This is a genomic window from Petrotoga sp. 9T1HF07.CasAA.8.2, from assembly GCF_002895585.1.
GTDB classification, from domain to species: Bacteria; Thermotogota; Thermotogae; order Petrotogales; family Petrotogaceae; genus Petrotoga; species Petrotoga mobilis.
This window is the reverse complement of record NZ_AZRI01000014.1, coordinates 57,672-115,342: the sequence shown is the minus strand read 5'-3', so window position 1 is coordinate 115,342 and position 57,671 is coordinate 57,672. Positions and strand designations below refer to the sequence as shown.

The following is a 57,671-nucleotide window of genomic DNA, read 5'->3' as shown; positions in this document are numbered from 1 at the left end:
CTTCTTCCTCTTAAATTGATAGGCATGCTTCTTTAATTCCTCCTTTTTATTCTTCCAAAACTTTTTTTAGTTTCTCAGGTTCTACCCTGAATGCTGAACCCTTACCCTGGAAAAAATGATGTTTTTCTATTAAGTGTAATGATAATTCTGTGATAAGAAGTTCTTCGTTGTTATTTAAATTTTTAATTCTTAAATTAACTTTTCTAAAAATACCGTCTTCAAATGGACAAGGTAGATGTCCTCTAGCTTCGTCAACTTTTATTAGCCATTTATTATCAATGGTTACAGGTTCTTCAAAAGCTTCTTTCCCTTTTTCGAAAAGATACCTAATCTTTTTAAGGTCATCTTGTAAATTTATGTTTAAAGCCCTAATTTTTTCTTCATCACTTTCAATTATGTCAACCAAAAGTCTTTCATCATCACCTAAAAATCCATCAGCGGTTATAACTCCGCGCTTCATGTTTTCATAGGCTTTCTTTAAATCTTCAGTCATTTTCATTGAGGAAAAACACCTCCTTTTGATTATGCGAACTTGTCATAATATATTTTATCCTCGGATATGCCGTTCGCTGTCATTACTTTAACACAGGCATTTATCATACCGGGGCTTCCACACAAATATCCTTCCTTTTGGGTATTTTGGTCCATTTTTTCTTTAAAATATTTTCCCAATACATCTGTTATAAGTCCCGTTTCTCCTTTCCAATTATCTTCAGGTTGTGGTTCTGAAAGTGCAGGAACAAAATGGAATCTGTCCCATTTCTTTTCCATGTCTTGAAAGAAATCCAGATAATAAAGATCTTTCAAGCTTCTTGCCCCGAAAAACAACCAGACGTTTCTGTTGGTTATTTCCCTTTCGAACATATCTGCAACGATAGATTTTATCGGAGCTAACCCTGAACCTCCTGCAACACATATCATATCTGCATCCGTATCTCTCATATAAAATTCACCGAAAGGACCAACCAATTCCATTTGATCATTTTCTTTTAGATATTTGTGAACATAAGTTGTCGCAATTCCACCTGGAACAAGTCTGATAAAAAATTCTATGGAATCTTTTTGACTTGGCGACGATGCAATGGAATATGCCCTTTGTGTATATTCGTTTATTTTCTCGTAGGGAGGTATAACCAATTGCATATACTGTCCAGCTTTAAACTCAATTTCATTGGGCTCGACAAGTTTAATTTTAACTTCTTTTATATCATATGTCAAATCATTTATTTTTTCAACCACACCTTTAAAAATTTTTGCAGAAAATAACTCTTCTGGAATTTCTATCGCTATGTCAGATTTTACTTTCACTTGACATGATAATCTTATATTTTGTTTCATTTCTTCTTCGTTTAAAAGGGGTGCTTCTGTAGGTAAAATTGGTCCTATATCTGATAAAACTTTTACCTTGCATGCCCCACAACTTCCCCTACCACCACATGCTGAAGGGATAAAGATGCCTTGCTCGGAAAGAGTAGTAAGTAGTGGAGCGCCTCCATTTACCTTTAACTCCTTTTTTCCATTATTGATATCGATCTTAACTTCACCATAATTGTTAACTACGCTATCAACAACCACAATCATAGCAGCTAAAACCGCACTCAATCCACCTATTATAAATGAAGCAACTAAAATTGCGTTCACATCAATCACCTCACTGTACGTTTAGCATACCGGAAAATCCCATAAAAGCCATCGCCATAAGTCCAATCGTGATTAAGGTAATTCCAGGTCCTTTTAACGGTCCCGGTACGGGAGATTTATCAACCTTTTTTCTTATTGCGGCTAGTGATATGATTGCTAACCACCAACCTAAGCCTGAACCAAGTCCAAATATAACTGATTGAAGGAAATTATAATTTCTAATCTGCATAAAAAGAGCTACACCCAGTATAGCACAATTAACAGTGATCAATGGAAGAAAAATACCTAAGCTCATGTACAAATTAGTTGACATCCTCTCTATAACCATTTCTGATATCTGAACTATTGCGGCAATAACTATTATGAACACTATGTATCTAAGATATTCTAAACCGAAAGGAATCAACAAATAATGGTATACAAGCCAATTAATTGCGGTAGTTATAGTCATAACAAAGGTTACTGCAAGACCCAACCCATTAGAAGAAGTGAAATCCTTTGAAACCGATATAAAGGAACACATTCCTAAAAAATTTGCAAGAAGTATGTTGCTTGTAAAAATAGAAGCAAAGAATAAAGATATCAAACCTACGTCAGGGGACATTATTTTTTAACCTCCTTTCTAAACATGTAACCTTTTAATATCCATATGAAAATAGCTAACATAAAGAAGGCACTTGGAGGCATAACCATTATAGTCCAATTTACAAAGTTATCTGGTAATATTTGAAATCCAAAAACTGTTCCAAAGCCCAATAACTCCCTCACAAATGCAACCATCAAAAGAACATACATATACCCTATTCCACTAGTTAAACCATCCCACAGAGAAAGTAATGGAGGGTTAGATTGAGCAAAAGCTTCTGTTCTTCCCATTATTATACAATTAGTTATGATCAAACCTACGTAAGGTCCCAAGGCTCTACTGACATCAGGTACATAAGCCCGTAGAACGATATCAACAATTATAACATAAAAAGATATTATCAAAGTTTGGGCTATCATTCTGACTTTCCTAGGAATGAAAGATTTTAACAAAGAAACCGTCAACGCCGATAAGCCTGTCACAAAAACGACTCCCAGAGTCATAATGGATGTGTTTATTAAAGTGTTAGTTACCGCTAATGTGGAACATATTCCGAGTATTTGGATGAATACAGGATTGTTATACCATAAATTATCTTTAGCAATTTCTATCCAACTTTTCTGAGCCATTAACTATTCACCCCCAGAATATCTTTTAAATTTGAAATCGTATCGTTTACAATTCTTTCAATAGACTCAGAAGTTCTTGTGGCACCGGTTATTGCATCAACTTGTCCGTTTTCGTAGTCGTAGTCCCCGGAACCTTGCCCAGTTACTACTCTTATTTGACTGTCTATAATTTTAAGACCGGAAAACTGCCTTTTGAACCAATCTTCTTCTATCCTTCCTCCCAATCCAGGTGTTTCGTTTTGAGATATAAAATCAATGCCAACAATTCTAGAAACATCTTCGTTCACAGCTAAGACACCCGTGATAGTGCCCCATAGTCCACTACCAGTGAAGATGGTAGCATAGACATTTTGTCCGTTTACTTCGGCAGTGTATAGTTGAGAGCCATTAATAGATTCAGTTGAAACCATAGAGTTGTATTTTTGAAAGGCTTCTTCATCACTTTCATAAGATATACCCATTGCAGATAATATTGCTTTAATTTGGAACAATTCTTGATTCCTTGCTACCGTATCTTTTGTTAGTTCATTTGCTACTGCCAAAACGAAAACAAACACAAAAGAAATAATAAATGTGAATATAATGGTATAAACTCTACCTTCCCTTTTCATGCTTTCACCTTCTTTCTAGTAAAAGCTGTATCCAACAAAGCAGCAAAGGTGTTACCCATTAACACTCCAAAACTCGTACCTTCAGGGAAAAGAGAAAACGTTCTAATAAGTACAGCCGTAACTCCTATTATAATGCCATAAAACCATTTAGAAGTTTCATTTTTTGGTGCAGTTACAGGATCTGTTGCCATAAAAACGGTCACAAACATGAAGCTTCCAGAAAGTAAGAATTCTAAAGGATAAGAGGCTTCCGGTATGCCTATTAAAGAAAAAAGGCCTGTCAATATAGAAGCACTCAAGAATGTGGATAACATAATTTTCCAACTAGCGGTTTTTGTGGCGATGAGATAAATTGCAGCGATAAGTATTAGAAATATAGGACCTTCTCCCATTGAACCTGATCTGAGTCCAAAAAATAATTCAAACAAGCCGAAACTTTCACCATTTGCTAAAACTTGTAGAGGTGTTGCTGAGGTTAAGATATCAGATGTCGCTCTCCCAAAATTTCCCGGTTGAAGCCATGATTGGGTCATAATATTTGGAAAGGTTATGTAAATAAAAAGTCTACCAGCAATGGCTGGATTAAAAATATTTCTTCCAAAACCCCCATAAACTTCTTTTGCAAATAAAACACCAAAAATAATCCCAATACTGGCGATCCACCAAGGCGTTGCAGGAGGAAGGGATAAGACGAATAAAGTACTGGTGACTAATACAGCTTCGCTAACTTGCCGTTTTTGTCTTTTTTCCATAATGTACTCTGTCAAAATCCCAAAACCATAAACAAATATAGATAGAAAAATCAATCTCCATCCGTACATGTAAAAAGCAAAAGCGTAGACAGGTATCAGTGAGTACAGTACCCTTCTCATCATAACCTGTTTTTGGAAAAAGCCTGATGCCACATGAACACCCCCTTAATTAAATCTAAATTAATAAATCTATTGATATTTTAACATATATGACCTTAGATATCAACGATTCATTTTATCAATTTGTAAGAATTAAAAAAGGGCGAAAAAATTCGCCCCTTTGATTTTCTAAAGTTTATTAGTTTTGATATAAAACGTAAGCGGATAAAGGTGACACTTCGATTGTTCCTTCCACTACATCCAGTGTTTCGGTACCAGCTGTGTTTTCATTTACAACTAAATTCCATTCGCCTTCAGGTAGTGTGATTTGAACAGAAGATTCTGGTTCTGCATTGTAGACAGCCACAATATTTTTCCATGGATCGTTGTTTGCATTATCTTTTATGATAAAAGCAACGGTTTTTCTATATTCTTTAGGTAGTTCGAAAAATTCAATGTGAGCTATTATATCTTCACTATTGGTCATTCTAAAAGCAGGATGAGCTTTTCTTAATTCTATCATACCTTGGTAATACTCAAATATATCGTAAAATTCGCTTTTCCTGTTCCAGTCGTATACGTTTGGTTCTAAAACATTGTATGGGTTATGATTACCGTTCTTAGTCCTTGCAAAATCCACCCCACCGTGTAAGAAGGGTATACCCTGCATCGTTAAGATCATTGCATTGGAGAATTTTTGAGAGGCTTTTAAGGTTTCTAAAGTTTGTGGGTCTAACTCTTCTTCCCACGGTTTTACACCGAGAGCAAGTGCATTTTTATCCCATAAGGTATGGTTATCATGGTTGGAAACGTAGTTCATAGTTTCTTGTGGGTCTTGTGCCCATGATCTTATTGTGCTGTCGTATTCAATAGATCCGACAACACCTCTTTTTATCTTTGTTTGTTGTCCTGCAGCCCCTAATCCAAAACCTTTGACCTCAGGTTCAAATACGCTTCCCCTAATAGCGTCTCTAACATCATCGTTGAATACAGCTACCTCTAAACCTTTTTGGTCTCCTTTGCCAAACGTTATTTGACCGCCACCAGTCCATGGTTCTCCATACAAAAGTACGTCTGGTAGTAGGGCATGTAATTCTTCTGATATTGTTTTTACCGTTTCTTTGTCGAATAATCCTAATAAATCGAATCTGAATCCATCAACATGATACTCATCGACCCAATACTTTAAACTATCTACTATGTATTTTCTCACCATGAACCTTTCCGTGGCTACTTCGTTCCCCACTCCAGATCCATTTGTATATTTCCCAGATTGATCAGTACGGTAATAGAAGTAAGGAACCGTTTGATCGAAAGGTGAATTTTTTCCAACTTGGTATGTATGGTTGTACACAACATCCATCACAACCCTTATACCGTTTTCGTGAAAAGTTTTGACTACGGTTTTCACTTCATTTATTCTCTTTAATGGATCGTATGGATCTGTCGAATAAATACCTTCTGGAACATTGTATACTAAGGGATCGTATCCCCAACCGTATTGCTCATCGAATTTAGTTTCATCTAAAGAACCAGCATCTTGAATAGGCATAATGTGAACGTGAGTAACTCCAAGTTCCTTTAGGTGTGATAATCCTGTTTTCACACCTGTGGGGGATTGTGTATTGTCTACAGTCAATCCAAGATATTTACCCCTGTACTCTTCTGGAACTCCAGAGCTTTCATCTATTGTAAAATCTTTTACATGAATTTCATAAACAATTGCATCTTCAGGATTTTTAAGAACAGGTCTTGTATCGTTATTCCAACCTACTGGGTCTGTATCATTCAAATCTATAATAGCTGATTTCGCGGAATTGACGGCAAGAGCTGTGGAATAAATATCTATTGTTCTTCTTGTTTCGCCATAAGATACGAACTCATATAGATAATATTGCCCTTTTAAATCACCGTTCATAGTGGCATGCCAAACTCCGTTATCGTTTTTTGACATGGGAACTTCTTTATAGGGTTCTTCATCCAAATAATCATGGAAAAGTAGTACCTTTGCTTCTGAGGATACTGGGGACCAAACTTTAAATTCTGTTTTAGCTGGAGAATAAACCGCTCCTAAATCGTTCCCATAGTAATGAAAAACCTCATCATCTAAAATATTACGCATAATCACATAATTTTCTGATACATATCCTTCTATATCTATTTTATACAATTTATCCACATCCTGGGAAGATATTGGATTAGCTAGTTTTATTGTAATATTTGAGGTAACAGAAATATCGGTGGGATCGGTTTTATAAACATCTGATACATCCATAGCAATAGGATCAGAACCATCGACCTGATAAAAGTGGACTTTTCCTTCCCACTCTTTTGTATCAAAGGGTACCGTTAGACTAACCTTTATTTCATCGAAAGAATCCATGATAGCTGCATTTACTCGGGGACTTAAGTCAAGGTTTTTAGGATCGGTATAGTAATTCTCTACTCCAGATAAGACCCATATTTCAGCAACTCCGCTTTCAGGTATACTCACGAATCTATCCATTGAAATATCTTTTTCCCAACTATCTGTTCTTACAATGAACCCCAACTCCTCATGTTTTTCCTCAAATTTGACAATCGCATACTTACCAAAACTATCCTCACCTTCAAATAAATATCTAGCGCCTTCTTTGGAAACAGGTTTACTTGGCCAAATCCAAAGATTCCAAGGTTCATAATCACCATCAGGTCTGTGATAGTGTACGATCAAAACGGTCTGTGCGTCAAAGTTAGCAGCGGTTTTCCCTTCAGAAAGGCTTACAAAATTGTTAGGATTTGTACTTTCAACCTCTTTAGGCAAAGCTTGAGTTTGTGTGGCTTGATCTGCTTGCGCGGAACAACCTAACAACAAAGAAATTAAGAAGAATACTAGCAAAAAGTAACCTACTTTCCTCATAAATACCGACCTCCTTTTGAAGTTGTGATATAGTGAAAAGGTTTCCACAATATAGAAAAAAATAATAATATCTTCTATGTTTCTCTTTCTACTATTTTTGCTTCCAATTTGTAATGTTCAGCTTTTTCTCTTCCTTCCATGGAAGAGACGAACATCTCATAAGCAATTTCGACCATTTCGCTAATCGGTTGTCTAATCGTTGTTAATTGAAATAGCCTACTGATAGGAAGATTGTCAACAGCTATCAATGAATAATCCTTTTTTGGATACATATTCATTTCTTCCAAGTATTTTTTGACACCTACTCCAATCATGTCACATGTTGCAAAAATGGATGAATATTTTCTGGGGCGCCTTTTTATAAGGGTTCCAATCGCTTTATACCCCCCATCCCACAATAAATCGCTGTATATAACATTTACTTTTTTATTGTGCTCTTCCATAACTTCTAAAAAACCTTCGTCTCTTTTTTTGAAGACAAAAGAGGTAAATTCATTGTTGAGCTCCTTAAAAGTAACTAAATAGAAAGTACTATTTGCAGGTGAATTATTTATGAGATATTGAGCGGCTGTTTTCCCAACTTGATAATTATCAACGTATACAGAATCGAATCTCTCATCATATGAATCGATCAATATTATTTTCTTAGGGGGAATTCTGTTCTGAAAAATGCTTGAAACGGAAAGAGAAGAGATGAATACCCCGTCTGTTTGATAAATTAAATCGGTATTTTGCTTGATTTTTTCCAGAGATATCTGATCTATAAGAGGAAAAACTATCAACCTATAATTATTTCGAGAAATTTTCTTTTCAAGTAGAGAATACATGATTCCATAAAATTCGTTTCCCATGTCTGGTGTCACAAAAGAAAGAGAATTTATATTTTTTGAAGATAACGTTCTAGCGTTAATGTTGGGAGAATATCCCAACTCTTCTATAATTTCTAGAACTTTTTCTTTGGTCTTTTCGCTTACCTTTTCGGAATTATTTAATACCCTTGAAACTGTTGCTATTCCGACGTTGGCGAGTCGTGCTACGTCTTTAATAGTGGGATTTGGATTTCTCTTTTTCTCTTTCACAATATTCACCTCGGAATCATAATTATATATATAGCGGAGCTTCAGCCCTACATTAAGGGGCAAGCCCCTTAAAAACCCCGAATTCAATACATCATTTGCAAAGCAAATGAGATTAGGAAAGTTATTCAAAAACATTACGAAAAAAACCATTTTGCATAAAACTGCAAAAAAACATAGTTTGCAAATTGCAGCAAACGCTCCCCACCCTAAAAGATAAAAGAGTTTTTGCCCCTTCTCCAAGCTCCTTTACCTAAAGGATAAAGGAGTATTTGCCCCTTCGCCCCGCTTTCCACCAATAAGGAACCGTTTCCTTTTTTACTCAATCTTATTTTACCTTTTTGATTAAAAAAAAGCTAATCAAATTATTCCTGATTAGAGACGATTATAGGCGATTATCATCGAATAAGTGAGAAAAACTTCGTTTTTCTCTATTTTAAGAAATTTGAAAAAGGTTTGCATAACGTTTATTCGTATGATATAATAAAAAAGGAATTATAAAATTTCATTGATAATCTAAGTTATAAAGAGGAGGAAATTTATGGGTTTTCTAGGAGTCTTGCTTATAATTATTCATATCATTTTAGCTTTAGGAGTAATCTACTTTGCACTGCAAAGAATGCAAAAAAACAGTGAAATAGGTGGGGCATTTGGTGCAGGCGGTTCTGCCACCAATTTTGGAAGAGAAAAAGGGCTAGATAAAACCTCCAAAATTGCTCTAGCTTTTGGCATACTTTTCATGATCAACTGTTTTTTGGTAACTTGGATAATAGCTTAAAGGAGGAACCAATATTTGAACCCTGAAGACCAACTTAGAATTATACAAGAAGATTCCGTAGATTTTATTACACCAGAAGATTTTTTGAACAAATTAAGAGAAAAAGGCCAATTAAAAGTTAAGTTGGGAGTGGATCCTTCTAGAGCAGATCTTCACTTAGGCCATGCTGTTGTTTTAAGAAAGTTAAAACAGTTTCAAGAGTTAGGTCATATAGTTTACTTAATAATCGGGGATTTCACGGCAAGAATAGGAGACCCTTCTGGAAGATCAAAAACGAGACCTTTACTTTCTGAAGATGAAGTCCGAGAAAATTCAAAGACATACGTTGAACAAGCTTTTAGAATTCTTCACCCCGATAAAACTGTGGTAAAATTTAACAGCGAATGGCTTTCCAAATTATCTTTTGCTGATATAATTAACCTATCATCAAGATACACAGTTGCCAGGATGCTTGAAAGAGATGATTTCAGTAAAAGGTTAAAAGAAAATCAGCCTATAAGTATATCTGAATTTTTGTATCCTTTAGCACAAGCGTATGATTCTATTGTTATTGAAGCTGATGTGGAACTTGGAGGTACAGACCAACTTTTCAATCTTTTAGTTGGAAGAAAGCTTCAAGAAGAGTTCGGTCAGTCCCCACAAGTGGTGCTTACAATGCCTTTGATTGAAGGAACAGATGGGTACCTAAAGATGAGTAAAAGTTACGACAATTATATAGCTTTTAACGATTCTCCACAAGATATTTTCGGTAAAGTTATGTCTATTCCTGATCATCTTATTATTAAGTATATGAAATATTTAACAGATACTCCAAAAGATAAAATAAAAGATATTGAAAATCAAATGAAGAGTGAAGAAGTGAATCCAAGAGATATTAAAATGGTTTTAGCAGAAGAAATAGTTAATTTGTTATATAATAAAGAAGAAGCAGAAAAAGCTAAACAAAACTTTGTCTCAATCTTCCAGAAAAGAGAAATGCCCGAAGATTTGCCAGAGATTCAAATTAAAAGTGGAGAAACGATTTTAGACATAGTTTCCAAGACCAACGTTTACGATAGCAACAGTGAAATAAAAAGGGCTATAATGCAAGGTGCCATTAGAATCAACGACGAAAAAATAAAGGATTTCAAAGATGTTGTTGATTGTGATGATGGAGCTATATTAAGAGTTGGGAAAAAGAGTTTTTTTAAAATAAAAAAGATGAAATAGATTTTGCAAAATTTCTTTAAATATAGTATAATATAGTGACGGTTTTTTGAGAAAAGTAGTTTTTTATCAAATCAAAATCATAAAAGGGGGTAAGGAAGAATGAAGAAAACGCTTGCTTTATTTGCAGTAATGGTATTTGTGGTGTCTGCTTTTTCACTTGGCTTCACCGACGTAGGAGAGGATCATTGGGCGTATGATTACGTTATGAAGCTGGTTGAAAAAGGTGTAATTCCTGTAGACGAACCAACATTTAGAGGCTATGAACCTTTGACAAGGTCGGATGCAGCAGTTTGGATGTCGAGGTTGGTAACTTATTTAGAAAACTCTCCTGAAATCGCAAAGACGAGCGATTTAGCCTATTTGGAAGTCAAAGTAGATGATCTTTCAAAGAAGGTAAATAACGTTGAAAGTCAGTTCAATTCATTGAATGAGCAGTTGCAAGCGGATGATCTTTTATCCGATCTGCAGGCAACATATCAAGATGTTAAAAAGACAGCCTATAGAGCCAAAAACATTGGTGATGCTTTAGAGACTGATCTGTTGGCAGTTAGTCAGGACGTAGCTGGTTTAAAAGCAACGGTTAGTCAATTAGAGGTAACGGTAGAAGAAACAAAGAGTTTAGCTGAACAAAATCAAATGTTTGTCAAAGCATTGCCTTCGCTTTCTCAGAAAGTAGCTTCAAACGAAGAAAGGATTGCTTCGCTTGAAGAATTCAAAACAAGTATGACTAGGCAACATTTGAATCTCAAATACGATACTTACGACAAGATCGACGAATTAAGTAGCAGGGTATCTACAAATGAAGAGCAAATCGCATCTTTGTCTCAAGATTTAGCAGAAGTAAGAACTATAGCTGAGCTAAATCAGATGTATGTTAAGGCTTTACCAGATTTAGCAAAAAAAGCTGCTTCTAACGAAGCAAAGATAACAGAGTTAAGTCAACAAGTTGAAGCTCAAAATGCAGAAATACAAAAAGCGCAAGATAAAACAATGTTATGGTTAGTAGCTGGTTTGGGAGTTATTTTAGGTGCCGTTGGTATCTTCATGCCTCAATAAAATTTTATCAAATGTATGATTCGTATTGACAAGTACTATGGATGTTTGCTATAATAGTAAGGATTTTTTAAAAAATTAAATCAAAAGTAGAAGGGGGTTTTTGTATGAAGAAAGTTTTATTGTCTTTGTTGGTAGTTTTTGCTTCATTTGCACTTTTTGCAGTAGAGCCAGTGTATGATGTTAGCGGTACAGCTGGTTTTGAATTCAAGATGGATGAGGGTGCTTTGGATATCCAACAGGTGTTGAAGCCAAAGCTCAGCATCGATGTTAAATTTACTGAAACACTTCCGGCAACTTTAACAGCAGGTTTTACATTTTCACCTGTGACTGTGACTACTGAATCAACGGAAGTTACCACAACAGCTGGAGCAACAGATACAGATGTTTTAACAAGTGTTGTTGTTAAACCGGGATTAAGTTTAAGCTATGTTCAATATGAAGAAGAAGCATGGTTGTTAAGATTCCAACCAAGTGTTATAGCTTTAAGTGATTACACCATAAGCGGATTTACTAAAGCTGTAGGTTCTTTAAAACTTGGGTTAACAGATTACGGAGTTAATGTCGTATTAGCTGACACAGTAGCTGGAGAGGTTACAGAACATGCTACAGGAGACTTTGCAATCCCTGGGAATATGATTTTAGGTGCTAGTTACGATCTCGATGTAAGTGGAGTAAAAGGTCTTGTTGCTGGAGCTTTCAAATTTGAAGATGCCTCCAACAATAGAGTTACGGTTGAAGTAGAAGTTACAGAAGTGCCAATTCCTGGTGAATTAAGTGCTGATTTAGCTTTTGGTTTACTGAATTTCTTAGATGCTTCTGACGAGGCCTCATCTGCTACGGCATATAGAGTAGATGCTGCTTATAAATACCCATATAAAATGGATACATTAACAGTTACACCTCACGTTGGTTTCACATGGCAGAATAACTTAGGAACAGTTTATGCAAAAGAGGCTGAAAATTTTACTTCTTCTTCCTATTTTTCTGTTGCTGACAAACAAGAAATCACAGCTGGAGCAGATTTGAGCTATCTTGCAACACCTATCACAGTAGAGTTAACTGATACATTCACAATTGACATGTTAGAAGAAGACCCTGTTTATCTCTTAGATCTTATGGCGGCCGTTGATTACGCTATTTCCGATAAAAGTTCAGCAGGAGTAGAAGTTCCTGTTTCTTTCGAAGATTTAACTAACGAAGGAACTATAACTGTTGAACCACATGGGTATGTTGAATATGTTGTACCAGATACAAAAGTTACTTTAGCTGCCGATGTGTATTATTTCTTTGATAATAAAGACGAATCTGACGATAACAAATTAGCTTATATGGGTGAAGTTTCTTATAAATATAATGACTATGTATCTGCTGGAGCACACCTTGGTAATGAAGAATTGAACCTAGCAGGTAAAGTAATTGGTGCCGATCCACTCACCGATCTACACTGGTATCTATATCTCAAAGCTGAATTTAAATTCTGAGATGATTGATAAATCAAAAAGCTGGCTATAAGAAGCCAGCTTTTTTAAAAACTAAAAAACATTATTTTTCATAAATTAATTCTATACCCACTTGTTCCAATTTTTCGTGTATGTTTTCATATCCTCTAAAGATATGATCCACATTCGAAATAATTGTTTCTCCTTCTGCAACGAGTCCAGCTATAAGTAATGCTGCGGCAGCTCTAAGATCTGTAGCTTCTACAGGCGCTCCCGATAGTTTGTTTACTCCTTCTATAATTGCCGTGTTGTCTTCTACCCTAATCTTAGCTCCCATTCTGTTCAATTCGTCAATATGGTAAAATCTACTTTTAAACACAGTTTCTGTTATTGTAGATCTGCCTGGGACCAAAGATAAAAATGTTGTGATCTGAGGTTGCAAATCTGTTGGAAATCCCGGGAAAGGAGCTGTCTCCATGCTGATACTATTTAATGGATTGAGAAGAGTTTCTGATACTTTTACCTCTCTTTTTTTCTCGTCGTAATCTACTGGGCTTCCAATATTATCAAATACTGAGAATAAACTATTTAGATGTTCAGCAGATACATTTTTTATGGTTAGTTTTTCGCCCACGAGTTTACCTAGTATGATGTATGTACCAGCTTCAATTCTGTCAGGAATTATGGTGTATTTTACCCCCGATAATTTTTTTACGCCTTCAATCTTCAATATTGAGGTTCCCCCACCTGTAATTTTGGCTCCCATCTTATTTAGAAAGTTTACTAAATCAGTTACTTCTGGCTCTATAGCGCAATTGGTGATAGTCGTTTTTACGCCTTCTAATAAGCAAGCGGTGGTTAAAACGTGTTCCGTAGCTCCAACGCTTGGGAAAGGCAAGGATATATTTATTAGGTTGTTGGGATTGTCCAATTTACTGGTTACGAAACCGTGTTCAATCGTACTTTCAATTCCGAGCTTTTTTAAACCCTCTAAATGAAAGTCCACTGGTCTTGCACCGATAGAACAACCACCTGGAAGTGCAACTTTTGCATAGCCATTTCTGAGGGTTAATGGGCCGTAAACGTTGAAAGAGGCCCTCATTTTTCTTACGGGTTCATATGGAATCTCAGAATTGACATTACCTGAACTTTTGATTATCAATTGATCATCGAAACGTTCTATAACTTTTCCTGCACTTTCTAGTATTTCAATCATGGTTCTCACGTCGGCTAAATCTGGAACATTCCTTAACTCAATATCATCGTCGGTGAGTAAAGAAGCTCCCATAATTGGTAGCACAGCGTTTTTTGCTCCAGAAACGGTTAAAGTTCCTTTTGCCTTCTGAGGCCCTTTTACAATCATTTTTCCAGATGTATCTAAACCAATACTTTTCAATTTTAGCCCCCCTAAGAAATAATGAAAGAACGTTTACCAATTTTTATTTCCGGTAGGTAGTAATTCACCAGAAAAAACCTTCTTCGCACTTTCTTCAACCGATTTAGAAAAATACGTTACGGATTTTATATCTGTATTATTTATTTTTCTATATAGTAGGTTTTCTCCTTCATCACGCCATCCCGTTAATACGATGCTATTGTTAAAAATTTCCTGAATTGTTTCTTCGAGAGTATCTTTACCGTAATTCCACGGAAGTGAAAATAGATTGTTTTTCTGCAAATAAAGATTATTACCATCAAAAAAGATATCCACATTTTTTATTTGATCTGAATAAGTATAAAACGATCCACTCTTTTGAAGTAATGATTGTGTGGCATTTCTATCGTCTTTGGAGGTTACAATGATTACAGGGGTAACTCCACTTGTTTCTAACCCTCTTATCATTCTATAAAGAATTTCAGATATCAAATAAGGTGAATTTCCAATATACTTTAAAGGATCATTAGCATCTTCTTCCAAAACCATTAAATTACCGAACACAACAAAATCTATTCCCAAATTTTTAAGGTGATGACCTAATTCTCTTGAAAAATCCTGAATTAAAGAAAAGTTTCTAACTGATCCTAAAGCCAAATAACAAAGCTCGGGATCTATCTCATTTAAATCCAAAAAATAGCCCACGATGTAATTTGGGTCTAATTCAGTATTTTCAATATCGGTTAAAGTATGAAAAAATTTTCCAACTATTTGATTATCCTCTTTTATTATATCGTATATACTTCCAAAAGTAAAGCTAAATATTAACATTATCGAGATCATCAGCCAGTATCTTTTCAATGGCATATGCCACACCATCCTCATCGTTACTTGGTAACAAGTAATTTGCTACTTTTTTTACATCTTCTTTAGCGTTTCCCATCGCGAAACTGTTTTTTGTTAATTCAAGCATGTCTATATCGTTTTCGGAATCACCAAAAACGTAAAGAGTATTTGGATCTAAGTTGTAGATTTTTGAAATTATCTTCAAGCTATTTCCTTTGGAGACACCGTAAGGAATAAAGTCCAAATAGATATCCCAAGATTTCATTAGGTTAAACTCTCCTTGGAGCTCATTTTCCGCTAATTTTTTAACGAGGTCTATTTTATCAGGCTCTCCAATTGCCAATATTTTTAATGTTGGGTGAGCTGAGTTTTCTATTTCAGCTATTAAATCATCTACCAGTACGTAATCAACAAATGAATGTTTAGAGTAATCTCTAATCTCTTTATCGTCTATTTCCGAAATAAGTTTATCGTTTATATAGATATGTCTGTGGATATTAAGGTCTCTAAGAAATTTTATACATTTAATTGCACTTTCATTTGCTACACCTTTTTCAAAAACTACTTTTCCATTGTGATCGACTATATATCCCCCGTTGTATGAGGAAATAATCACATTCCCTTTCAAAAAAGGTAGAAAGTTTTCCACTACGTACATAGTTGAAGCGTACATTCTTCCACTTGCTATTATTATAATATGTCCTTCTTCTTTCAACTTTTTCAAAGCTTGGTATGTTTTTGGCGAAATTCTTACCTCAGAATTTAAAAGAGTTCCATCCAAATCAAAAACAAAGGTTTTTTTCATATTCTTCCCCTTTCCAAACTGTAACTTTTTTAAAACAAATTTCTTCTTTTATGAGTATTAGCGCCCCTTCTTTTATACTATTTTACCATATAAATCATTAATTATAAATTAATAAAGCAAACTAACAATGTTTTTCTTTTGCTTAAAGCCATCATAACAAATGTGTGGTATGATTTTTATAATCTAATTGAAGGGGGAGTGCCAGATGGATTTTGCTAAATTTGGTAGTAAATACATAGTTAGGTTGGATAAGGGGGAAGAAATCGTTTCAACATTGAAAGATTTTTGTTCAAAAAATTCAATAAAATTGGGCACTGTATATGGTTTGGGTTCCACGAACGCTATAACTATTGGTTTGTTCAATACTCATGAAAAGAAATACTTTTCAAAAGAGTTTAAAGGAGATTTTGAAATTTTGAATCTCACAGGTAACATATCTACTATGAATGGAGAGACTTATTTGCATTTACATGTGAGTATTTCAGATTCTGATCTTCATTCTTATGGTGGTCATTTGAATTCTGCAATAGTCAGTGGAACCGCGGAAATAGTAGTTGAAAGCATAGAAGGTACAGTAGATAGAAAATTTGATTCAGAAGTAGGTCTCAATCTGTATAATTTTAGGTGATAGTGAAGTCTATTTTGAGAAGGGAGCAAATAATTTGAATTTTATTGATACCCATTGCCATTTGTTACTCAAACAGTTTGATGATGATAGGCAAGAGATGTTGAAAAAAGCTAATGAAGAGTTGGATCTGTTGATAGAAATTGGTATAAATGTAGAGTCTTCAAAAAGTGTCGTTGATTTTGTAAAAGATGAGGAAAAAATATTTGGAGCTGTCGGAATACATCCCACTGAAAGCGTGGGATTAAAGGAAACAGATTTAGATGAAATAAAAGAACTGGCAGGAAAGCCTAAGATTGTAGCAATTGGAGAAATCGGCTTGGATTTTTATTGGGAAACGAATAAACAAGACCAGTATAAAAGTTTGGATGCACAATTAGATATTGCTGAAGAAATGGCCTTACCGGTAGTTTTTCATATTAGAGACGCATATGAAGAGGCATACAATTTTTTGCAGAAGAAAGGGTTGCAAGAAATTAGAGGTGTCGTTCATTGCTTTTCAAGTGATTGGGAAATGGCTGAGAAATTTTTGGATTTGGGATTATATTTAGGTTTTGATGGGCCAATTACTTATCCAAAAAATAATAAATTGAGAGAAGTGGTTGAAAAAATACCTGTTGAAAGAATTTTACCTGAAACAGATTCGCCTTTCTTACCCCCTGTACCTTACAGAGGAAAAAGAAACAACCCAACTTATGTAAAATATGTTTATGAAAAGATATCAGAAATAAAAGGGATAGATGTTGAAACTTTGAAAGAAATAACAAAAAGCAATGCTGAAAAGCTTTTCTTTAATAAGGGTTAAAGTGTCCCAATAATCTTAGTTTTTTCCCATTGACGGCATCTATTGTAGATATTCTTTTTTTACCAGGGAATTGTATCTCTTTTATCTTTACAGCCCCATTTTTACATTTTACAAGTATTCCGTCTTTTTCAATACCTATTATTGTTCCAGATTCTTCTTTATTTTCTATGGTCAACAAATTAGCAGAAAATTCTGACCCAAATATCTTTACCTCTTCTTTTTCGTAGACGCTTCTTACCCCGGGGTATGGATCGTAAGCTCTAATCTTGTTATGAACCTTTATAGCATCATTATTAAAATCTACAATTAGATCTTCTTTTGTAATTTTTTCTGCATATGAGGCTTCTTCTTCGTTTTGTGGTTTCAAAGTTAAATGATCGAATGAGTTCAAAAACTCTAAAACAGTTTCTTTTGCAAGTGATAATAATTTTTCATAAACAACACCATAGTTGTCGTTTATTTCAATGGGGACACGTTTTTGAATGGCAATATCTCCTGCATCCAGAATTTCTACCATCTTGAAAATACTGATTCCTGTTTCTTTTTCTCCATTTTCTATAGCTCGTTGAATTGGGGCAGCTCCTCTATATTTCGGCAGTAGAGAAGCATGTACATTCCAACACCCTTTTGTTGGCAGTTTTAAAACATTTGTTTTTAATATTTTTCCAAAAGCTGCGGTGATAATAATGTCAGGGTTCAGCTCTTTCAAAAAGTCAAACCCCTCTCCCTTATTAACACTTTTTGGTTGAAATACCGGGACATTGTATTTTAAGGCAACTTCTTTCACTGGTGTTGATTGAAGTTTTTTACCACGCCCTTTAGGTCTGTCAGGTTGGGAAAATACTCCAACAACATTGAAATTGTTTTTTATTAGTTCTTCCAAAACTTGGGCACCGAAATCAGGTGTCCCCATGAAAACAATTTTAAAATCCTTACTATTTGTCATGTTTTTACCGTTTCACCTAACTCCCATGCACGTTTTTTGCCCTTTTCTATTAGTTGGTTCAATTCCTTTTTTAACCTGGCTTTCTTTACAATGGATAATTTGTCAGTGAATAGAATTCCCTCAAGGTGATCTGTTTCATGTTGAAATATTCTTGCCTGATACCCGTGAAGTTCTTCCTCTATAACGTTGCCACTTAAATCCTGATAACGCACCCTCACACCTTCAGGTCTAACAACATCTTCAAATATATCAGGAATGCTTAGGCATCCTTCTTCAAAGCTAACCTCTTCTCCTAAGAACTCTATTATTTCGGGATTAATAACAACTTTTTTGCCCTTTTCATTTTCTTCCCGAGAATCCATGATGAAAAACCTCAAAGATATTCCCACTTGAGGTGCAGCTAAACCAACTCCATCGTATAGATACATTGTAGAAAACATCTCATCAATGACATCTTTTAAATTGTCATCGAAATTTTCCACTTTTTTTGCCCTTTTTCTTAAAACAGGGTCCCCAATAAGTCTAACTTCCATATGCTTACACCTCCAACCATGATTTTAATTCATCTATAAAATCATATTTTGTCATGAAAACACTTAAAGGGGTTACAGCAACATAACCTTGATTTATTACGTTGTAATCTGAATTGTCATCGTTATCATCTTCTATGATATTTCCCAACATCCAATAATAAGAATTCCCAAAAGGATCTTTTCTTTCTTCAAAGTAATCTTGGTATCTTCTTCTACTCTGCTTGGTAATTTTTATCCCCTTCATTTCATCGTAAGGGATTTTTGGGATATTGACATTTAATGTAGTAAATTCTGGCCAATTGTTCAAATCTAATTTTTCCAATATGTTCAAAACAACCTTTGCTCCATCTTCAAAGTTAGGATTGGAAAAGTCAACACATGAAACAGCGATAGAAGGATAACCACCAACAGCGCCTTCCAACGCCGCAGAAACGGTACCAGAATAAAGGACATCTGTTCCAAGATTGGCTCCCCTATTTATACCGGAGATTACCACGTCGAAATGTATGTCTTTATATATCGCATCTAATCCAATTTTAACACAATCGGCAGGTGTTCCATTCACTGCGTGACCAAAGAAAGTATCTCCAAACTTAACTTTTTTAGCCCAAAGAGGGTTTCTCACTGTAATTCCATGCCCTGTTGCACTTCTTTCGATGTCGGGAGCGACAACGTAAACATCATGCTTTTGCTGGAGATACGTTTTTAGCGTGATAATACCTGGAGACATTATTCCATCATCATTTGAAAGTAAAATATTCACAAGCCTTTCTACTCCTTTTTTAAATATATCTATTAATTTGCTTTTTATAATTTTAACATATTTAGATTATAATTCATTAAATACTTAATTAATTTTGCTGTTTTGTGCAAAAAGCTTTGTTCGGAATGCTTTAGAAAGAATATCCTTTTTCTCATTTGCGAAGCAAATGATGTATTTCGCTGATTTGTGTAAAACCCTTTTTCATAATGTTTTAGAAATATTTTCCGATTCTCATTTGCGAAGCTTTTGCCGCTCTGTGCAAAACGTTTTTTTGTAATGCTTTTGAAACAGCATCCTTATTCTCATTTGCGAAGCAAAGGATGCATGCAAATGATGTACACAAATCTGGTATAATAAATATAAAAGGCAATATTTTACATAAGGAGACCAATTTTGAAAGTTTTAGGTGTAGTTGTTGAATACAATCCCTTTCATAATGGACACCTTCATCATTTGAGAGAAGCTAAAACTTTAATTAATCCTGATTACACTATCGCTGTGATGAGTGGGAATTTTGTCCAAAGAGGTGAACCTGCAATCTTGGATAAGTTTTCGCGTGCAGAAGTTGCGGTAAATATGGGAGTAGACATCGTCTTCGAATTGCCTTTTGTCTATTGTATACAAGATGCGAGTGGCTTCGCTACGGGGTCCATTGGTGTATTAGAGAGAACGAACGTTGTTACAGATATAGTTTTTGGAAGTGAATCGAGTAATTTAGAAGTTTTGGATAAAATATCGAGTATTTTATATGAACAACCCAAAACTTTTAAAAAGTTACTCAACAAGAATTTAAAAAAAGGTTTATCTTTTCCGAACGCTCGAAAGTTTGCCTTAGTCGAGTATTTAGAATCTTCAAATTACGAACACAACGTGATAGACATATTAGAACAATCAAACGATATCTTAGGTTTAGAGTATTTAAATGCCCTAAAATTATATGGTTCAAAGATCGTACCACATACTATTCAAAGAATAAAGGCGGAATATAATCAAAAAGAATTCACGGGTGAAATTTCCAGTGCCACTGCAATACGAAATCTTATAGAAAAAAACGATATGAACAAAGTTAGACAGGGGGTTCCATCCCTTTCATATGAAGTTCTTCTTAGGGAGATTGAGAAAGGTAAGGCTCCAATCATGTTTGAAGATATGAGAGATATGATTTTAGGTAAGCTGCGAATGATGAAAAAAGAAGAATTAATACAAATAGACGGTGTAAAAGAAGGATTAGAAACTAGATATTCAAAATTTTCGAAAATAAGTTCCAACCTCACAGAATTAGTAAACCACGTCAAGACGAAAAGGTTTACGTTGACGCGAGTAAAAAGAACGCTTTTAAAGATTTTTTTTGATTTAAAAGAAAGAGACGTGAAATTATACAACAATCACGGACCACAGTACTTAAGGGTTTTAGCCTTCACAGAGAAGGGGCAAGAGTTACTTGGTAAAATGAAAGATCTTTCTGCTTATCCAATTATTACTACCCCATCGACATACAGAAAAATATATAATAGATTAAACGACAATTTATTATCAAGCAAAAAAAGGTATCAAAGTATTCCTGAAATCTATTTAAATCAGATTGAATACGATTTTTTGGCAAGTAATATTTACACCCTATTATTCAAAAACAGGGATTTATCTTCATATGAACCTGATAAAAAGCAAAGGGTTATAATTTTATAATCAAAACATTTCGTTTTCGGAGGTTCTTCAATGGAAAAGATTCTTGTTATCGATTATGGTTCTCAGTACACTCAGCTTCTCGCAAAAAGGATTAGAGATCTGGGGGTATTTTCAGAAGTAATTCAATATGACGATAATATATCCCTTAGCAATGTGAAAGGCATAATCTTATCCGGTGGACCTGACAGCGTTTATGATATCGATGCACCCGATATATCAGATGAAATTTTGAACGCTGAACTACCTATTTTAGGTATTTGTTATGGAATGCAACTTATAGCGAAGAAACTTGGCGGGAAGGTTGAACAAAGAGGTATAGCTGAGTATGGAAAAACGAAGATTAACATAACCGATCAATCCCTCTTGTTTAAAAAGATTCCCAGTACGTTTAACGTTTGGATGAGCCACAAGGATATGGTAACTAAAGTTCCTGAGAAATTTAAAATTACTTCTCTCACCTCAAACAATATCATCTCTTCTTTTGAAAACGAATCAGAAAATATATACTGCATCCAATTTCACCCCGAAGTTAGACATACTGAATTTGGAATTGATATATTGAAAAATTTCATTCAGGGTATATGTGGTTTGAAAGGTTCTTGGACCTTGATGGATTTTGTTGAAAATAAGATAAAAGAAATAAAAGATACAATAGGTGATAAAAAGGCAATTATAGCTTTATCAGGTGGAGTAGATTCATCGGTTGCCGCTGTACTAACCCACAGGGCTATTGGCAACAACCTGAAAGCTATCTTTGTAAACCATGGTTTTTTGAGAATGAACGAAGTTGAAGAAGTTGAAAGCACGTTCAGAGATTATATGGGTTTGAATTTGACAACAGTAGACGCCCAGGAGCGATTTTTAAGCAAATTAAAAGGGGTCACCGATCCCGAACAAAAACGTAAGATCATAGGGGAAGAGTTTATAAGGGTTTTTGAGCAAGAAGCAAAAAAAGAAGAAGGTTGCGAGTATTTAATACAGGGAACAATATATTCAGATGTCATAGAAAGTGCAAAATCCGGGAAAAAGACATTCAAGATAAAGAGCCATCACAACGTGGGAGGGCTTCCAGAGGATATAGATTTAAAAATAGTGGAACCACTTAAAGAACTTTTCAAAGACGAAGTTAGAAGCGTCGGAGAAATCTTAGGTCTCCCAAGAGAGATACTGTACAGGCATCCATTTCCAGGACCGGGATTGGCGATTCGAATCATGGGAGAAATAAACGATGAAAAACTCACCATTTTAAAAAAGGTAGACAATATTTTTATAAACACCCTTAAAGAAACAGGCTGGTACGATAAAGTATGGCAGGCTTTCGCTGTTTTAATACCGGTAAAAACAGTTGGTATAACTGGGGATAAAAGAAGTTATGGCTATGTGGCAGCTTTAAGATCCGTTGATAGTGTGGAAGGAATGACTGCAGATTGGTCTAAGGTTCCCTTTGAAATTTTGGACTTAGTTTCCAGCAGAATAACCAACGAAGTTGAAGAAATTACAAGAGTGGTTTACGATATTTCATCAAAACCCCCTGCTACAATAGAATGGGAATAATTGGAGGTGTTTGAGTTTTGGATATTTATTTAGTAAGACATGGAGCTACACTTTGGAACAAAATGGGAATTTGGCAAGGCCAAAGAGACGTAGAGCTTGATGAAGAAGGAATTAGTCAGGCGAAGGCAACCGCAGAAAGATTTAAAGATATGAAAATAGATGCAATGTATACATCCGCTCTAAAAAGAGCTATTAAAACGGGAGAAATCATCAATCAATACCACAATTTGCAAATAGTAAAAGATCCTGATTTGAACGAATGTAATATAGGAAGTTGGGATGGGAAAAAGTTAGAAGAGATACTTCTTAATTACAAAGAAGAATTAGAATATTGGCATAAAGATATCTGGGCATTGGTGGAAGGTGTTGAGGCTTTAGGTGATGTTCAAAGAAGAGCGGTAAGGGCAATAAAAAGGATAGTTAAGGAGCATAACTTAGAGGATAGAATAGTGGTAGTTGCACATGGTTTAACCATTAGGACCATTATTTCATGGATTCTCAATATTCCACTTAATCAACACACTTCTTTTAGAGTTGACAATACGTCTGTCTCACACGTTATATATGAAGGAGATTATAGATACGTTTTAGCTTCTTTAAACGAAACGTGGCATCTCGAATATTATGGGCTAGAAACCTATCTCACTCCAGAAGAAAAGGAGATCGATTAAGATAACAGAAGAAAGTCTTTTTGAACGAGAATTGAATGTCTATTTTCTACCGAATGAGAATATAAAAAATCATCAGATCTATGTCCTTATCGATCTTTTAAGGGCTACTTCTAGCATATCAGCATTACTACATTGTGGTGCTGAAGAAATTTTTGTAACAGACGACATCAACATGGCAAAAGAATTGAAAAATATGGGATATTTACTCGCTGGAGAACGAGGGGCTATAAAGTTAGAAGGTTTTGATTTTGGCAATTCTCCGTTGGAATTTTTAAATAATTCTGATAAAATAAGGAAAAAATCGATTGTACTAACCACTTCCAACGGATCTAAAGCTATGAAAAAAATAAACGAACTTGGGGATACGATTGCCCTTTCGTTGCTAAATTTCTCTTCTGTCGTAGATTTCATAATACAGAGGGATTTTCAAAATATTGGCATAGTGTGCTCTGGTACCAATGGGGTCGTTTCTTTAGAAGATTCATATTTAGCTGGATTATTTGTTCAAAGAATCATCGAAAAGCAAACTTACCACTTGAACGATGGCGCAAAAGTATCTTTAAATTTAACAAATAGCAAGAGAAGTTTAATTATGAATTCCGATCATGCCAAAAGGCTTAAAAACCTTGGGCTCAAAGATGATCTGGAATTTTGTTTCAACATGGATTTGTTTCAAGTAGTACCTTTTTCAAAACAAAACAGTTATACGTTCAAAAATTTAATTACAATTTAGCTCATACATCAAAATAGGAGTGATTTAGATGGAAAACACTACTGCTCGTCAGACAACCCTAAGAAGAGTCGCAAGATCGCCTGTATATATAGCATTGGGTGTTGTTATTTTTTCTTTTTTGGTTCATGGTATTGGCAATCCAATGCTGGGAACAATAATCTTACCGTTGCATTTTGTTGCTTTAATGGCTGGTATCATGGAAGGGGCAACGATTGGATTACTTGTAGGGGCTTTGATGCCTGTTTTAAATTTCTTGCTTTTTGGTATGCCACCATTCCCTGTTTTTATATTTATGACTATAGAAGTTGCAACCTACGGTTTTATATCAGGACTTTTAAATAAGAAAAACATATATTTTAATCTTATAGTATCAATGTTGATAGGTAGAGGTGTATATATGATAGCTTATTACACCATAGGACTAATACTTAACATAAACCTTAGTCCTTTAACTTCAATTTTGATGAGTTATGTGTTCGGGATTCCAGGTATAATTCTTCAACTGTTATTTATACCGATGATTGTGAAAAGAATGCCGTTTTCTGTTAGAGCAGATAGAGGAGCGAAAAGGTAAAGACTCCTATGATTTTCTGGGTTTGGGTCAAAATAATAAAACCTTTTCCTTATGGGTGGGGAGCGGGGCGAAGGGGTGCTTAAAAGGGTCTTAGAATTCTTCAAGGGACTATAAAAAAAATAAAGGCGGAGGAGTTTAATGTCGTTAACAGTAAAAAGTTGTTATGCCATACGTGGTTTGTATGAAATGTATAAACTTCAAAACAGAAACGAAGATGAGAAAAACAACAAAATCTCAATAGCGAAGATTGCTGAAAGTTCTGGTATTTCTCAAGAATTTTTGGCAAAGATATTTGCCGAGTTAAAAAAAGCCAATATAGTTTCTTCGGAAAAAGGTAAATTTGGAGGGTTTTATTTTACAAAAGCACCTGAAGAAATCGTCCTTTCGGAAATTGTAGAGGTCTTAGAAGTGCCGTTGAACTCGTATGATTGTATTTCCGAGGGTGAATGTGAAAATCAAAAAAATTGTCCTGTCGAATTTGTCTGGAAAAGGGTACAAAATGCAATATTCAATGAACTATCTAAAATTACGTTAAAAGACGTGATAGAATACGGTGAGAAGAAGGAAGCTTTAGCATCTAAAAGTCAATAATATTATTATTTAAACTTCATATTGATAATTTTGTTGTAAGCTCCTAAGTATTCTGAGATTTTCTGAGTAGCGTCCACGGCATTTTGTAGAATTTGTTCTTTCTCTAAATTATTCAAAATTCCGTCTATTAAGACTGTATCAAACACGTCACCCATACCGATTTCATATGAAGCCTTTTGGCCAGATAATGCTACTATTTTTTCACCCCATTTGGCCCCTTTTTCTCCCATCTTCACAACATCACAGGTAAACAGAAAATTTTCACACTCTTTTTCGTTACCAATAAAAAACACATTTTCACACCTTTTATCTATTAACTTTGGCCTGGGACCTATATCAAAAAAGATTTTTTTGTAATTCAGAAAAATATCGCTGTTTATTATTCGTTCATTAGTTTCGGTAGTGATGAAGAGATACTCTGATTTATTCTTTGGTATAAACAAATCTAAATCATTTATTCTTCTATCTATTGCAATTGGTTTTTCATTTAATGTAATAAAAGTAGCAGTGTTTTTATCAACCATCTTTATCCATTCAACATTAACAGAATGAAAGGATAGTTTTTCCAACAAGTACTCTCCAACGAAATCTTTTCCCACATTACCGAACATCCTCACATTATGGCCTAATTGAGAAAGACCGATAGCCACATTTAGTGCCGATCCTCCCGGAAGTTGTAAAATTTCAGAATTGTGAAAACCATCATTTTTAAGTATATAAATGTCTAAAAAAATCCCACCGATTACGTCGATAGTAGCCATTTTTCACACCTTATTTGAATAAAATTTGAGGGACTTTTTTTATCGGATGTTTTATAATATAAGCATCCATTTCAAAGATTTCCCCCATGATGGATTCAGTTAACACCTCCGCCGGTGTACCTGAATATTTAACAGTTCCATCCTTCATAATGATTATTTTATCGGAGAATAATGCAGCATTGTTCACATCATGAAATACTGCTAGGACCGTTTTCTTTTCTTTGGTGACCATTTCCTTAACTAATTTCAAAAGACTTTGGGTATAACCTGGGTCTAAATGCGAAGAGAATTCATCCAAAAGCAATATGGGAGTTCTTTGGGCAATTGCTCGAGCTATCATAACTTTTTGCTTTTCTCCTCCAGACATAGATGAAAATGGCTTGTTCTTATAATTTATTAGTCCAACAGTTTGAAGGGCTTCATCGATAATCCTCTTGTCCTGTTCGGATTCAAAAAAGCTTATTCTCTTTGAGAAAGGTATTCTTGACGTTGAAACGATACTTTCCAAATCGTAATCGAAAGCGGTGTTGAATTCTTGGGGTACAACTGCTACCTTCTTAGATAGTTCTTTGTTAGAATAATTCTTTAATTCACTATCGTTTAGTATTATTTCTCCTTTGTAATTTCTGATGATCCCTGAAAGAATCTTGATCAGAGTACTTTTACCCGCTCCATTGGGACCAATTATAGAAATAATATCTCCTTTTATTATTTTTAAATCATCGATTTTCAAAAAAAAGCCATTTCCATAAGTGAAACGGACGTTGTTAAATGTTATCATATTTTCTCTTTTCTCCTCATTACAAAAATGAAAATTGGAGCACCTACTATTGAGGTCACTACACCGATAGGAAGTTCTGTTGGAGCAAATAGTGTTCTGGAAACAAAATCGGCAGACATTAAAAACATTCCTCCAATGAAGAGTGAATACAAATTTGAAACAAACGAGTACGGCCCTTTAATCATTCGAACTATATGAGGGATAATAAGTCCTACAAAACCAATTATTCCTACCTGCGACACAGTAAAAGATACTGCAAAAACGTTTATTACAATCAAAAAAAGCTTCAATCTATCGGGGTTTATCCCTGAGAATACAGCCATGTCATCCCCCATAGAAAGGACGTTCAGTTGTTTAGAAAATAATAAAACTAAAATAAATTGAAAGATAAGTGTAAAAATAAATTTAAAATTGTCGCTCCAAATTAAATCTGCTGTACTTCCCATCAACCATGTATTGACGTGAATTAAGTTTCCCCAATACATCACGGTAAAAAGTGTTGTAAAAGAATTAAACAAAAAACTAATTATCACCCCGCTTAGTATTAGAGATAAAACAGGGAGTTTTTTACCCTGTCGAGCCAATATTAAAACAATAAATGTCGCTAAGATACCAAAAAGAAAAGAAAAAGTTTCCAGTCCGAGAAAAAGAGAAAGACCATAAATACTGCTCAACGCGGTGTATAACACAGCACCAAAGCTTGCCCCTGACGAGATTCCTAAAATGTATGGATCTGCGAGGGGATTTTGTACTACCAATTGTAAAACATTCCCGGAAACTGCTAATATGCTTCCAACAAGAAAACTTCCAACCACTCTTGGAAGCCTTATGTTTAAAATCAAATTGTTGTAAATATCGTTGTTGTTTTTAGCTATTAAAGAGGTGAAAATGTCTTTAACGGGAACCTTGACACTCCCAAAGGATGTGAAAAGTAAAATTAATAAAAAGCTCGAGATTATGAGAAATAAAACAAGGGGGAACTCCCCTCGTTTTTTGATCTGTTTCATCTATTTTCACCAAAATACTCGTATAATTGTTCAAGTATATCGATCAATGATGGAGAAGCTTGATGCATTTTGTTACCATCGACCATTACTATTTTTCCTTCTTTAACAGCTTTTACGTTTTTAAACTGTTCGGCATTTAAGATAGTATTTTTAGAGGTTTCGTCGCCTTCATAATACGAGGAAACAATTATTATATCAGGATTTTGAGCAACGACGAATTCAGGTCCAACCAGTAAAAAACCATTGTTCCCAGTATATGGAGCGGCTAAATTTAATCCTCCAGCGTAGGCAATTAACTCATTTATATATGAACCGGTTCCTGCTGTCCAAATTTCAGATACATTATTTTGAACCATTAAATATAAAACTTTTGGTTTATCTTTCCAAGTGAAAGAGTTTTTGGCAATATTTAAAACACTTTGCCTCAGTTCATTTGAAAGAGCCTGGGCTTTTTCTCTTTCCCCCAAAATACTGCCAATTAATACAATTTCCCTGTAAATATCGTTGAAACTCACTGGATTAATCACCAACGATTTAATATTGTACCTTTCCAACCTACTAATCTCAGGCTCTTGAAATCCTCCGGTTAAAAATACAACATCAGGACTTAAAGAAACTATTTTCTCCAGGTTTAAAGGTACTAAATTACCAATTTTCTCGGCATCAATGTTAATATCCCAATCTGTAACGCCCACAACTTTGTCCTCTAAACCTAGATATTTGATGTAATCAGATACAGCTGGTGCGGCGGAAATAACCCTGTTGACCTCCTCTTCAAAAGGAACTAATCTTCCAAGGTCGTCCACCAATAAATACTCAGCGCTCAAAACAACCGACAACAAAACTGTAAAAAAAGTAAATAACACCTTCCTCATACCAAATGGCCTCCTTGTATAAATTAGCGCCATTTAAACATTTTTTCTATCTCTTTGGCGCGAAGAGATAGAAAAAACAGCATTATTCAGGTCTCCCGACTTTCGGATCACTCTACTCCTTACGCCTTCCCGGATCTCTCCAGTGGCTTTTTGTAAGTTTCGTCCCCGATTACGGTGGCGCGACCGTAACGGATTTTCACCGTTTTCCCTTAAAATAATGCAGTAAATATTAACTTCATTACTTGCCGTGAGGCTGTTTCCTTACTTGCCGTGAGGCTGTTTCTTCTATCAATTATATCATTTAGATATTCTTTTTTCAATTTTTTCTTTGACATTATTAAAATTTATGATAGAATAAATATATATAGCCTGTCCACAAAGGAGGAGCCAAGACATGGAAGTGTTGAAAGTCAGTCATTCATCTGCACCGAACAAAGTTGCTGGAGCTATAGCAGGAGTTCTGTCAAAAACAGACGAGGTTGAGCTACAAGCTATTGGAGCTGGAGCGGTTAATCAAGCAGTGAAGGCTATTGCCATTGCAAAGAGATTTATCGAGGCTAAAGGCAAGGAGATATACGTTATCCCTGGTTTTGTGGAGGTTGAAGTAGGTTCAGAAAAAAGAACTGGTATTAAGTTTAAAGTCGTTGCAAGGGTTTCTGAAAGTATTTCCCCAGAAGAATATTCTCAACAGTAAAAATGAATGAAAATGAGAAAGCAATATTGGAAATCATTGAAGCGTGTTCACAAAACACGCACCTTTTTGATATAATAAAAGACATTACAAAATTGAATAATGATGAAAGGTACAAATTGAGAAGAAAGGCGTCTCAAGTGCTTAATAAGAACAATGGAATAGACAAAGAGGCTATAAAATTTTACTATGTAGTCACTGAACAAGGTGTTGCAGAAGAAATTTTAAGGAGGATCCAATCTAGTGAAACCAAAACCTAAAACAGTAGGTGGACAAGCGGTTATCGAAGGCGTAATGATGAAAGGAATAAATACCGTAGTCGCGGTAAAAAGAAAAGACGGAAGTATTGCAGTTAAAAGATTAAAGGATAACTCATGGGGAATTTGGGAAAAAATACCCATTATAAGAGGTTTTTTTGTATTGCTACATTCAATGATAATTGGTATGAACGCATTATCTTATTCGGCTAAAGTATCTGGAGAAGAAGATGAAGAATTAACTACAAAAGATATGGTTATCGCCATATTGCTTGCGGTTGCAGTTGCAACATTAGGGTTTGGTGTTTTACCTGTATTTTTAACCAGACCTTTCAATATTAAATCTGAATTTTGGTTTGCATTTGTTGAAGGTTTTATAAGAGCGTTTTTGGTTGTCGCCTACATCTGGGGTATTTCTTTCATGAAAGATATAAAAAGGGTTTTTCAGTACCACGGAGCCGAACACAAAAGTGTATATACCTACGAAAACAACGAACCTTTAGAGGTCAAATACGCCCGAAAATACACAACTTTACATCCTCGATGTGGTACTAGTTTCTTGATAATTACAGTTTTTGCTTCGATTATTGTTTTTGCCATAACGGGAGGATTAGGCTTCAATTCAACTTTACAGAAAGTAATATCTAGAATAGTGCTTCTTCCATTAGTTGCAGGCTTAGCTTACGAATTTCAAAGGTTCACCGCAAAAATCATCGACACAAAAATAGGAAAAATTCTTGCCTATCCGGGTTTGTTGCTTCAAAAAATTACTACCAAGGAACCTGAAAAAGAACAATTGGAAATAGGGCTCATATCTTTAGAATATGCCCTCAAAGAAAATTTTGATGGGGAAATACTTTTAGATAAACATGGAAACCTACTTGAAAATCGAGGTACCGAAAGCAAAGTCTTAGCTCCAGGCGTAACTTCTTTCAAAGTCGATTCTTAATGTCTTAAAATAAATTGCTTGGCTTTTAAAAAGTTTTATCGTGTTTGATAATTTTTTATATTATATTTTCTGAATTACGATTGAACTTCTTTTAGATTCTCCCAAGAACGTTTATTGTTCTCCTCACAATACTATTTTTGATTTTAACCCTTTTTGCTTTTGAGGGATTACTTCATTCTTATGTTGTGGTATCCACACAAAATTCATTAATATATTATGATCTGTATGTTATATTCTTACTCTAGAAGTCAAATGCCTACATTTATAAAGGATAATTTGTGGGTTGAGCTTCGCAATGAAAGGGTAAAACTACTTTCCTTAGAAGGGTAGGCTGCGTTTGCTGCAGTGTGCAAAAAATGTTTTTAAATGATTGTGACCTTGATTTGGGGTTTTTAAGGGGGTTCCCCTTAACGATCGGCGCTAAAAAAAGAAAAAATCTACTTTTAAAACGGTTAAATAGCACAGCCAAAACTAAAGGTAATAAGGAGGATTCACATGGATGAAAATACTAACAATTTAGTATCAAAGAAACAAAGTAGGGATAATATCCAAGCCATTGAAATTAATATGGCTAAATTAAACGAAATGACCAGAAAAGAATTATACGAATTAGCTCGTAAACTCGAAATATCAAATTATTCCAAGATGACAAAAAGCGAATTAAAGTTTGCTATTTTAAGAAAGCAAACTGAATCAATCGGATACTTCTTCTATGAAGGAATTTTGGAAGTATTGCCGGATGGTTACGGTTTCTTGAGAAGCGTAGACAACTCGTTGTTGCCTGGAACCGATGATATATATGTTTCTCAATCACAGATTAGAAAATTCAACCTTTTCACGGGAGACATAATAGCTGGTCAAATAAGACCTCCAAAAGAAGGTGAAAGATTTTTTGCCTTATTAAGAGTAGAAGCGGTAAATTCTTTACCTCCCGAAAACGCTCGGGATAGAGTCTCTTTCGAAAATTTGACTCCCGAGTATCCCAAAACCAGAATGGTTTTGGAACATAAAAACGCACCATACAGTTCCAGAATTATTGATCTATTCTCTCCTATAGGTTTTGGGCAAAGAGGTTTAATAGTTGCTCCTCCTAAGGCTGGTAAAACCACGCTGTTAAAAGATATTGCTAACTCCATTGCTGAAAATTACCCCGATACTAGAAGGTACATACTTTTAATAGACGAACGACCTGAAGAGGTAACGGATATTCGTGATACAGTAGATGCTAACGTCATAGCAGCACCGTTCGATATGGACCCAGAAAATCAAATAAGAATCGCAGAAATGGCTTTGGAACATTTTAAGAGGTTGGTTGAGTTTGGCCACGATGTAGTTGTCCTTGTTGATAGTTTGACGAGAGTTGCACGTGAATACAACCTTTATGTACCATCCAGTGGGAAATTGCTGAGTGGAGGTCTTGACCCTGCCGCTGTAATTTTCCCAAAGAAATTTTTTGGTGCTGCAAGAAAGATTAGAGAAGGCGGTAGTCTTACTATTTTAGCCACTGCATTAATAGAAACAGGATCGAAGATGGATGAAGTGATATTTGAAGAATTTAAAGGTACAGGAAATATGGAACTGGTGTTAGCTAGAGAAATGTCTAATGAGAGAATATTTCCTGCCATAAACTTAAAATTATCGGGTACCCGAAAAGAAGAATTGTTATATAGTCCTGATGAGATGAAAAATACAATCATTCTAAGAAAGTTCATTAACGATATGTCCCCAAAAGAAGCCTTGGAATTCATCTTGAGTTTATTACGAAAGCATAAAACTAATGATGAAATAATGGAAGCGATAGAAAATCAAAAAGCTTTGTGAACTGTGATATAATTTGTTTATGAAAATATATCATAGATACTACATGCCAAACACTTATAACTATAAAACTTTATATCTGATTCACGGTCTCGGAGAATATTCTGGAAGATACGTGAATTTCATTAAGCAATTAAATGAAAAAGGGATTGCTGTGTATACCTTTGATCTTCCCGGGCACGGTTATACTTCTGGGAAAAAAGGTGATATAGAGAATTTTTACGAAGTTTATTCTTTTTTGGAAAATTATGTTCAAGAAGAATATATTCTATTCGGACACTCTCTTGGTGGGTTGGTCGCCACAAGATTTGTTGAAATAACAGAGAAAAAACCGAAAAAACTTATACTTTCTTCTCCTGCCTTGGGTGATATTAAACAACTGAGTTGGCTTTTAAACCTTTTCTCAATATTTCCTACCCTTTCCTTTTCAAATCGGATAAATCCTTATGATCTATCGACGGATGAAAAAGCTTGTGAATTTTATGAAAAAGATCCCCTGGTACACGATAAAATAACTGTTCGAACTGCTCGACAAATGTTTGACGAAGCTGATATTGCATTGAATGAAATCGAAAAGGTTGATATTCCCACATTGTTGCTTTTTGGAGAGGAAGATAAAATAGTCAACATCGAAGAGTATAAGAAGATAAAGAATTCAAACATTTCCAAAATTTCTTTTTCCAAAGGTAAACATGAGTTATTTGAATGCATTTACAATAAAAATAAATTTTATGATAAGATTTTCGAATTTTTAAAATAGAGATAAATTCTTTAGAAATAAAAATTGGGTGGGGGTTTGCTGCAGTATGCAAACAATGTTTTTAAATGATTTGACCTTGATTTGGGGTTTTTAAGGGGGTTCCCCTTAACGATCGGGCAAAGGGGCGCTAACATAATTTTAGAGTATATAAAATAGAGATACCAGGAGGTAAAAATCTTAATGATAGATAACACAAAAAATGATGAAACTAAAGTATTAAAAATACTGCAAGACACCGGGGCCTTTTTAAAGGGGCACTTTTTATTATCTTCCGGATTACATTCAGACACATATATTCAATGTGCAAAAGTTCTTAAATATCCAGAGTATTCGGAACTTCTTGGCAAATTAATTGCTGATAAAGTAGCCTCAAAAATAGACTACGTTGTTTCCCCCGCATTGGGAGGAATTATCATAGGATACGAAGTGGCGAGAGCTTTAAAAGTCCCATTTTTATTCGCAGAGAGAAATGAAATGGGAAACATGAGTTTACGTAGAGATCAGGTCATCAATAATAACAGCAAAATACTAATAGTAGAAGATGTAATAACTACAGGAAAATCCACACTGGAAGTTGCAAAATTGGTTGAAAGTAACGGAGGATACGTGACTTCATTCGCCTGTATCGTCAATAGATCTGATAAAATTGTTTTAGAAAACAGAGAAATCATATCTCTAGTTAAGATACAAGCTGCTACCTACTCCTCAGAAAACTGCCCTGTATGTATCCAAGGTTTACAATTAGTAAAACCAGGTAGTAGAAAACAATAGAAACAACAAAACTGAAAATTCAAGCTTTTAAGTTTCTTTTAAGAAGTTGGTTTATAATTTAAGTAAATAGAATAATCGGAGGTGCTAGTATGAAAAAATCTATCGTTTTGATTTTGACAGTATTTTTGCTTTCCATATCTTCGTTTTCAATTGTGAATGAAGGATACGAAAGCCCCATAGTTAACGTGGTTGAAGAGGCTGCTCCAGCGGTTGTAAATATTGAATCCACTCGTTCAGCTCCAGTTCCTGTGGACCCATACATTCAAGATTTTTTTGAAAGATTTTTTGGTCAACAAATGCCAGAGTATCAAACAAAAGGAGTGGGGTCTGGCTTTATTTTCGATAAAAGAGGTTATATATTGACAAATTACCATGTGATAGATAGTGCAGAAAAGATATCTGTATCCTTGCCGAATGGAAAGGACTATGACGCCGAGTTGGTAGGTGGTGATGAAGATCTCGATTTAGCAATAATAAAAATAAGTGCTGACGAAGATCTACCAACGCTACCTTTAGGTGATTCAGACAAGATTAGGATTGGAGAAGATGCTATAGCTATAGGCAATCCACTGGGTTTACAAAATACTGTTACGGCAGGGGTTATAAGTGCAACCAATAGGAGCATTCCAAAACCGGATGGAAATGGGAATTATGTTGATTTAATACAGACGGATGCAACTATTAATCCAGGTAATAGTGGAGGTCCCTTACTGAATATACATGGGGAAGTCATTGGGATCAACACTGCAATCGCAGTAGATCCTCAGTTAGGAAGCGTGAACATAGGGTTCGCCATTCCTATTAACATAGCGAAAAGATTTGCTGATTCTGTAATGGAAACAGGGACCTTTCAAAGAGCTTATTTAGGTGTATACATCAGCGATATAACTGAAGAATTGAAAAAATCTTTGGGGTTAAAAGTAGACAAAGGAGCCTATGTCCAAGATTTGGTACCAGGAGGAGCAGCTGAGAAAGCAGGTATAAAAGTGAATGACGTAATAGTTGAAGTGAACGGTAAAAAAATTGAAAATACAGACGATTTAACTTCATTGTTGGCTACTTATCCAGCAGGGAATACTGTAGAGGTTGTTGTCGATAGGTTTGGAGAAAGGATTACTTTCAATGTAACTTTGGGGAGCCAAACGCCTGAAGTCGTAGAAGCCTATTTTGGAATCGTAGTTAAGGATATAACTTCAGAAGATCGACAAAAATACAGTATAAGAAGTAGCATTCAAGGAGTCATTGTTGAAGAAATACAAGACGATACCTACGCGCTTGGGCTAAGAGCAGGTGATGTTATTACAGAGATAGCGGTTAATGGAGTGTATTACGACATACAGAACGTAGCTGACTGGGAAAAAATAGCTTCCTCAGTTGAAAAGAACAGTTATGTGGCATTGATAGTTTATAGAAATAATGTGAGGTACGTTGTTCAATTCTTCTATAGGTAAACCAGAATAATCGATTAAAAAACGGGGCTTTTTAACACTAACCCCGTTTTTTTTAAACTATTTCACTCGTTATCAATACTTTGTATAAGTTGGCTAAATTCTGTGACGCATGTTTTAATTGTTTCTTCATTGGACCCTTCTGTCATGATTCTTATTTTTGGTTCAGTTCCTGAAGGTCTGACTACAATTCTGAATCCTTCAATACTTTCATATTTTCTTATTAAATTTTCAATTCTGCTGTCCTTCATGATTTTTACTTTATCTTTTACTGTAACGTTTTCCAAGTGTTGTGGATATTTAGGAATTTCTTGAAGAAAATTATCAAGAGACTTAGAAAAATATTTCAGCGTTTCCAAAGTCTCTAAAGCGGTAATTATTCCGTCGCCGGTAGTGGATCTATCAAGAAATATAATGTGTCCTGATTGCTCACCACCGATTGTAGCATTTTCTTGTAGCATTTTTTCCAAAACGTATTTATCTCCTACGTCTGTACGTATAAGATGTATTTCATTTTTCTTTAAATACTCTTCCAAACCTAAATTACTCATAATTGTTGAAACAACAATTTTGTTTTTTAGTCTTTCTTGAGCCTTTAATTTCAGAGCGTTGATAGCCATCAAAACATCACCATCTACGAGATTACCGAAGCGATCTATAAAAAGGCATCTGTCTGCATCTCCGTCGAACAAGATGCCAAAGTCATATTTTTCTTCCTTAACGATTTTAGATAATGTTTGATGTGATGTAGAACCACAGTTTTCGTTGATATTGAAACCATCTGGGGCATTTTGGTATACCGTATAATTCAAGTTAAGTTCACCAAATATATCGTTTATTATCGCTCCAGCAGCTCCGTTAGCGACATCAACAGCAATTTTTAAATCATTACATTGTAAGTTCTTTTTATATAGAGAAACCACATAATCAACATATTCTTTTTTTGAAGAGTCTTCTATGTATCTTCCAATATCTCTATAATCACTGTATTTAAGTAGACCTTTCAAAATTATTTCTTCTAACTTTTCTTCTGTTTCATCTGAAATTTTAAATCCTTCACAAAAAACTTTTAATCCGTTGTACATTGGAGGATTATGAGATGCAGAAATGACAACACCTATAGATTTTTCTATTTTCGTTATAAATGCTAATCCTGGTGTAGTCAGAACTCCACATGACTCTACATTCATTCCACCTACCAATGCTCCAGAAGCTAAAGCCATTTCCAATACCTTTCCTGAATTTCGTGTGTCTCTTGCAATATACAATTTTTTATACTCTGAACCAAAAAGGTTAGCAAGTGCGTTTCCGAGTTTCATCGCCAAGTCAACGGTCAGCTTTTCATTAACGACCTCTCTTATGCCGTCTGTACCGAATAAAAACTTCATCTACATCATCCTTTTACGCTACCGGCCGTTAAACCTTGAACTATCCTGTTTTGGAACACTAAAACTAAAATAACTAAAGGCATCGTAACTATTACAGACGCCGCCATTAGTTGTCCCCAAGGAACTTCGTAGAAGGTTTTACCTGTAAACATAGCAATTGCCACAGGAACTGTGTATTTTTCAGGAGTTTGCATAAAAGTTAGAGCAAATAAGAACTCATTCCAAGCTTGAATAAAAGCTAACAAACCAGTCGTGACCAAACCTGGAGCGGAAAGAGGCAAAACAATTCTCCACAAAGTTTCAAATTTAGAACATCCGTCTATATAAGCAGATTCTTCTATCTCTTTGGGAAGCTCTCTGAAGAAATTTTGTAAAATCCACGTTGTTAAAGGCAAGTTCAATGCAATATATGGGATTATCAACCCAGCATAAGTGTTTATCAATCCTAAATTTCTGAGCAACTGAAAAAGGCCACCCAATATAGAAACTTGAGGGAACATACTTACCGCAAGTATCAGTAACATCAAAGGCCCTTTCCCAGGAATCTTTAAACGAGCTATTGCGTAGGCTGCAAAAGAACCAACGATTATTGAGAAAATAGTCGTAGCTCCAGCAACTATAATAGAATTTAATATATTTAATCCAAAAGGTCTCTCTGTGAAAACCTTTATATAGTTTTCAAAGGTAAAACCTTGAGGCCAGAGTGTAATGTTTTTTGTAAAAAGGTACTGATCGGCAGTAAAAGAACTTTTAATTGCCCAATAGAAAGGGAAAATGTAAAAGATAACCATCAATATAACCAGAATATATAAAATTGTACGTTGAGTATTTCTTTTTGCTCGCATTCCCCATCTCATATTTTTGCCCTCCTCAATCTAATTTAATGTTCAACGAGCGCATATAGATTATTGTAAATATACCAATTATCAAAAATATTACAACCGATAATGCAGAGCCATAACCAAACAAACCTCTTGGAGAGAAGATATTATCCATTAAAAGTGACCTATTGTAAACTGCGAGAGTTTCCGTTCCCACGGCTCCTTGTGTCATGATGTAAACAATATCGAAAACCCTCAAAGCGTCCAAAGTTCTGAAGATCAACGTTACACCAATCGTAGGCCTTAACACAGGTAAAGTGATAGAAGTGAATTGCTTCCATATAGTGGCGCCGTCAATTCTAGCTGCTTCGTATAACTCATTAGGTATGATTTGAAGTCCTGCAAGGAGTAAAAGAGCAACAAATGGAGTAGTTTTCCAGACATCAACGCCTATAATCGCAGCCATAGCCATACCTGGAGTTCCTAGAATGGGGGTACCTTCCTCAAGTATTCCTAGATTATATAGCATTAAACTTATTACACCATATTGATCATTATACATCCATTTCCACATTTGGGAAGAGACCGCTGTAGGTATTGCCCATGGTATTAAAACTGCTGCTCTTACCAAACCTCTCAATTTAAAATCCGCATTCAATATTAAAGCTGTTCCTAATCCCAAAAGGAATTCTATAAGTACAGAAAAAAAAGTGAAATAAATTGTATTCCACAAAGAACTCAAAAATCTTGGATCTTGAAACAAATTGACATAATTTTGAAATCCTACAAACTCTCTTTCAAATCCTGGTCTGAGAGACCATTTGAAGAAACTATCATAAAGAGTTTGTCCTAGAGGATAGAAGGCGGTAATACCGATAGCAATTAAAGTTGGAATAATGAGCCAAAAGGCAAGCCAGATATCGGATCTCTTATACGTACCTTTTACTTTCATTAACGCACCCCCTAATTATAGTCTACTATATTATACAGAAAGGCGGTAGACGGAGGAACTCCGTTTACCGCCCACCTATGAAAATTATATCAAATTCTTCTTTTTCATTCAACTATAGATTTGAGATTTTCTGCTAAGTTGTTTAGAGCATCTTCAGGTTCAGCTTGTTGCGTTAGAACTTCGTGAACAGCAACTTGTATCTCGTAAGAAATTTCAGCATATATTGGAGAAATTGGTCTTGGTTCAGCATTCAAGAAAACATCTAAAAGATCAGCATAGAAAGGATTTGCTTCAATAGTTCTTGGATCGTTGTATGCTTCGATCATAGTTGGTGTTTGACCTGAATAAACCGCTTTGTAAACTTGTTGTTCTTTACTAAGCAAGAATTTGATCAGTTTTTTAGAAGCTTCTACCTCTGCAGCAGAAGAGTTTGCGTTTATACCAAGGTTCCATCCACCCAAAGTAGCAGAATTCCTTCCATCTGGTTCGGGCCCTTTTGGAAGAACCGTTATACCAACTTTTCCAGCAACTGGTGACTCGGGAGCGTTAACTAAGGACCATGCGTATGGCCAGTTTCTCATAAAAACTGCGTCACCATTTTGGAAAATTCTTCTAGCTTCTTCTTCCATGTAGGTAGTTACTCCCCTTGGACTTACGCCATCTTCTATTAATTTATCCATAAAGGTTATTGCTGCAACATTGTTATCGTAATATTCAGGATCATCAACGACAACTTCTCCATCTTTCATTATTTCTCCACCAAAACTATGGACGAATTCCATAACGTCACAAGTTAAACCTTCATACCTGGCTCCTTGCCATACAAAACCTTCGATTCCTTCTTTCTGGGATATATCTTTTGCAATTGTATAAAGTTCATCCCATGTTTCTGGAACATCGTAACCGTACTTTTCCAACAAATCTTTTCGGTAATAAAGAATACCTGCATCAGTAAACCAAGGAACTGCAACCAAACTGCCATCGACGGTATTTGAAGCAACGGTTCCAGGGAAAAATCCATCAAGTCCAAAATAATCATAGTCATCAGTCAAATCTACTAAGAATGGCGAAAATTCTGCTGGCCAGATAACGTCAAGCATTAATACATCTGGATCCGGTGTACCTGAAGCTAAGTAAGTAACGTAAAGATCGTGCCTATCCGTAGAGCTGTTGGGCATTGGAAGAACATTTACCGTTATGTCTGGGTTTTCTTTCATAAACATCTCAACTTGTTCATTGAGAACTTCTAATTCCCTTCCTACTGCACCCGCTGTCATTGTAATGGTAATAGAAAAGGCACTCAACACCATCGTCAATATAGCAAATAAAACAACTACTTTTTTCATACTACTGCCACCTCCTGATATGATATAATAAATTAAATAAACAAATTAATCATTAATTATTTTATCACATGTAACCTTCATCTCAAAAGGTAATTATATGAAATTAGAAGCTGTTAGAACCAATTAAATCCGAATAAAGACGATTAGAGCCAAAAATCTTAGTTTTCCTTGAAAATGATAAATTCTGTTATAACTATTATTAAAAAAACAAAAATAATTTAACATTTCGAACTAATCTAGGGTGCTTAGGGCGGTAAGAAGTTTTGTAAATTCTAAAAAATATTAATTTTAAGAGAATTTAAGTTTGGGGAGGATTAATTTTATGAGAGTAAAGTTAATTATGGTTCAAAGTATCAATGGAAAAATCCGAATGTCAGATGATTCTCAGAGAAGTTGGTCCTCAGCAGAAGATAAGGAACATTTCTATAATATAACCAAAGATATTGGCATAATACTTATGGGGAGAAAAACATTTGAAGAGATAGGATCTCCTTTAAAAAATAGAATTAATATTGTGTTGACAGGAAATCCTGAAAAATATAAAGAAGTTGAGTTAAAATATGACAAATATCTCTACTTTACAGATAATCCTCCAGAGATATTGTTGGATAAACTAGAGAAGAAAGGATACCCTGAAGTTGCATTAATAGGTGGTTCTACGATAAACTCCTTGTTTTTAGAGAAAAATTTAATTGATGAAATCTTTCTAACTATCGAACCAGTAATTATTGAAGGTGATCTATCGATTTTCAAATACGTGAATGATAAATATAATTTCAAGCTGAATGATTTTAAAAAATTAAATGAAGATACTATTCTTTTGCATTACCTGAAAACTGACGATAAAAAATAGCCTTATGCGAAATAAAAGAAGTTTTCAAAGATAAGGCGGAGAGTGGAGCGATAAGCTAAGATAAAAAAAGAAGGTGGATTAGTGTATGGTTAATTTTGTCTCGTTTGGTGAGGTATTGATAGACTTCATCTCTAAAGATTATGTAAGAGGATTAAAAAATGCAACTTCTTTTGACAAATTTTTAGGTGGCTCCCCCAGTAACATAGCTGTTAATATCTCTAAACAGGGTTTTAAATCCGCTATAATTTCAAGGATAGGTAAGGATCCTTTTGGAGAATTTATCCTTGAACAATTAAAAAATTATAATGTTGATATAAAAGGCATCTTACAAGATGAAGGATTTTCTACAGATATTGTTTATGTTTTGAAGTCTAAATCATCTCCAGAATTTTATCCATTGAGATCTGCCTCTTTAAATTTAGAAATTCAAGATTCATTCTTTGATATTGTGAAAAAAGCAAATATCTTTCATTTTTCTTCTTGGTCATTATCTTCTGATAAAAACCTAAAAAACACGCTTAAATTGTTAAAAGTTGCCAAAAATAATAATGTTTTAATAGGATTTGATCCAAATTATCGAAAGATCTTGTGGAAAACATCCTTAGAAATAGAAGATGTTCTAAAATTGATTATGCCTTACGTGGATTTTATTAAGCCTTCTTTAGATGATTGTACACATATTTTCGAAGAAAATAAGAATGAAGAAGAATACATAAATATTTTTCATGAATGGGGAGTAAAAAACGTAATTCTTACCTTAGGTGAAAAGGGATTTGTATTTTCGGACGGTAAAAAAATTACTCATTTTGACTCCTATGCAAAAGAGGTAATAGACACAACGGGAGCAGGGGATGCATTTTGGTCAGGTTTATACATAGGAACGATTATAGGTTTGGATCCTATAAAAGCTGCAAAGTTAGGGAATGCATTTTCAGCAGAAAAATTAAAATATGTTGGTGCAATCTGTGATATAAAAAACTATAAAGATTTATTAAAAGAATACCTATAAGCTTTTGCTACAGTGATGCCAACTAAAACATCACATTTCTTAATGAGTAGATTACCTACTTCGTTCATTGAAGCCCCTGTAGTGTACACATCATCTATAATAATAATGTTCTTTGGGGGATCCTGAATCAATTTTATCTTGTTTTTAACGTTTTCATTTCTCTTTTTATAATCCAATTGAACTTGTCTTTTAAGAGTTTTTGAGGAAAAGAGATTTATTAAGGGAAAGCCTAAGATGTCTGAAAAATGCTTAGCAATTAAGTGAGCAGGTACAAAGCCTTTTTCATGAACACTTGAGAAATTTGAAGGTACATATGACACAGTATAATTTAGTTCTGGAAATTTTAAATCTATAAAAAACTTTGCTAACATATTCCCCAAAAGCCGTGCAATTTTTGGATGTGAATTGTATTTGAATTCTTTTATTAAGTTAGATAAAGGGTACTCGTATTTTCCATAATGATAAACCTTAAAAGCACCATCTGAAAGAGAAGGCGAATAAAGATTTTCTTTGCAATTGTCGCAAATAAGTTCTCCAAAGGCAATAGGTTTTTTGCAAACAAGACAGTGAGGTTCAAAAATTGTGGTCATTATCTTTTTAAAAATTAACTACCATCTCCGCATTTAGACGTAGAAGTGCATTTAACGCAGCAAGTTTTAAATTCCCGTTTTCGTAAGGGTCTTTGAGTATTTGATTTGGCACTTCCCAATAATCTTTGGCTTTAAAAAATTTCAGTAGATTGACGGCGGCTTTTCTCAAGGAAATAGGATTCATTTTGTTGAGAGCGATTAATGATATTTCTTCTAAAAAATTATCTAACTTTAATTTTCTGATTATTTTTAATCCTTCCCTTATTCGTTTGGAGGACAATGAATTGAGAAAGTTCGGAACGTAATCTTTAAGCATATAGTCTTGAAAATAAATAAGATAATCACTCGCTCCGATGACTAAGTCATCATCTACTGCCGATAACAAGTCCCTACAAAATTCCACATACCCCATATCTTCCTTTTCAGAAGCTAACTTTAATCCAAACTTTACGACTTTTGCCTCTTCGCTGTTTACCAATTTGTCGATCAACCAAGTAGGAACAAAATCAATTCCACAAACTTTCTTTGAGGTATTTGCAGTTAGTTGAAGAATGTGAATATCCTTTTCTTCTTGCACGATTTTTTCTATGAATTTATTTATAACTTCACATGGTAAACCTGAAAAGAATTTAATTATTATACCTTTAGTTTCATTGTTGCAATCAAAGTATGTTTCTTTTAGTGAATTAAAAAAAGTATAGGCATCGTCTCTTTCATAAAATCTTCTTAGCGCCATAACCTTAACGCTTTTATCTACTTGTTCGGATTTTAAGGTTTCAGAGATGTTTTCCAAAGCTGAAATCAATTGTTTTATCTTAACGTAGGGATCATTTTTCATTTTGCTAATAATTTTTTCTGAGTCTTCTGGGTAGAATTCCAAAAATGTGGATATGAGTTGATATCTAACAATTGGATCTGGATCTTCGGTAAACTCCAAAATAAATTCTATAGGTTTTATACCCATTTGAATGTAGCTGATGATTGCTTCTTTTCTGAGGTTTGCTGAAATGTCTTTCAAAGCTTCTTTTATATTATTCTCATCCAAAAGACCCATTTTATCTAAGTACCTATATGCAGAAAATCTGACATTTTTATCGGGATCTTTTAAGTATTCTTTAATCCTTGGGGCATCAATTTTTTGCTTTGTTAGTTCCTGAATAGCCTTGGATTTAAAAGAAGGATAAGGAGAATCCAACATATCAAAGTATATTTGAATGTTTTCTGACTTTATTCTTTCTTCTAAAATTTTATATGTTTCGATTATTTCATTTGCCATTGATTAATGTTTTCCTCCTAAGTCTCATCTTTATTTAGCGCTCCTTTGTAACACGGCCAGGGATGAAAAGTTTTAATTCATACTCATCATTCCATGTTACCTTTAAAAATTTTCCATCGTATGAAAAAGCAGTTATATTTTCTGAAATTAATGTAGATCCTTTATCCCACCCCGAGTCTTTGTAACGGTTGATCTTTTGTGCAAATCTATTGTAGGAAAAACCAACTGTTTCACCATCAGATGAATTTCCTAAGACGGTTGAAGAATCGGAATCGTAGGAGGTCACATTAGTCATCTCATTTTTTGCGATAACTATCACTTCCATAATGGCATTTGAAATAAGATTTATATTAATCATTTCCTCCAGTGAACTTTTTAAAATGTTCAATGTACCGGAAAAAGTACCTATTACAATCAACATTGTTAAAGAAACAATAAAAATCTCAAATACACTCTCTATCAGTAGAAACCCTTGATTTTTATTCATTTCACAAAGGTTCTACTAAAAAGATTGAAAAGTGAATCCTTCCATTTACCACCCTTAACTCTAACTTTAAATCATCGACGAAATCAGCAGGTTTTGGAACTACATAACCCAATTTTATTGCAAAATAGTTCAAAAGATCCTCAGTAGCATTGAATGGGTATCCCACGTACAATTTTCCTAAAATGTTATTGAAGTTAAAATTAAAGCCTCCGTATGCAAATGTCCCTGGGAATTCTTCGCCGTATACCCATAATAAACCAACATCTAAAAAAGCGTTCGGGTTTATATCCAAAATTTTAGCAGAAATATCACTAATCATAGTTAGAGACAACGTTTTGTTTTCAAAAGTTGGGCTAAGATCAAAATCAAAATTGAAGGAATCAGATTCCAAACCACTCCTTAAAGCAAATTTGAAACCATCGGGATAATTCAGCAAAGAAAAACCCATCTCATAATATGTTTGCGAAAAGACGGAAATAAATAGAGAAGCTAAGAAAAAAACAACAAAAAATTTTTTCACAACTATTCCTCCTCATCTGCTACTTCCAAAATTAAATTAACCTGCTGGGCTTCTATATCGTTGGTCTGGGTATTGAATGTGGCATATGCTGATTTCATATCAATTTTTTCCACAGAATTGACTATATGTACATTTTCGGAAAGTGTGAGCAAGTTTTCTTTTTCAACAAAAACAAAGGATTTTGCGTTTATTATATAATCTCCTTTTTTAATCAAAACCATATTTTCAGATCTTCCCTCGTATCTTTTGTTATTGTTATCAATCTGAAGTTCGTCAGAATTTATCTCGATCTCTGATTCTTCCAAAAAAATCTTAGCTAAAACATTCCCTGAAAGTTTTCCTTTTTCAGTCTGAAGGTCAAAGTTCATAGAAGAGGATGTGGCTTCAAACGTGTCGGCAGTTATATAAACCTTGTCGGTGTTTACTTCTCGCCACTCGTCGTTAACGAGTGTAATGGTAGCAAAATCCGTTGAAATAGAGAGATCTTCTTTCTGTATAAGGACATTATTTTTCAGTATGTATCTACTTTCTTCACCTTTTACTTCATCTGCTCTTACATTTATTTGTGCGGAATAAATAATCAAATTTGTTAATATAAGCATTAAAAAAAATAAAGTGAAACGCTTCATACTTTTGCCTCCAAAAAATTATTAGCATGATTTTGACCATCAAAAAAAGCGGACATATTAAAATAATCTTTCAACTGTTTTTGCGGTTCGATAGTACTAAAGTCTTCGGTCAATAAACGATAATTTTTTAACGTTCTAGAATAGGAGGTTTTTAAAAGAATTTCGACGGTATTTTTTGGATCTGGATAAGTTAAAGCGGGATCAAATGATATAATTACTGCATCTTTAGGAAATTTTTGAGGAATAAACGATAAATATGAGGTTGGAATAAAAAATCCACCTTGATATTCATAATAACTGTAATAAGGCGGGAACGCTAATTCCATCATTAACATATCAACGATTTTTGTTTCATTTTTCAGTATAATTACTTCTTTATTTTTTAGCTCGAAGACTTCGAAACTTACGTTTTTCCGAAGTGAAGAAAGTGTTTGGTTACCAAAATAACCTTCCAAAAATTTTTTTAAATTATCAGGGTTGTAAAGCGACATTTTCCCTCTTCCCAATCTTATCAATGCTGTTGTTTGGGCGTATCTACTGTTGTATAATTCTGTATTAGTTATTACTTCGCGTAAAGGATTATTTTTTTCGTATATGAAATCTTTTAAACGTCCGAAAAAATTTACTCCGTACAATGCATAAAATAATCCTCTTAAACTTCCTAGACTAGAAGTATATAGATTTAAGGCGTTTTCTTTTTTTGCTATAGACTCTAAAACGCCAGATTCCCAATAAAATCCTTCAAAAAAGCCACCCATTACTAAGTTCAAAGTTGTTCCCTCGCTTTATTTTGTATGGATTTTAAAAAATTTTTAGCATCTTGGTATATTTCGTTAAAATAAGAAAATCCTTCCCAAGAATACTCTATTGGGAATGTATAAACCTCTTCGGCTATATTTATTTCATAGTTAACCATAAGATCATTTTTAAAATCTTCAATGGAAATAATATAATCTAATCCGTCGTTAAACTTAAAATCATTCTTAACCTCACCATTTAAATTACTTGCTATTACATAATCTGCTCCTAGTTTTTTAGTTAATTTTACTGGAACAGGAGTTAAAACGCCTCCATCCAACAGGCTCATGCCCCCTAACCTTAAAGGAGGGAAAACGCCGGGAACACTTGAGGAAGCCATAACAGCATCGATTATGTACCCTTCTGTGATCTCCACTTCTTCACCGCTTTCTAAATCATATGAAACGATTCCTAATTTTATCTTACAATCGGAAAAACGTTTACGTCCATACAACTGCTTGTAAATATCGTAAACGAAATCACTTTTTAAAAAACTTTTACCTGCAACCATTTTAGGGAAATTAGTGATTCTGTTGTTTAGAGTTCTAAACTGTGAATCAATTGTCTTTTTCTTTTTAAGTGTCAAGTCTTTGAATATTTTAAACAGGTCCACATCAGGATTTAAGGCAAAAAGGGCACCTACTAATGCACCTACGCTCGATCCTGTTACTACTTCGATCTTTACTGTTCTTTCTTTCAGTTCATCTATTAAGGCAACGTGAGCGGCTCCTCTAGCGCCACCACTCCCTAAGGCTATTCCGTAAACCATGGTTCCCTCCCGCAATTATTGGAATAATAAAACAATTCCTGCACCAACCAAAACCCCCACAAGTCCTATAATTATTGATGAAATATAAGTTTGATTAGGTTTTTCAATCTGTTGTACAGAACTTTCTAAATTATTAATTTTTTCTACTGTCTCATCAGTTTTTTGTGAAAGCATGGCAATACTTTCATCGTGAAGAAAAACGGTTTTTTCAAGGTTAGAAATTCTTGATTCAACACTTGAAAGTTCATCTTCGATATTTTTCAATTCTTTTTCGAGGGAAACTAACTCCGTTGCTAACTGCTGAGATAGTTCTGCCTTGAGATCGTTTTTTAACATCATAGGATCATTCAAATATTCAGACTCACTTTTAATTTCATAGTATTTTTCAAGTAAAGAATTATAAGAATTTTTAAGTTCTTCTATCTCAGAAGAAGTTATTTGAAAATTGTTCAAAGTATTTTCAATATTGTATAATCTATTCTCTACTTGTATTAAGTCGTTTTGTAATTGCGCATTTGTTCTGTTCAAATCTTGATAGTTATCATTCAAATAATCTACTGTTTCAGCTATTTTTGTAATATCACCTATTTGTGATAATGTATCTTTATTTAAATTAGTCAAAGTTGCTAAAGACGATATTTGAGCATTTAACGCTTCTGTTTGTTCTTTTAAAGTTTGAATATCACCGTTATTTTTTTCTAATGCCAAATAAAGTTCATTCAAATTATCATTAAATTCTTCAAACATCGTAGCATATACAGTCAGCTCACCAATTTGATCATAATAAGCACCAATAGTTCTTTCTAAACTTGAAACTCTTTCTTGAAGATTTTTGATATCAATAGTATACTGAGGAGCAACCATCTCTGATGACGTTGGCGTAAGCTTTGATAATTCAAAAATTATGTTATCCAATTTTTTGTTCTGAATTATTATTTGCCCAGAAAGAGTGTTATATTTATTTTGCAAATCTAATATTTTAGAGTTGTAGTAGGCATGCCTTGCATCGAAAGTTTCTATGTAAGATTGGTTAGAAGACACTTGATCATATAATACAGTTAGATCGTTTGAGAGATTATTAGTTTTTACTTTCAACCCTTCGATATCGGCTCTCATTTCCAACAATAGTTCATCGTTTAATGTTTCTGATGAAATACTTGTTGAAACATTTGAGAGAATGAAATTCAGCTTGGCTTCGTTTTCATTAATCTTTTTACTCAGTTCATTATAACTGTTTTCATATGGAAGTATCTCACTTTCTAACCTTAAAATTCTTTGATCAAGATTATTCAGTGTAGCAGACAATGTGTCGTTATATAGATAAACTTCATTTTTAGCGATGTTTGTCAAAGATGTTCTCAATCCGTCTATTTCGAGATTTAACAACATGTCTATATAATTTTTTAGTTCTTCTCTATTTTCTTGTGTAGAAGTTAGCAATACAGATTCCAAACTTTCAATAGTTTGATCGTATTTGGAGTTTAAGTTCTTTACCTCTTGTTCAAAATTGTGAAGTTGTTCTTGAAAAATTGTTAAAGATGCCATTGAAGAGTCAGCAATCATTTGAACTTCATCTTGTGCAGTTTTTTTTGCAATATCAATTGCTCCTTGAGAAATCTCTTGGAAGATAATATTGTCTTCGTTAATTGGTTGACTGGGATCAATTACTTTTAAAATATCCGATACATTTTTCCCCAAATTTTGGATAGTAGAGTCCAAATAAGATAGTCGGTCATCGTGGGCAAAAACGGTACTTTCTAAATTGTACAGTCTTATTTCAGTATTTAAATTTTCGAGCTTAAGTAATCTATTACTTATTTCTTGTAGATCTTGACCATAAAGTCCATCTACATAATCGAGCATGTTTGAACCAAATTCGGCCAAATCATATCTTAAAACTTGTTGAGAACCCCTGAACCGGCCTTGATTGTCCAGATACATGATTCCTGATTCAACCATTCTCACCACTTGAGGATATATTGGCGAGGATGGTTGTAAATCTGATATGTTGGTTTGGGATAACAAACTCAATGAAATAAAAGTAAAAAGTAAAAATAAAACTATTTTTTTTGCCATCGTTATAACCCTCCAAAAAGTTTATCTAGATCAACGTACATAGGTTCGTTTACAAAAAGAACTACAGATACGCCTCCATTTGAAAACAGAGTTGGACCTGACGGTAAAAAGAAAGTTTTCTGAGAGTTGGTATATTCTTCACCATTGATAGTATACTTCTCCCCTGTAAAATTGACCTTTACAGGTACAGGAGAGTCAAATTCAAAATGTACGAAACTTTTTTCGCCTGGGTTTATGGTTACTTTTTGTTGTTTTATTTCGTTAAACTTTCTAACCTCTACCATATAGACTCCAGATTTAAGAGGGTAACCAAACCGATCATTATAATTCAAATATTGACCGTCAATGTAGATAAGGGGATCTTTAACGTTAGTAGTAATAAAAATATTACCAAAATCACTACTCGTATAAATATCCACACTTTCAGAAGGTTCCAAAAGTACACTGTACGTTCTATTTAGTGTCCTTAAGTTAACAAACTGGGCATTGTTTAACATATTGTAAAGAAAGAATGCAGGAGTCTTTTGAGTTTTTCCTAAAAAGCTCACATTCGTATTGGACATAGCATAAACATTTACTGTGCTAAGTTTATTTAGATCTATACTTTCCATTTTGTCATAAAAATCTCTATAAATAGGAAATTCTAAACTTTTTGTTCCGGATACAATTCTAACAAAATGTGGTGAATCATCCAAAATAATCGAATCAATTCCTTTCCCTACGTATTTACCATCGATATTGAATTCATAATTTTCAGAATTTAGAAAATTTATTGTATTTAAAAATGGATTCAATTCAACATAATATCTGTTCAAGCCGTTTTGGGTTAATTCAATCAGCATTTCTTTAGATTCGTATCCTAATTTAGATAATGTTAAATTATATGTGCCAGTAGGGAATAAACCATTCATTGGTGTACTTCCTACATATTCACCATCCAAAAATACCCCCACATCTTTTGGTTCGCTATCAACAAAGAGTTCTATTCCTTTTTCTAAATCAATTAAGATTCTATCATCTTGAGGCAAATTTTTTATTGTTTTAACTAAATAACCTTCTTTTTCCAACAAAATTATATCGAAATTATCTCTTTTTACGGTAATAGGAGTTGTTCCAATTAACTTTCCATCTACAAAAACGTTTGCTTGGTTAGGATTTGATTCAATCAATATTTCATTAGAAGGAATTAGAGAGACCCTTAAATTTTTCTTATCAAATGGTTTCAACTCAAGGTTTAGTTCTTTTGCAAAAAATCCATCTTTTTCTATAATTATTTTTTCTAAGTTATAAGGGATATCAACTTCATTAGATGTGGGTAAGGCTATATTGTAATCTTGATTTAAAAAGGTGTATTTTATATTGGCAGAATCAACGTTGATATCAAAAATAAGTTTGGCTAAAGGAACTTGTTCAGCTGTAATTTGGGATTCACTTCCTAAAAGCTCTATACGGGCAATAAAATCGCTGTATCCCAGTTTTTTTACATGGAGATAACCATCCGTATCATTAGGTACTTCGATTGTAAAAGGTGTTTCTGTAACAGTTCCCATAAATTGAGAATCAAAATAAACTTCACTACCAGGTAATGCTATTAGATTTATTGTGTAAGAAAAAAGAAATGTTGTAAAGATTAATACGAGAAACACTAAAAACCTTCTATACACTGTTATATCCCACCTTGATTTTCATTCAAAATTTTATTGATTTCATTTAATATTTCTACACTTCTTTCTTTTTCTCCCAATTTTTCATATACTTTTTCCATCAATATTACCCTGTTTTTTATCACGTTTTCTATTATATTAGTCCCGTCTTGAGTAATTTGAACAACATATACCCTTTTATCCTTCTTTGATTTTTCCCTAACCAAATATCCTGCAATTTCCAATCTTCTAATGAGTCCAGTTGTTGTGCTTTTTGTTACCCCCAATCTTTTACTGATGTCACTGAGCATTTTAGGACCTTTGAAATAAACGGTTTGCAAAACATCAAACTGAGCCGGAGAAATGTTGAACTCTTTTAAAACTTTTCTTCCTTCACTTTTTACTTTTGAGCAAATCTCTCTAATCATCTTTTCCATTTGAATTGAAGGGTTATTTTCCATTTTATTCCTCCCCAGATTATGAAGTATTTCTCTAATTTTCTGGATTCAGTCATGATCAAAACGCAATATCTAATATAGTATATCATATTCTTGAAAAATCAATCTGACAATTTACAAAGTTGAGTTATTTATACATTAATGGTAAAATAATCAAAGGTTCTTAAAAAGAATTTTTAAGGGTGGGGAAGGGGCGAGGGGGCGCTATTAATTAAATTATTTTAATGTTTATGGGAGGAATATATGGAAAAAGATCTAACAAAAGGTAGTGTAATAAAGCATATTTTGTTGATGGCACTACCTACAATGTTTGGTATGGCAGCCCAAATGGTTTACGATCTTGTTGATATCTTTTGGATAGGCATGATTTCCAGTGAGGCGATAGCGGGGGTGACGATTTTTTCAACTATTTTTTGGATGGTAGATTCATTAAATGAGATTATTGGTGTAAGTTCAATCTCATTGGTATCTCAAGCTTACGGTAAAAAAGATTATAATCAAACTGCAAGATCAATTGAACAAACTATAAGTTTCAAATTTTTGGTGGCATTAATAGCTGCAACCTTCATGGCAGTGTTTTTGGAACCATTGATGTCTCTTTTTGCAGATGAAACTGTGGTGAATTATGGTTTAGAGTATGGTTATTTAAGATTGTTCTTTTTACCGATAATGTTCTCTTCCTACTCTGTAAACACTGTTTTTAGATGTTTGGGGGATGCTAACACACCAATGATTATAATGATATTTGTTAGCATACTAAACCTTTTTCTTGATCCTATTTTTATCTTTGAAACGGTACCTTTTATCAACTTACCAGGCTTGGGTTTTGGAGTTTTGGGAGCAGCAATTGCAACCGTGGTTTCTCAGTCCATTGCTTTTCTTATAGGCTTTTTAATTCTTTTTTCCAGAACTCATGAAGTCAAACCTCGTATAAAAGGTTTATTTAGACTAAATAAAGATATTGATATAAAATTAATAACTATAGGAATGCCAAACGGTGTAGAAATACTTTTTAGAAATCTTTCAAATATAGCTATATTAGGTTTTGTCTCACTTTTTGGTAATCAGGCTATCGCAGCAAATGGGATCGCTGGCAGGATTTTTGGATTTGCCTTCGTCCCTTTGTTTGGTCTTACTATGGGGGCATCTTCTGTGGTTGGTCAGGCGATAGGAGCCGGAGATATAAAAAGATCTGAAAGAGCTGCAAATATCACGGGAATATTAGGTTCAGTTGCAATGTTATTTTTCATTGTAATGGCGTTTGGTTTTGGTGAAAGTGTGATTTCTCTCTTCACAAACGACGCTATTGTGATTAAATATGGAACTGAATTTCTAAAGTATGGATCAGTAGGTTTAGTTGTATTAGGATATGGTTATGGCCTTGCAAGTGCTTTTTCTGCATCGGGGTACAATTTTCCGTTTCTTTTATCGAGCATTATTTCAAGGTGGGGAATACAATTATGCATTTTAATCGTAGCTATTAATATTTTTAACCAGCCCTTAACATGGGTGTGGCTTTCTTATATGTTCGGGGATATCGCAGAATCTTTCATCCTTTTTTATTTTTATCAAAAGGGAAGATGGAAAGAGAAAAAAGCATGGTAGTAAAATATAAAACCAGAAAATATTAGTTGCACATGCAACCAAATTTTAACGGGAAAATGGTTGTATATGCAACAATTTTTTTCTATAATTATTTTTGTTTCCATTTCTCTCTTATGGTCAGGCTGTAGGTTTCAATTGATCACTGGGCTCTTCCTTAGAAGAGTGGAGAGCTGATTTTTAAAGGAGGCAAAATCAAAAGTTGCTTAATTTAGAGCAAGATCCATCGGTTATTAGCAAGATATCATGTTTATTCAGAACCATGAATTCGATGATGAAAAAAGAACTTCAAAGGTTTGACATTGGAAGAGGTCAATTTCAGTTTCTTATGTACTTACTTAAAAATGGAGATGGAATAAGTCAAGAAGAATTAAACGAGCATCTAAATTTCGATAAAGCAACTACCGCAAGAGCAATCAAGAAGCTTATAAAAAATGGTTATCTTACAAAAAAAATCGATGATAATGATCATCGAATCAATAGAATATTTTTGACAAATAAAGCTTACCAAATCTATAACGAAATGGTTAAGATGAATGATTATTGGGAAAGAATTATAACAGACAATCTTTCAACTGAGGAAAAAGAAATCGTTCAACATATATTGGATAAAATGCTCACTAACATACTAAAATACAAAGCTAAAGATCATGAGGAGGTGTCGTAATTGGAAGAAAATACCAATAAGCTTGAAGACAAGAAGATAGGGAAGCTATTAATGGAACTGTCATTACCAGCAATAGTTGCCATGTTGGTCCAAGCTTTGTACAATTTTGTCGATACTATATACATTGCCCGAGGTGTTGGTACACTTGGAATAGCTGGAGTATCTGTTGCCTTTCCAATTCAGATGATCATTATGGCTTTTGGTGGAATGATAGGAATCGGTGGGGGAACATTAATATCCCGAAGTTTAGGAGCCAAAGATGTTGAGCGGGCAGAAAACGCTTTAGGGAATATTTTTTCTGCTATCTTCGTTTTAAGCATAGCTCTTACTATTCTTGGTACTATCTTTTTAGATCCTATTTTAAATCTCTTCGGGGCCACACCTGATATCCTTTCATACGCAGAGGATTACATGAGTGTAATCCTGTATGGAGCAATACTCTTTACAATTGGAATGGCAAGTCACAACGTTATGAGAGCAGAAGGTAATGCGAAATATGCCATGATAGCTATGATCGTTCCAGGAGTATTGAACATTATTCTTGATCCTATTTTTATATTTGTATTGAATATGGAAGTAAAAGGCGCAGCAGTAGCTACTGTTCTTTCTCAGCTTGTTGGTGTTATTTATATAGGATATTACTTTTTCAGTGGAAAAAGTTCTTTGAAATTTCACAGAAAGAATTTCATATTAGATAGGCATATCATGTCTGAAACGCTAGGGGTTGGAGCTTCTGCTTTTGTTAGACAAGTTGCTGGAAGTTTACTAGCAATAGTTTTAAATAATTTGCTAGGTACGTACGGGAGTTCTCTGCATATAGCAATTTTTGGGGTAATAAATAGACTTTTAATGTTCTTTTTTTTGCCTATGTTTGGTATAGCGCAAGGTTTTTTACCAATAGCTGGTTATAATTATGGAGCCAAAAGATATGACAGAGTAAAAGAAGTTTTGAAAAAAGCAACAATTGCTGCTCTTACATGGTCCATAGTTTCATTCTTTTTAGTTCAATTGTTTCCTGGTTTTCTACTGTCAATATTTTCAACAGATCCGTCCTTGATTAGTGAAGGTATTCCTGCTCTAAGAATAGACGCGATGTTTATATGGATTGTTGGCTTTCAAGTTGTTGGATCATCTTTATTTCAAGCTATTGGTAGAGCTGGTCCTGCACTATTGTTATCAATGTCAAGACAAATATTGATATTTATTCCAATGGTGTTTGTAATGTCACACTTTTTTGGATTAATGGGTATTTGGTACACATTTCCTATTTCAGATGTTTTATCAGCATTGTTAACATTATTTTTTGTGATTAGAGAGATAAAAATTTTGAATACTCTACAGAAAAAGCAAGTTCAAATTAACGATGAAGAAAAAGAAATTGAGGAATCTTATACATCGGAAGGTAAGCATGAATACCAACCCCAAGAAAAATAATAAGGCTCGATAAAAATATATCGAGCCTTTAATATATACGCTTTTTATGCTCTTTCTAAGTAATCTCCTGTACGAGTGTCTACTTTTATTTTTTGACCTCTTTCCACAAAAAAAGGGACAGTGGTTTTCAATCCTGTTTCTAATGTTGCCGGTTTGCCACCACCAGACACGGTGTTTCCTTTAAAATTAGGTTCTGTGTCAATAACGGTTAGAACCACAACTGTGGGAAGTTGAATAGAAACAGGATTTCCATTAAAAAAGACTAGATCGACTTCCAAATTTTCGGTTAAATAAAATTTTTCATCTTCTAACTCTTGAGAAGGCAAAGAATATTGTTCATAGGTGTCGAGTAGCATAAAGTAATAATGATCGTCATCGTTGTATAAATACTGGGCTTTACTAAAACTTATATCAGCTTCTTCAACCTTCTCACCACTAGAAAAACTAACCTCTTTTATTAATCCTGTCATGACACTTTTTAGGCGGGTTCTAATTAATCCGCTGCCTCTTCCCATAAAATGCTTATTGGCTTCAATTACACGGTACATTTCGTTTTGATAAACTATAAAATCTCCTTTTCTTAAGTCTCCTACATCGATCATTCAATTTCCTCCTTGATTTTCAGTTAATCTCAATTAAAGGGGCATAAAAAAACTAAAACCCCACAAATTCATTTTAATTATATTTTTTTAATGATGACTAATAATAGGCAAAACTTCACTACAGAATAAATTTAGCAATTATTTCTTAACTTGTCAAGTCTTTTCTTGTACGTTTGTTTAAAATGTTGTACCTAATTATCTTTTAGCTAGGTTTACTCATAATTCATATACTGTTTATAAAAAATTAACTTGCATTCCTATCCATTTTGTATTATAATACTTTTGCAACACATTCCGTATGCTGCAATGGGTGGCGCGGTAGAAATTTGGAGGTAACAAAGTGAAAGGTAAAGTAAAGTGGTTTGATTCAAAGAAAGGTTATGGCTTCATCACAGGGGAAGATGGGAACGATGTATTTGTACACTTCTCAGCTGTTCAAATGGATGGCTACAGAAAGTTAGAAGAAGATCAAGAAGTTGAATTTGAAGTTGTCGAAGGTGACAAAGGTCCTCAAGCTTCAAATGTAAGACCCTTATAACCCTTATAAGTGTATACCATAATCTAAACCCAAAATACACCAAGGAGCGCGAAAGCGCTCCTTTATTTATTTGCTCTCTTGAATTATCTTTAATCCTGAGCTTGTTCCTATTCTATCAGCTCCACAACCTATCATTTTTAAAGCTGTTTCCAAGTCTTTAATACCTCCGGATGCTTTTACTTTCATTTCATTTCCTGCGAGGAAATTCATCAATGCCACGTCCTCTAATTCAGCCCCTCCACTTCCAAAGCCTGTAGAAGTTTTAACAAAATCCGCTCCAGCTAGTTTTGAAATTACAACGGCAGCTATCTTTTCTTCCTTCGAAAGATAACAGGTTTCAATTATAACTTTTAACAATTTTTTAGCATCTTTAGTCAATGAAGAAATAGCATGTATTTCTTCATAGATATAATCATACTGTTGCACCTTAAGCCTTCCTATATTCAACACCATATCTAATTCATCAGCGCCATCTTTAATCGAATTTTCAGATTCGTAAACTTTTGTTTGTATAGTATTGGCTCCCAGAGGGAATCCAATCACTGTTGCTACTTTTACTTCACTATCTGTAAGGATTTCTTTTGATAAAATAACATAAGTTGGATTAATGCAAACCGCGTAGAAATTGTTATCTTTAGCTTCTTTGCAGAGAGTTTCGATATCTAAAGGTGTTGAGGTAGCTTTAAGCAATGTATGATCAATGTATTTCGCCACCTCGTGAGGTTTTAAGTTTGCTTGTTTTTCCTCAAAAGTGAATTCCTTTTCAACCCTTCTTGTTTCATTTTTGATTATCTTTTCTAATTCTGAAATTCTCATGTTTTGACTCCTTTCCTTAAATAATAAGATTGTCTTTCGAAAATAATTTCTGAAATATTTTATCATATTTTAAAAAAATGTGGTATAATGATCTTGAAAGTAAATAATAAATGGCCAGGGGAGCTGAAAGGCTGAGAGGATGCCAAAAAGGTATCGACCCTGACTACCTGATCTGGATAATACCAGCGAAGGGAGGCTAAAAATATGTATTCAATTTGATCCTGTTCTCACTTTGCTGGTGAAGAACAGGATTTTTATTTTTTACAACAGGCTAATAATGAGTAATTCCATGTTGGAAACTATCTCATTTAAGCTAACTAAATAAATATTTAAAAGAGGTGAGTAAAGGTGAAGAAGTTTTTAGCGATGATAGGTATTATAGTTGTTTTGTTCTCTATTGTTCTTTCTGAGGAATTGACTGTCTATGTTTATGAAAGTTTCAGTTGGATTGAGCAAGGTACAGTTCAAAAGTTCGAAGAGATGTACGGCTGCGATGTAAAAGTGGTAAAATTGGGTGATGCAGGTAATGTGCTTACACGGTTAGTTTTAGAAAAGAAAAATCCACGAGCGGATGTAGTCATTGGGCTTGATCAGTCTTTAGCTGCAAAAGCTGTTGAAGAAGATCTATTGATCCCTTACAAGCCAAAAAACATTGAAAATGTTGCAGCCAAAGCCTTGATATTTGATCCCGAATATTATGTAATTCCTTACGACTATGGAGCTATTGCCATCATTTATGATCCTGAAAAGATACAAGAAGAATTAGTATCTTTTGAAGACCTAACGAAATATAAAAATTCTTTGATAATTCAGGATCCAAGAGCATCAAGCACCGGTCAGGCTTTTTTACTATGGACAATAGCCGTTTATGAAAATGAGTGGAAAGATTTTTGGGAAAGACTTAAGCCTGCAATATTAACGGTGAGTCCTAGCTGGGATGATTCTTTTGCAAAATTCGAAATTGGTGAGGCGCCTATGATGGTCAGCTATGCAACTG

61 protein-coding genes and 2 riboswitches (2 of these 63 cut by a window edge) are annotated in these 57,671 nt (G+C 34.3%); of the genes, 26 read left to right on the top strand and 35 right to left on the bottom strand.

What is annotated here, in order from left to right; translation table 11 throughout:
* The 9 genes from argF to X925_RS03580 all read right to left on the bottom strand — a co-directional run.
* Positions 1 to 26, bottom strand: partial view of an ornithine carbamoyltransferase gene (argF, locus tag X925_RS03620; protein WP_121959154.1) — the beginning only. It extends 964 nt beyond the left edge of the window; the window shows 26 of its 990 coding nt (coding positions 1–26); the start codon lies at positions 24 to 26; its stop codon lies beyond the left edge, outside the window.
* 20 nt (positions 27 to 46) lie between these two features.
* Positions 47 to 499 carry a hypothetical protein gene (locus X925_RS03615; protein WP_121959153.1) on the bottom strand — a complete coding sequence of 151 codons (453 nt, stop codon included), beginning with the start codon at positions 497 to 499 and terminating at the stop codon, positions 47 to 49.
* Between the two features lie 23 nt (positions 500 to 522).
* Positions 523 to 1,641: an NADH:ubiquinone reductase (Na(+)-transporting) subunit F gene (locus tag X925_RS03610; RefSeq protein WP_199171472.1), complete on the bottom strand. Its 1,119-nt coding sequence runs from the start codon at positions 1,639 to 1,641 to the stop codon at positions 523 to 525.
* A gap of 10 nt (positions 1,642 to 1,651) precedes the next feature.
* Entirely contained in the window at positions 1,652 to 2,245 is a 594-nt protein-coding gene (locus X925_RS03605) for an NADH:ubiquinone reductase (Na(+)-transporting) subunit E (protein ID WP_012207921.1), read from the bottom strand.
* The gene (locus tag X925_RS03600; RefSeq protein ID WP_103064791.1) at positions 2,245 to 2,856 is read right to left on the bottom strand and encodes an Rnf-Nqr domain containing protein; all 612 of its coding nucleotides are present in this window, start codon (positions 2,854 to 2,856) and stop codon (positions 2,245 to 2,247) included. Before X925_RS03600 ends, X925_RS03605 begins: the two co-directional genes overlap by 1 nt.
* Positions 2,856 to 3,467 (bottom strand): FMN-binding protein, encoded by a 612-nt coding sequence (locus X925_RS03595; RefSeq protein WP_103064790.1) that lies wholly within the window; start codon positions 3,465 to 3,467, stop codon positions 2,856 to 2,858. Before X925_RS03595 ends, X925_RS03600 begins: the two co-directional genes overlap by 1 nt.
* Positions 3,464 to 4,342, bottom strand: coding sequence for an RnfABCDGE type electron transport complex subunit D (locus X925_RS03590; RefSeq protein WP_121959168.1), 879 nt, complete (start codon positions 4,340 to 4,342; stop codon positions 3,464 to 3,466). Before X925_RS03590 ends, X925_RS03595 begins: the two co-directional genes overlap by 4 nt.
* A 175-nt stretch (positions 4,343 to 4,517) precedes the next feature.
* Positions 4,518 to 7,217, bottom strand: coding sequence for a type I pullulanase (pulA, locus tag X925_RS03585; protein WP_121514327.1), 2,700 nt, complete (start codon positions 7,215 to 7,217; stop codon positions 4,518 to 4,520).
* A gap of 74 nt (positions 7,218 to 7,291) precedes the next feature.
* Positions 7,292 to 8,296 carry a LacI family DNA-binding transcriptional regulator gene (locus tag X925_RS03580; protein ID WP_158245395.1) on the bottom strand — a complete coding sequence of 335 codons (1,005 nt, stop codon included), beginning with the start codon at positions 8,294 to 8,296 and terminating at the stop codon, positions 7,292 to 7,294.
* A gap of 538 nt (positions 8,297 to 8,834) precedes the next feature.
* Between X925_RS03580 and secG the strand changes: the two genes are divergently transcribed.
* From secG to X925_RS03560, 4 genes are all read left to right on the top strand, one after another.
* Complete coding sequence (secG, locus tag X925_RS03575; RefSeq protein ID WP_103064788.1) at positions 8,835 to 9,071, top strand: preprotein translocase subunit SecG; 237 nt, start codon at positions 8,835 to 8,837, stop codon at positions 9,069 to 9,071.
* Between the two features lie 15 nt (positions 9,072 to 9,086).
* Complete coding sequence (gene tyrS, locus X925_RS03570; RefSeq protein WP_012207914.1) at positions 9,087 to 10,280, top strand: tyrosine--tRNA ligase; 1,194 nt, start codon at positions 9,087 to 9,089, stop codon at positions 10,278 to 10,280.
* Positions 10,281 to 10,379: 99 nt separating this feature from the next.
* Positions 10,380 to 11,336: an S-layer homology domain-containing protein gene (locus X925_RS03565; protein ID WP_012207913.1), complete on the top strand. Its 957-nt coding sequence runs from the start codon at positions 10,380 to 10,382 to the stop codon at positions 11,334 to 11,336.
* 104 nt (positions 11,337 to 11,440) lie between these two features.
* Entirely contained in the window at positions 11,441 to 12,817 is a 1,377-nt protein-coding gene (locus tag X925_RS03560; protein WP_121959152.1) for a hypothetical protein, read from the top strand.
* A gap of 61 nt (positions 12,818 to 12,878) precedes the next feature.
* Here X925_RS03560 and murA read toward each other — a convergent pair whose 3' ends face one another.
* From murA to X925_RS03545, 3 genes are all read right to left on the bottom strand, one after another.
* A complete protein-coding gene (gene murA, locus X925_RS03555; RefSeq protein ID WP_369973994.1) occupies positions 12,879 to 14,138 on the bottom strand; it encodes a UDP-N-acetylglucosamine 1-carboxyvinyltransferase in 1,260 nt (419 codons plus the stop codon).
* Between the two features lie 66 nt (positions 14,139 to 14,204).
* Positions 14,205 to 15,017 (bottom strand): hypothetical protein, encoded by an 813-nt coding sequence (locus X925_RS03550; RefSeq protein ID WP_121959150.1) that lies wholly within the window; start codon positions 15,015 to 15,017, stop codon positions 14,205 to 14,207.
* Positions 14,968 to 15,801, bottom strand: a complete 834-nt coding sequence (locus X925_RS03545; RefSeq protein ID WP_121959149.1) for a Cof-type HAD-IIB family hydrolase — start codon at positions 15,799 to 15,801, stop codon at positions 14,968 to 14,970. Before X925_RS03545 ends, X925_RS03550 begins: the two co-directional genes overlap by 50 nt.
* Positions 15,802 to 16,006: 205 nt before the next feature.
* On the opposite strand from X925_RS03545, the gene X925_RS03540 reads away from it, so the two are divergent.
* Positions 16,007 to 16,429, top strand: a complete 423-nt coding sequence (locus X925_RS03540) for a PPC domain-containing DNA-binding protein (protein ID WP_121959148.1) — start codon at positions 16,007 to 16,009, stop codon at positions 16,427 to 16,429.
* Positions 16,430 to 16,463: 34 nt separating this feature from the next.
* A complete protein-coding gene (locus X925_RS03535; RefSeq protein WP_121959147.1) occupies positions 16,464 to 17,231 on the top strand; it encodes a TatD family hydrolase in 768 nt (255 codons plus the stop codon).
* On the opposite strand, the gene fmt is transcribed toward X925_RS03535, so the two are convergent.
* From fmt to surE, 3 genes are read right to left on the bottom strand one after another with little or no spacing between them, the layout of a single operon-like run.
* Entirely contained in the window at positions 17,218 to 18,177 is a 960-nt protein-coding gene (fmt, locus tag X925_RS03530; protein ID WP_121959146.1) for a methionyl-tRNA formyltransferase, read from the bottom strand. The genes X925_RS03535 and fmt overlap by 14 nt on opposite strands.
* Entirely contained in the window at positions 18,174 to 18,710 is a 537-nt protein-coding gene (def, locus tag X925_RS03525) for a peptide deformylase (RefSeq protein WP_121959145.1), read from the bottom strand. The genes fmt and def overlap by 4 nt, the downstream gene beginning before the upstream one ends.
* A gap of 4 nt (positions 18,711 to 18,714) precedes the next feature.
* A complete protein-coding gene (surE, locus tag X925_RS03520; protein WP_012207904.1) occupies positions 18,715 to 19,473 on the bottom strand; it encodes a 5'/3'-nucleotidase SurE in 759 nt (252 codons plus the stop codon).
* A gap of 393 nt (positions 19,474 to 19,866) precedes the next feature.
* On the opposite strand from surE, the gene X925_RS03515 reads away from it, so the two are divergent.
* From X925_RS03515 to X925_RS03490, 6 genes are all read left to right on the top strand, one after another.
* The gene (locus X925_RS03515) at positions 19,867 to 21,159 is read left to right on the top strand and encodes a nucleotidyltransferase (RefSeq protein ID WP_121959144.1); all 1,293 of its coding nucleotides are present in this window, start codon (positions 19,867 to 19,869) and stop codon (positions 21,157 to 21,159) included.
* Positions 21,160 to 21,189: 30 nt separating this feature from the next.
* The gene (gene guaA / locus X925_RS03510; RefSeq protein ID WP_121959143.1) at positions 21,190 to 22,713 is read left to right on the top strand and encodes a glutamine-hydrolyzing GMP synthase; all 1,524 of its coding nucleotides are present in this window, start codon (positions 21,190 to 21,192) and stop codon (positions 22,711 to 22,713) included.
* Positions 22,714 to 22,730: 17 nt separating this feature from the next.
* Positions 22,731 to 23,384, top strand: a complete 654-nt coding sequence (locus tag X925_RS03505; RefSeq protein WP_012207901.1) for a histidine phosphatase family protein — start codon at positions 22,731 to 22,733, stop codon at positions 23,382 to 23,384.
* A gap of 31 nt (positions 23,385 to 23,415) precedes the next feature.
* Complete coding sequence (locus X925_RS03500; protein WP_158245394.1) at positions 23,416 to 24,117, top strand: 2-phosphosulfolactate phosphatase; 702 nt, start codon at positions 23,416 to 23,418, stop codon at positions 24,115 to 24,117.
* 28 nt (positions 24,118 to 24,145) lie between these two features.
* The gene (locus X925_RS03495) at positions 24,146 to 24,691 is read left to right on the top strand and encodes an ECF transporter S component (protein WP_121959141.1); all 546 of its coding nucleotides are present in this window, start codon (positions 24,146 to 24,148) and stop codon (positions 24,689 to 24,691) included.
* A gap of 138 nt (positions 24,692 to 24,829) precedes the next feature.
* Entirely contained in the window at positions 24,830 to 25,282 is a 453-nt protein-coding gene (locus X925_RS03490; RefSeq protein ID WP_103064773.1) for an Rrf2 family transcriptional regulator, read from the top strand.
* A gap of 5 nt (positions 25,283 to 25,287) precedes the next feature.
* On the opposite strand, the gene X925_RS03485 is transcribed toward X925_RS03490, so the two are convergent.
* The 4 genes from X925_RS03485 to X925_RS03470 are packed head-to-tail and all read right to left on the bottom strand — an operon-like array spanning position 25,288 to position 28,706.
* Positions 25,288 to 26,043: a PfkB family carbohydrate kinase gene (locus X925_RS03485; protein ID WP_103064772.1), complete on the bottom strand. Its 756-nt coding sequence runs from the start codon at positions 26,041 to 26,043 to the stop codon at positions 25,288 to 25,290.
* Positions 26,044 to 26,053: 10 nt separating this feature from the next.
* Positions 26,054 to 26,824 carry an ABC transporter ATP-binding protein gene (locus tag X925_RS03480; protein WP_103064771.1) on the bottom strand — a complete coding sequence of 257 codons (771 nt, stop codon included), beginning with the start codon at positions 26,822 to 26,824 and terminating at the stop codon, positions 26,054 to 26,056.
* Positions 26,821 to 27,831 (bottom strand): iron ABC transporter permease, encoded by a 1,011-nt coding sequence (locus X925_RS03475; RefSeq protein WP_012207895.1) that lies wholly within the window; start codon positions 27,829 to 27,831, stop codon positions 26,821 to 26,823. The genes X925_RS03480 and X925_RS03475 overlap by 4 nt, the downstream gene beginning before the upstream one ends.
* Complete coding sequence (locus tag X925_RS03470; protein WP_103064770.1) at positions 27,828 to 28,706, bottom strand: ABC transporter substrate-binding protein; 879 nt, start codon at positions 28,704 to 28,706, stop codon at positions 27,828 to 27,830. Before X925_RS03470 ends, X925_RS03475 begins: the two co-directional genes overlap by 4 nt.
* A gap of 67 nt (positions 28,707 to 28,773) precedes the next feature.
* Positions 28,774 to 28,939: riboswitch (cobalamin riboswitch) on the bottom strand.
* 161 nt (positions 28,940 to 29,100) lie between these two features.
* Between X925_RS03470 and X925_RS03465 the strand changes: the two genes are divergently transcribed.
* The 7 genes from X925_RS03465 to X925_RS03435 all read left to right on the top strand — a co-directional run bounded on the left by X925_RS03465 (position 29,101) and on the right by X925_RS03435 (position 35,403).
* Positions 29,101 to 29,400 (top strand): stage V sporulation protein S, encoded by a 300-nt coding sequence (locus X925_RS03465; protein ID WP_012207893.1) that lies wholly within the window; start codon positions 29,101 to 29,103, stop codon positions 29,398 to 29,400.
* Between the two features lie 2 nt (positions 29,401 to 29,402).
* Positions 29,403 to 29,657 carry a hypothetical protein gene (locus tag X925_RS03460; protein WP_012207892.1) on the top strand — a complete coding sequence of 85 codons (255 nt, stop codon included), beginning with the start codon at positions 29,403 to 29,405 and terminating at the stop codon, positions 29,655 to 29,657.
* A complete protein-coding gene (locus X925_RS03455; RefSeq protein ID WP_103064769.1) occupies positions 29,641 to 30,603 on the top strand; it encodes a DUF1385 domain-containing protein in 963 nt (320 codons plus the stop codon). Before X925_RS03460 ends, X925_RS03455 begins: the two co-directional genes overlap by 17 nt.
* A 495-nt stretch (positions 30,604 to 31,098) precedes the next feature.
* Positions 31,099 to 32,424 carry a transcription termination factor Rho gene (gene rho, locus X925_RS03450; RefSeq protein ID WP_012207890.1) on the top strand — a complete coding sequence of 442 codons (1,326 nt, stop codon included), beginning with the start codon at positions 31,099 to 31,101 and terminating at the stop codon, positions 32,422 to 32,424.
* 19 nt (positions 32,425 to 32,443) lie between these two features.
* Positions 32,444 to 33,181: an alpha/beta hydrolase gene (locus X925_RS03445; protein WP_146026678.1), complete on the top strand. Its 738-nt coding sequence runs from the start codon at positions 32,444 to 32,446 to the stop codon at positions 33,179 to 33,181.
* A gap of 180 nt (positions 33,182 to 33,361) precedes the next feature.
* Positions 33,362 to 33,952, top strand: a complete 591-nt coding sequence (gene pyrE, locus X925_RS03440; RefSeq protein WP_121959140.1) for an orotate phosphoribosyltransferase — start codon at positions 33,362 to 33,364, stop codon at positions 33,950 to 33,952.
* Positions 33,953 to 34,041: 89 nt separating this feature from the next.
* Entirely contained in the window at positions 34,042 to 35,403 is a 1,362-nt protein-coding gene (locus X925_RS03435; RefSeq protein WP_121959139.1) for a Do family serine endopeptidase, read from the top strand.
* A gap of 62 nt (positions 35,404 to 35,465) precedes the next feature.
* On the opposite strand, the gene glmM is transcribed toward X925_RS03435, so the two are convergent.
* The 4 genes from glmM to X925_RS03415 form a co-directional block, all read right to left on the bottom strand.
* The gene (gene glmM, locus X925_RS03430) at positions 35,466 to 36,788 is read right to left on the bottom strand and encodes a phosphoglucosamine mutase (RefSeq protein WP_121959138.1); all 1,323 of its coding nucleotides are present in this window, start codon (positions 36,786 to 36,788) and stop codon (positions 35,466 to 35,468) included.
* Positions 36,789 to 36,793: 5 nt separating this feature from the next.
* Positions 36,794 to 37,645, bottom strand: coding sequence for a carbohydrate ABC transporter permease (locus X925_RS03425; RefSeq protein ID WP_012207885.1), 852 nt, complete (start codon positions 37,643 to 37,645; stop codon positions 36,794 to 36,796).
* Positions 37,646 to 37,658: 13 nt separating this feature from the next.
* Complete coding sequence (locus X925_RS03420) at positions 37,659 to 38,561, bottom strand: carbohydrate ABC transporter permease (RefSeq protein WP_012207884.1); 903 nt, start codon at positions 38,559 to 38,561, stop codon at positions 37,659 to 37,661.
* A gap of 104 nt (positions 38,562 to 38,665) precedes the next feature.
* Positions 38,666 to 39,907, bottom strand: coding sequence for an ABC transporter substrate-binding protein (locus X925_RS03415; protein WP_012207883.1), 1,242 nt, complete (start codon positions 39,905 to 39,907; stop codon positions 38,666 to 38,668).
* A gap of 322 nt (positions 39,908 to 40,229) precedes the next feature.
* On the opposite strand from X925_RS03415, the gene X925_RS03410 reads away from it, so the two are divergent.
* Together X925_RS03410 and X925_RS03405 are read left to right on the top strand one after the other, a co-directional pair.
* Positions 40,230 to 40,760 (top strand): dihydrofolate reductase family protein, encoded by a 531-nt coding sequence (locus X925_RS03410; RefSeq protein WP_121514309.1) that lies wholly within the window; start codon positions 40,230 to 40,232, stop codon positions 40,758 to 40,760.
* 85 nt (positions 40,761 to 40,845) lie between these two features.
* The gene (locus X925_RS03405; RefSeq protein ID WP_121959137.1) at positions 40,846 to 41,769 is read left to right on the top strand and encodes a carbohydrate kinase family protein; all 924 of its coding nucleotides are present in this window, start codon (positions 40,846 to 40,848) and stop codon (positions 41,767 to 41,769) included.
* Here the strand turns inward: X925_RS03405 and X925_RS03400 are convergent.
* Genes X925_RS03400 through X925_RS03355 form a run of 10 tightly spaced genes read right to left on the bottom strand, consistent with a single transcriptional unit; the run spans position 41,739 to position 51,018 of the window.
* Complete coding sequence (locus X925_RS03400; protein ID WP_121959136.1) at positions 41,739 to 42,359, bottom strand: ComF family protein; 621 nt, start codon at positions 42,357 to 42,359, stop codon at positions 41,739 to 41,741. The two genes, X925_RS03405 and X925_RS03400, sit on opposite strands and share 31 nt — an antisense overlap.
* A gap of 7 nt (positions 42,360 to 42,366) precedes the next feature.
* Positions 42,367 to 43,635, bottom strand: coding sequence for a HEAT repeat domain-containing protein (locus X925_RS03395; protein ID WP_121959135.1), 1,269 nt, complete (start codon positions 43,633 to 43,635; stop codon positions 42,367 to 42,369).
* A gap of 34 nt (positions 43,636 to 43,669) precedes the next feature.
* Positions 43,670 to 44,122, bottom strand: a complete 453-nt coding sequence (locus tag X925_RS03390) for a type II secretion system protein (protein WP_121959134.1) — start codon at positions 44,120 to 44,122, stop codon at positions 43,670 to 43,672.
* 1 nt (position 44,123) lies between these two features.
* Positions 44,124 to 44,642, bottom strand: coding sequence for a hypothetical protein (locus X925_RS03385; RefSeq protein WP_103064759.1), 519 nt, complete (start codon positions 44,640 to 44,642; stop codon positions 44,124 to 44,126).
* 2 nt (positions 44,643 to 44,644) lie between these two features.
* Positions 44,645 to 45,271, bottom strand: a complete 627-nt coding sequence (locus tag X925_RS03380; RefSeq protein ID WP_012207876.1) for an LptA/OstA family protein — start codon at positions 45,269 to 45,271, stop codon at positions 44,645 to 44,647.
* The gene (locus X925_RS03375; protein ID WP_012207875.1) at positions 45,268 to 46,041 is read right to left on the bottom strand and encodes a patatin-like phospholipase family protein; all 774 of its coding nucleotides are present in this window, start codon (positions 46,039 to 46,041) and stop codon (positions 45,268 to 45,270) included. The genes X925_RS03380 and X925_RS03375 overlap by 4 nt, the downstream gene beginning before the upstream one ends.
* Positions 46,038 to 46,838 (bottom strand): patatin-like phospholipase family protein, encoded by an 801-nt coding sequence (locus X925_RS03370; protein WP_121959133.1) that lies wholly within the window; start codon positions 46,836 to 46,838, stop codon positions 46,038 to 46,040. Before X925_RS03370 ends, X925_RS03375 begins: the two co-directional genes overlap by 4 nt.
* Positions 46,839 to 46,853: 15 nt before the next feature.
* Positions 46,854 to 48,914: a hypothetical protein gene (locus X925_RS03365; protein ID WP_121959132.1), complete on the bottom strand. Its 2,061-nt coding sequence runs from the start codon at positions 48,912 to 48,914 to the stop codon at positions 46,854 to 46,856.
* 2 nt (positions 48,915 to 48,916) lie between these two features.
* Positions 48,917 to 50,560 carry a PEGA domain-containing protein gene (locus X925_RS03360; RefSeq protein WP_146026677.1) on the bottom strand — a complete coding sequence of 548 codons (1,644 nt, stop codon included), beginning with the start codon at positions 50,558 to 50,560 and terminating at the stop codon, positions 48,917 to 48,919.
* Positions 50,561 to 50,580: 20 nt separating this feature from the next.
* On the bottom strand, positions 50,581 to 51,018 hold the full coding sequence (locus X925_RS03355) for a MarR family winged helix-turn-helix transcriptional regulator (RefSeq protein WP_012207871.1): 438 nt from the start codon (positions 51,016 to 51,018) through the stop codon (positions 50,581 to 50,583).
* Between the two features lie 240 nt (positions 51,019 to 51,258).
* Between X925_RS03355 and X925_RS03350 the strand changes: the two genes are divergently transcribed.
* The 3 genes from X925_RS03350 (at position 51,259) to X925_RS03340 (ending at position 54,718) form a co-directional block, all read left to right on the top strand.
* On the top strand, positions 51,259 to 52,620 hold the full coding sequence (locus tag X925_RS03350; protein WP_199171469.1) for an MATE family efflux transporter: 1,362 nt from the start codon (positions 51,259 to 51,261) through the stop codon (positions 52,618 to 52,620).
* A gap of 199 nt (positions 52,621 to 52,819) precedes the next feature.
* Complete coding sequence (locus X925_RS03345) at positions 52,820 to 53,284, top strand: MarR family winged helix-turn-helix transcriptional regulator (RefSeq protein ID WP_121567512.1); 465 nt, start codon at positions 52,820 to 52,822, stop codon at positions 53,282 to 53,284.
* The gene (locus X925_RS03340) at positions 53,285 to 54,718 is read left to right on the top strand and encodes an MATE family efflux transporter (protein WP_121959130.1); all 1,434 of its coding nucleotides are present in this window, start codon (positions 53,285 to 53,287) and stop codon (positions 54,716 to 54,718) included.
* 44 nt (positions 54,719 to 54,762) lie between these two features.
* On the opposite strand, the gene efp is transcribed toward X925_RS03340, so the two are convergent.
* Entirely contained in the window at positions 54,763 to 55,320 is a 558-nt protein-coding gene (efp, locus tag X925_RS03335; RefSeq protein ID WP_103064751.1) for an elongation factor P, read from the bottom strand.
* Between the two features lie 340 nt (positions 55,321 to 55,660).
* Here efp and X925_RS03330 point away from each other — a divergent pair, with 340 nt between their 5' ends.
* Positions 55,661 to 55,858 carry a cold-shock protein gene (locus X925_RS03330; RefSeq protein ID WP_012207866.1) on the top strand — a complete coding sequence of 66 codons (198 nt, stop codon included), beginning with the start codon at positions 55,661 to 55,663 and terminating at the stop codon, positions 55,856 to 55,858.
* A gap of 66 nt (positions 55,859 to 55,924) precedes the next feature.
* Here X925_RS03330 and deoC read toward each other — a convergent pair whose 3' ends face one another.
* A complete protein-coding gene (gene deoC / locus X925_RS03325; protein ID WP_121959129.1) occupies positions 55,925 to 56,674 on the bottom strand; it encodes a deoxyribose-phosphate aldolase in 750 nt (249 codons plus the stop codon).
* A gap of 106 nt (positions 56,675 to 56,780) precedes the next feature.
* Positions 56,781 to 56,885: riboswitch (TPP riboswitch) on the top strand.
* Positions 56,886 to 57,022: 137 nt separating this feature from the next.
* Between deoC and X925_RS03320 the strand changes: the two genes are divergently transcribed.
* Positions 57,023 to 57,671: the 5' portion of a thiamine ABC transporter substrate binding subunit gene (locus X925_RS03320; protein ID WP_121959128.1), read on the top strand. It continues 329 nt past the right edge of the window; only the first 649 of its 978 coding nucleotides appear in the window; the start codon lies at positions 57,023 to 57,025; the stop codon falls past the right edge of the window.

Coding starts and splice junctions, on each gene's coding strand:
- X925_RS03615 (WP_121959153.1), bottom strand. CDS start 499: ATGAAAATGACTGAAGATTTAAAGAAAGCCTATGAAAACATGAAGCGC.
- X925_RS03605 (WP_012207921.1), bottom strand. CDS start 2,245: ATGTCCCCTGACGTAGGTTTGATATCTTTATTCTTTGCTTCTATTTTT.
- X925_RS03600 (WP_103064791.1), bottom strand. CDS start 2,856: ATGGCTCAGAAAAGTTGGATAGAAATTGCTAAAGATAATTTATGGTAT.
- X925_RS03595 (WP_103064790.1), bottom strand. CDS start 3,467: ATGAAAAGGGAAGGTAGAGTTTATACCATTATATTCACATTTATTATT.
- X925_RS03590 (WP_121959168.1), bottom strand. CDS start 4,342: ATGATGAGAAGGGTACTGTACTCACTGATACCTGTCTACGCTTTTGCT.
- pulA (WP_121514327.1), bottom strand. CDS start 7,217: ATGAGGAAAGTAGGTTACTTTTTGCTAGTATTCTTCTTAATTTCTTTG.
- secG (WP_103064788.1), top strand. CDS start 8,835: ATGGGTTTTCTAGGAGTCTTGCTTATAATTATTCATATCATTTTAGCT.
- X925_RS03565 (WP_012207913.1), top strand. CDS start 10,380: ATGAAGAAAACGCTTGCTTTATTTGCAGTAATGGTATTTGTGGTGTCT.
- X925_RS03560 (WP_121959152.1), top strand. CDS start 11,441: ATGAAGAAAGTTTTATTGTCTTTGTTGGTAGTTTTTGCTTCATTTGCA.
- murA (WP_369973994.1), bottom strand. CDS start 14,138: ATGATTGTAAAAGGGCCTCAGAAGGCAAAAGGAACTTTAACCGTTTCT.
- X925_RS03550 (WP_121959150.1), bottom strand. CDS start 15,017: ATGCCATTGAAAAGATACTGGCTGATGATCTCGATAATGTTAATATTT.
- X925_RS03545 (WP_121959149.1), bottom strand. CDS start 15,801: ATGAAAAAAACCTTTGTTTTTGATTTGGATGGAACTCTTTTAAATTCT.
- X925_RS03540 (WP_121959148.1), top strand. CDS start 16,007: ATGGATTTTGCTAAATTTGGTAGTAAATACATAGTTAGGTTGGATAAG.
- fmt (WP_121959146.1), bottom strand. CDS start 18,177: ATGACAAATAGTAAGGATTTTAAAATTGTTTTCATGGGGACACCTGAT.
- def (WP_121959145.1), bottom strand. CDS start 18,710: ATGGAAGTTAGACTTATTGGGGACCCTGTTTTAAGAAAAAGGGCAAAA.
- guaA (WP_121959143.1), top strand. CDS start 21,190: ATGGAAAAGATTCTTGTTATCGATTATGGTTCTCAGTACACTCAGCTT.
- X925_RS03495 (WP_121959141.1), top strand. CDS start 24,146: ATGGAAAACACTACTGCTCGTCAGACAACCCTAAGAAGAGTCGCAAGA.
- X925_RS03490 (WP_103064773.1), top strand. CDS start 24,830: ATGTCGTTAACAGTAAAAAGTTGTTATGCCATACGTGGTTTGTATGAA.
- X925_RS03485 (WP_103064772.1), bottom strand. CDS start 26,043: ATGGCTACTATCGACGTAATCGGTGGGATTTTTTTAGACATTTATATA.
- X925_RS03480 (WP_103064771.1), bottom strand. CDS start 26,824: ATGATAACATTTAACAACGTCCGTTTCACTTATGGAAATGGCTTTTTT.
- X925_RS03475 (WP_012207895.1), bottom strand. CDS start 27,831: ATGAAACAGATCAAAAAACGAGGGGAGTTCCCCCTTGTTTTATTTCTC.
- X925_RS03470 (WP_103064770.1), bottom strand. CDS start 28,706: ATGAGGAAGGTGTTATTTACTTTTTTTACAGTTTTGTTGTCGGTTGTT.
- X925_RS03465 (WP_012207893.1), top strand. CDS start 29,101: ATGGAAGTGTTGAAAGTCAGTCATTCATCTGCACCGAACAAAGTTGCT.
- X925_RS03460 (WP_012207892.1), top strand. CDS start 29,403: ATGAATGAAAATGAGAAAGCAATATTGGAAATCATTGAAGCGTGTTCA.
- rho (WP_012207890.1), top strand. CDS start 31,099: ATGGATGAAAATACTAACAATTTAGTATCAAAGAAACAAAGTAGGGAT.
- X925_RS03445 (WP_146026678.1), top strand. CDS start 32,444: ATGAAAATATATCATAGATACTACATGCCAAACACTTATAACTATAAA.
- pyrE (WP_121959140.1), top strand. CDS start 33,362: ATGATAGATAACACAAAAAATGATGAAACTAAAGTATTAAAAATACTG.
- X925_RS03435 (WP_121959139.1), top strand. CDS start 34,042: ATGAAAAAATCTATCGTTTTGATTTTGACAGTATTTTTGCTTTCCATA.
- glmM (WP_121959138.1), bottom strand. CDS start 36,788: ATGAAGTTTTTATTCGGTACAGACGGCATAAGAGAGGTCGTTAATGAA.
- X925_RS03425 (WP_012207885.1), bottom strand. CDS start 37,645: ATGAGATGGGGAATGCGAGCAAAAAGAAATACTCAACGTACAATTTTA.
- X925_RS03420 (WP_012207884.1), bottom strand. CDS start 38,561: ATGAAAGTAAAAGGTACGTATAAGAGATCCGATATCTGGCTTGCCTTT.
- X925_RS03415 (WP_012207883.1), bottom strand. CDS start 39,907: ATGAAAAAAGTAGTTGTTTTATTTGCTATATTGACGATGGTGTTGAGT.
- X925_RS03410 (WP_121514309.1), top strand. CDS start 40,230: ATGAGAGTAAAGTTAATTATGGTTCAAAGTATCAATGGAAAAATCCGA.
- X925_RS03405 (WP_121959137.1), top strand. CDS start 40,846: ATGGTTAATTTTGTCTCGTTTGGTGAGGTATTGATAGACTTCATCTCT.
- X925_RS03400 (WP_121959136.1), bottom strand. CDS start 42,359: ATGACCACAATTTTTGAACCTCACTGTCTTGTTTGCAAAAAACCTATT.
- X925_RS03395 (WP_121959135.1), bottom strand. CDS start 43,635: ATGGCAAATGAAATAATCGAAACATATAAAATTTTAGAAGAAAGAATA.
- X925_RS03390 (WP_121959134.1), bottom strand. CDS start 44,122: ATGAATAAAAATCAAGGGTTTCTACTGATAGAGAGTGTATTTGAGATT.
- X925_RS03380 (WP_012207876.1), bottom strand. CDS start 45,271: ATGAAGCGTTTCACTTTATTTTTTTTAATGCTTATATTAACAAATTTG.
- X925_RS03370 (WP_121959133.1), bottom strand. CDS start 46,838: ATGGTTTACGGAATAGCCTTAGGGAGTGGTGGCGCTAGAGGAGCCGCT.
- X925_RS03365 (WP_121959132.1), bottom strand. CDS start 48,914: ATGGCAAAAAAAATAGTTTTATTTTTACTTTTTACTTTTATTTCATTG.
- X925_RS03355 (WP_012207871.1), bottom strand. CDS start 51,018: ATGGAAAATAACCCTTCAATTCAAATGGAAAAGATGATTAGAGAGATT.
- X925_RS03350 (WP_199171469.1), top strand. CDS start 51,259: ATGGAAAAAGATCTAACAAAAGGTAGTGTAATAAAGCATATTTTGTTG.
- efp (WP_103064751.1), bottom strand. CDS start 55,320: ATGATCGATGTAGGAGACTTAAGAAAAGGAGATTTTATAGTTTATCAA.
- deoC (WP_121959129.1), bottom strand. CDS start 56,674: ATGAGAATTTCAGAATTAGAAAAGATAATCAAAAATGAAACAAGAAGG.